Origin of the sequence: Pedobacter lusitanus, from assembly GCF_040026395.1 — a bacterium.
Lineage (GTDB): Bacteria > Bacteroidota > Bacteroidia > Sphingobacteriales > Sphingobacteriaceae > Pedobacter > Pedobacter lusitanus.
This window is the reverse complement of the sequence record NZ_CP157278.1, coordinates 2,018,499-2,076,169: the sequence shown is the minus strand read 5'-3', so window position 1 is coordinate 2,076,169 and position 57,671 is coordinate 2,018,499. Positions and strand designations below refer to the sequence as shown.

The window sequence follows — 57,671 nt, the reverse complement described above, 5'->3', positions numbered from 1 at the left end:
TGGAAGATCAGGAGTATTATGAATTATCACATGGACAAAAACGTTTATGGATATTGGACCAGTTAGGTGTGGAAAAATCTGCTTATCATGTACTGGGCAGTTATAAGCTGGAAGGCGAATTGAATGTAGCCGGTTTTGAATGGTCACTTTCTGCCATTGTAAACAGACATGAAATTTTACGGACAAGTTTTAAAGAAGTTGGTGGTGTACCTAAACAAAAAGTTCATGATATCACAGAAAAAAGTGAATTCAGAATTCTGTTTAAGGATCTGAGGGGAGCAGAAGAAGCAGAGGTTCTTGCTAAAGATCTTATTGACGAACACGTAAATAAAGGATTTGATTTAACTCAGGTTCCATTGTTAAGATGTTTATTGATTCAGACCGGGGATCAGGAGTATATCTTCATTCTTGTGATGCATCATATCATTTCAGATGGCTGGTCAATGGAAATTCTGGTAAAGGAATTTTTATGTTTATATGATGCTTATCTGAAAGATAAAATACACGAGTTGCCACCGCTAAAGATTCAATACCGGGATTATGCAGCCTGGCAGCAAAAACACCTGAGCGATGTTAAATCAGCTCCTGACCAGCAATATTGGAAAGAAGAGTTTAAGCATGGAATACCTTTACTAAACTTGCCTGGTGACCGTCCGCGTCCTGTTATAAAAACTTATAACGGAAGCAGAGAAACGGTACAGTTAAATAAAGAACTAAGTGACAGCTTAAAAAAATATAGTCAGAGCAGGGGTGTAAGTTTATTCATGAGCTTATTGGGATGTGTAAAAGCATTATTGCATAAATATAGCCATCAGGAGAATATTGTAATTGGAACTCCGATAGCCGGAAGGGGCCATTATGATCTGGAGGAACAACTGGGGTTATATATCAATATGATTCCTATCCGGACAGAAATTTCATCAGAAGATAGCTTAAGAACACTGATAGAAAAGATTAAAGCCAAAACAGTAATGGGTTATGATCATCAGGCCTATCCCTTTGATTATATCGTTGAAGACCTGGTAAAGGTGAGGGATACGAGCCGGAGCCCAATATTTGATGTTATGGTCGTTTTACAGAATATGGCATTGACCAGCGATACTGAAGTATTGGAAGGAATACAGGTTAAAGCCTATGATGCTGAACAGACCATAAGCAAGTTTGACCTTACCTTTAATTTTGTGGATACGGGGGAAGGGATAAAGGGAGTTATAGAGTTTAATACTGATTTATTTGACAGGGACCGGATTGAGCGGATGGTTAGTCACTATGAGCAAATGGTGAGCAGGCTTGTGGATAATGATGAAGTTTTGTTAAAAGACGTAGAGTATATTACAAAAACAGAACGAAACCAGTTATTGGAAGGTTTTAATGATGTAAATGCTGAATACCCAAGAGATAAAACGATTCAAAGCATATTTGAAGAACAGGTACTCCGCACACCAGAATCAATTGCGGTGGTATTTGAGGACGTAGCTTTGAGTTATAGTCAACTTAATGAAGCCTCTAATCAGTTAGCCCTTTATCTGAGAGATAAGTATAAAATTAAGGCAGGTGACCTGGTTGGATTAATGGTAGAGCGTACGGAGTTAATGATTATAGGGATATTGGGAATCCTGAAATCCGGCGCAGCTTATTTACCGATAGAACCAGCTTATCCTGAAGACAGAATAAGGTTTACTATAACAGATGCGTCTATAAAGACCCTGATAACTGATGGAAGCATAACGCATATAGAAAGTATCATCAGTGGTGTTAGTGTTGTGTCTTTAAAGGAGGATAAAAAACAGATAGAGAAATATCCGGTAGAGAATCTTCAGGAAATTAATACTGCTAAAGATCTTGCCTATGTAATTTATACCTCTGGTTCAACCGGTAATCCTAAAGGGGTAATGGTGGAACATAAAAATGTAATTCAGTTGTTATATAATGATCAGTTTCAGTTCTCCTTTGATGAAAAAGATATCTGGCCTGTTTTCCATTCTATTTGTTTTGATGTTTCTGTCTGGGAAATCTTTGGAGGTCTTTTATATGGAGGAAAACTGATTGTTGTATCCAAAAAAACAACCCTGGATCCACACGGTTATCTAAGGCTTCTGGAAAAGGAGAAGGTAACTGTTCTGAATAAAATCCCAAGTACATTTGAAGGAATAGTATTGCAGGCAACTGATACAGTTTCTTATGATTTAGCACTGAGATATGTGATTTTTGCCGGTGAGGCCTTAAATCCTACTATCTTAAAAAAGTGGCATATTATATATCCGCAGATAAAATTTGTCAACCTGTATGGAATCACAGAGATTACAGTACACGGAAACTATAAGGAAATTACAGCAGCTGAGATGGAGTCGGGTACCAATAATATTGGAAAACCATTGCCTGCCAATAATCTTTATATTTTTGATCAGTTCAATAAACTTGTACCTGTAGGAGTAATCGGCGAGATCGTAATCGGCGGAGAGGGAGTAACCAGGGGATACCTCAACAGAAAGGAATTAACTCAGGAGCGGTATATAAAAAACCCTTATAATTTAACGGAAACTGTTTATCGTTCAGGGGATTTAGGTATGCGTATGCCTAATGGAGAAGTACTGTACTGCGGACGAAATGACTTCCAGGTAAAAATAAGAGGTTTCAGAGTAGAACTTGGTGAAATAGAAAATCAGTTATCCAGATACCTGAAGATAGAGAACGCTGTAGTTTTATCCAGAGATGATGCTCAGGGGGATAAATACCTGGTTGCTTATATCTTATCTAAGGAAGAATATTCCGGAAAAGATTTAAGGACTTATCTTAAAGCCACGCTTCCTGATTACATGATACCTGCCTATTTTATATTTCTTGAAAATTTTCCGCTGACTTTTAACGGGAAGTTAGATCGGAATGCACTTCCGTCACCTGAAATATTTGAACTCAAATCTGAGGTAAAGTTTGAAGAGGCGCAGAATGAAGTGGAAAGCTTTATCAAGCTCATATGGGAAGATATACTGAGTGTAAAACCTATAGGAACGCGGGATAACTTTTTTGAGATTGGCGGAAACTCGCTGAAGATTATAAGAACTTTCAAAATGATTAATGAAAAGTATCCTGATCTGATTAAGATCGCTGATATGTTTGATTATCCAACAATTAAAGATCAGGCTTATCTGATCTTAAATCACTCTCAGTCTAAAAGTGAGGAAGAAACGGAGTTCAAAGTCTTTGAACTTTAATACACCTGTAAAGAATTGAAATAATCTTAATTACCTGTGCCTGTTCTGTATGCGGAATGGCCGGTTAACAGCTCCCTGATATTATAGAAATACAGGGAGCTATGATATTATAATTTAATAAAAAACTAAACTCAAATAAATGGCAATAGCAATAATTGGAATGGCTGGATACTTTCCGGAAGCCAATGATATTGAAGAGTTTTATCTCAACCTGAAAAATGGAAAGGATAGTGTGAGACCGTGGTCAAAAAATAGACTACTGAATACTTCTATTCCTGTGAATGAGGATTATGTAGTGACAGGTTTCCTGGAAGATATAGATAAGTTTGATCATAGTTTTTTCAATATCTCTTTAGGCGAAGCCCAGCATATGGATCCTCGTCAGAGACTTCTTTTAGAAGTGGTCTATAAGGCTTTTGAAAATTCCGGATATAATCCCGATTTTTTTGATGATTCTAATACATCTGTTTTTGTTGGTGATACTAAAATGGATTATTATCAGCATGCAGAAAATTTTGACCCCACATTGCTGACTGGTAATATTAATTCGGTTGCAGCTGGCAGGATAGCTCGTTTTTTTAATCTCAGAGGGGGAGCATCGATGATTGATACTGCCTGCTCTTCTTCGCTGGTTGCAGTTCATTTTGCCTTTAACGAATTAATGAGCGGATTAAGTGATTATGCATTGGTTTGCGGAGTAAACCTGAGTCTTTTTCCTCTGGTTGATGATCCTTCTTATCATATAGGAATCAGCTCTCCTGATGGAAAGGCAAAGGCATTTTCTGCTGAGGCTGAAGGAACTGGCAGAGGGGAGCTGGCGGGCTGTATATTGTTAAAACCTTATGATAAGGCAAAAGCTGATCAGGATAATATTTTAGCTGTCATTAAAGCGACGGCAGTAAATCAGGATGCTAATCATTCAGCCAGTTTTACTGCACCCAGCAGCAAAGCTCAGGCCGAGGTCATCTCGAAAGCCTGGAAAAGGGCTGGGATTGAACCTGAAACAGTCACTTTTATAGAGGCACATGGTACTGGTACAAAACTCGGTGACCCAATAGAGGTACAAGGAATTGACCTTGCTTTTAAAGATTATACAAACGAAAAAGGATTCTGTGCTATATCTTCACTGAAAACAAATATAGGGCATGCAGATAGTGCCGCTGGTTTGGGAGGGTTAATCAAAGCAGTACTTTCAATCCGGCATAAGGAATTATTTCCTTCTTTACATTTTCATAAACCAAATCCATTTATTGATTTTGAAAATTCTGCTGTCTATGTAAACAGTGCATTGAAACCATGGGATTGTGAGAATGCTGGTATAAGAAGGGCTGGTATAAGTTCTTTTAGTCTGATTGGTACGAATTGTCATGTAGTAATTGAGGAGGATAAAAATGAAAAACCTCAGGAATCTTCATTTGAGCAAAACAAAGCCGATTCTTATCTGATTACCGTTTCTGGTAAAACTCCTTATTCAATAGCCGGGAATTTAAAAAAACTAAACGCACGTTTGTTAGCAAATCCGGATCTTAAGCTGAAAGATATAAGTTATACACTTACAAATGGCCGTAAACATTTTAATCACAGATATGCTGTCGTTGCGGATACGATGGGGCAGCTTACTGCTTTGTTAACCGGAGCCCATGACAACTGGAAAATTGTTGATAATTCTGTTACCAAAATTGTCTTTATCTTTTCTGATACGGTTAATCATGCAAAAAATCTGATTGATACTTATTGCCTGCAATATCCACTCTTTAATACTTATTATAAGGAGTGTCTGGATTCTGCAGACGAGAAAACGGATGGATTTTATTCGATCGCTTTTCAATACAGCTTTTATAAACTCTTAGAGGCTGCGGGAGTTGAAAGTAAATATCTGGTTGGCGTTGGAAGAGGAAAGATAGTGACCTCAAAAATTACAGGGCAAATTTCTATCGGGAAAGGCTTGAGCGAGTTTTTACAGAACCCCATTACACTTTCTGCCTCTGAGATCTCAGAAAAGATCAGCTCGTTAATACAAAATTTCAAAGACGAAAAGGTCGCGTATGTTGAGATTGGTACGGAAACATTAGTCACTCAGGCTCTTTCTGCTCACCCGGTTCAAGGTGGTTTTGAAGTTGTTTACCTTAAAGATCAGCCAAATCAGCTGCTTGAATATGTAAAGGATCTTTATCTTTTGAATTGTAAAATTGACTGGAGTAAATTCAATAGTCTGATAGGGGGAACAAAAATTGAACTTCCCGGATACGAATTTGAAAAAAGGAGATGCTGGATCAGGGAAATTGACGATGTAATTAGCTATGAGACCGGTAAGAATAGCCTTGATTCAGATGCTTCCGGCAATTCAGCCAAAGACACAATTGAGCGTAATCAAATAATAAAATCTGATTTAAATAATAGCGAATGGAGCCTGATAGAGAATAAAATTTTCCAGATCTGGTTAGAAGTGCTTAAAAGCGAAAATATCGGACTGGATGATGACTTTTTTGAATTGGGTGGACATTCTCTGAACGGCATGCAGATTATCAACCGCATAGAAAAAGAATTGGAAGTAGAAATTGAGTTTGAAGAACTTTTTGATTTTTCTACCGTAAGAACGCTGTCAGCACATATAGAAGAAATACTGTCCAGAAATTTAAAGAAACAGATCCAGGAGATTTTCCCAGTCAGTGTACAGGATTATTATACTGTTTCTCATGCCCAGAAACGGCTTTGGATTTTAAGCCAGTATGAAAAAAATAGGTCTGCCTATAATATCTCTGCTGCTTATATTTTTGAAGGAACTTTAAACATTGATGCTTTTAGTAAAGCTTTTGATATTCTGATTGAGAGGCATGAAAGTTTAAGAACTGTTTTCCTTATGGTTGACGGAGAACTCAAGCAAAAAATATATAGCCTGGAGGATTCACGCTTCTATTTAGAGATAAATGATTTTAACGGACAGGAACTTTCTGAGGATGAGGTGAGTGAGTCGATTTACAAGGCTGCTGATAAAAGATTTGATTTGAGTACGGGCCCTTTAATCAGTGCGGCTTTGTCCATCTTCGCTCAAAATAAGTATGTTTTTTGTTTCTCACTTCATCACATTATTGCAGATGGCTGGTCTGTAGAAATCTTTATAAAAGAAATCCTGATCCTTTATAATAGCTGCTGTCTGGATCTTCCTCATCCTTTGCCTAAACTTAATATCCAGAATAAAGATTTTATTTCATGGCAGCTTGATAAACTGAAAGGTGATTCTTTATTGAAGCTGCGAACATTCTGGGCCGATAAATTAGCTGTAAAAACACCAGTACTATCTTTACCTACTGATTTTCCAAGACCTCAAACTAAATCGTTCAATGGGGGAAGAGTAGACTTTTTCATCAGTAAGGAAATGAGTGCTGCTCTGCGGAAATTAAGCTCAGACAATGACTGCACTCTTTTTGTTACTTTACTGGCAGTATATAAAGCGTGGCTATTTATTTATTCCGGACAAACAGACCTGATTGTAGGTGTCCCTGTTGCGGGAAGGAATCATCCTGACCTGGAAAATCAAATAGGTCTTTACCTGAATACGCTGGCACTGCGTACTGAATTTGAAGAATCTGATACTTTCCTGAGTCTTCTGGCAAAAGTTAAATTAAATGTGATTAAAGGTTTAGACCACCAGCATTATCCTTTTGATTATTTAATTGATGAGCTAAATATTCAATATGATAAGAGCCGAAATCCATTATTTGATGTGGGATTTACATTTAACACAGTCTCTGCCATTAAAACACTCGAATCGGATTTGGATCAGAACCAGTTTAATCAGATAACCGTAAGAAATCTTGATCATGGACACAGAACTGTAAAGGTCGATAAGTGGCTTCATATTAATGAGAGCCAGGAAGAAATTAAGATCTTCTTAGAGTATAGAACGGATTTATTTCTGCCTCAGACTATAGAGAACAGAATGGAGACATTTAAATACATCCTCATGAAAATTACAGAGAACCCGGCAATCCCTTTGAACATAATGGTTGAGCTGATTGCCGAAAATCAAAGAAACTCCAACAGAATCAAACAAAATAGTGCTAAGAAAAGTAACCTGGATCTGCTTAAAAATATCAGGTAAAGGGTCGTTTGGAATTTAACATTCATCCCCCCACTATCCCTTAGCAATTGCCTTTATTTAAAAATTTTAACCAAATACCTGATGAACCTAAATATTTCGGAAGACACCTCAGCTAATAAAATCAATCATAGAAATGTTGCCCTGTCTTCTCTTCAGGAACGTATCTGTTTACTGGATAAAAAGGGCTTCGAGTTTTACACGCAGATCGTCTTCAAAACAGAAGGAAGATTGGATCGGGAGGATTTACTTACCTCTTTGAAAGAGCTGGTTAAAAGCCATGATAGTTTACGCTCAACTTATGTGGAAAATGATCAGAACCATTTTCCGGTACAACTTATTCAGGAGGAAATTGTACCGGAATTTGAATTTATAAATCTGCCGGATAAAAATGATGAAGAGTGTATTCAGTTTGCCACAGATAAGATTAGTGCAAATAACCTGGATGCAGATGTATACTTAAACAGGAGTATTAAATTAATACTGATTAAACAGTCAGAGGATCATCATTTGGTCATGATCAGGTTACCGTCAATAATGGCAGATGGTTATTCTTTGCTGAAAATAACGGAGAACCTGTCTTTAGGCACAAATAAACTAAAGGTCAGTGATGAGCTGATTCAGTATGAACAGTATTCTTTATGGCAGAATAAATTATTAAATAGTCAGAATGAAGAGGCAGAATATTTTTGGAAAAATTATGATTTCTCCAGTTACAAGTCTCTGAAACTACCCTTCGAGAAAAATGTTGATTTACCAGCGTTCTACAGCCCGGAATGTGTTGATATTGCATTAAACAAAGAAAAAGCAAATGCAGTGGTGAGGCTGGCACTCCAGGCAGATGTAAGTCCTGCGGATATTTTACAGGGAGTTCTGACTTGTTTAATTTCTAAACATACGGCATCTAATCATATTACGGTAGGAAAGGTTTTAGTAGACAGAGAATATGAAGAGTTGCAGGAAACAATTGGCTTAATTTCTAAAACCATTCCGATACTTTCGGAAGTGAATGAAAATGATAGTTTTATAAAATATGTAAAAGAGCTGAAAAATGTTATTCAGGATGTTTCTGGCTGGGAACAATATTTCCTGTTAAACAATGAACGTGATCAGGAGAGAAATGAGCCGGTAATTTTGCCTCTTGGATTTGAATATTTTGATTCACCGCATTTATCTGATTTTAACCAGGCATTAAATGTCTCCTTAATTGATTTTAAGAGTTTTACTGATCAGTTTAAACTAAAACTTTCATGTTTAAGTGATAAAAACGGACTTCAACTGGAGTTTTGTTATGATGCCAATTACTTTGATAATAAGTCCGTTAAGGTCTTGTGTGATCAGTATAAACAAATGATTAATACTATAATAGCTGATCCGGGTATAGCTATTAAAGATATTTTATCTCATTCGGCGGATGAGGAACTTTCACTTTTGGAATCCTTTAATTCTCTGATTTCCGGTGATTCTCCAGCTCCTGGTATTGTAGAGCTGTTTGAATTACAAGCTGCTCTAACACCGGATCATGCTGCTATTACTGCGGAAAACGAAACTTATACTTACCGGGAACTGAATGAACTGTCTAACCAGTTAGCGCGGCATTTACAAATGCAGTATGAGGTGAAAACAGGGGATGTTATTGGTATAATGGTCGAAAGATCAAACAGGATGATAGTTGGTTTATTAGGTATACTTAAATCTGGGGCTTGTTTTTTACCTCTTGATCCGGGTACGCCTAAAGATCGCAAAAATTTTATTCTGTCAAATGCGAGAGCCAGACTTCTCCTTACGGATCTGGATTTTATGTTTGAACTGACTGAATACTATCAGGGAGGAGTATTTGCTCTGGATCTTCTACTTCCGGATTTAACAGAAAGCAAGGATAATTTATCTGTAAAGCCTGATTCTACAGATTCTGCTTATGTAATTTATACATCCGGTTCTACAGGCAGGCCAAAGGGAGTACTTGTAAATCATTCATCGCTTACGAATTATACAGCGTGGTTTAAGGATACTTTTAATATCAGCAATGCAGACCGTACCTTATTATTTTCATCTATTTCTTTTGATTTATGTTATACAAGTTTATGGTCATCTCTGGTATCTGGCAGTACATTGTTTCTGCTAAAAGAAACTAATCATATAGATCCGCAGGAATTAACAAAGAGTTTGGCTGAGCATAAAATCACCTATATTAAACTTACTCCCTCTCATTTTAATATCCTGATCAATACAGATTTTGAGGAGCTGGTGATGAAATATAGTTTAAGACTGGTTGTGATCGGTGGTGAGCAAATCAGGGTTTCAGATATTGAAAAGTTTCATCAGTACAGAAATGATGTAGAGTTCGTTAATCATTACGGGCCTACTGAGACAACCATTGGTTGTATTTATAAATCCTTAAAGAATTCAGATTTATCAGCTTATAAATCTAGAATAAGAATTGGCCGTCCTATAAATAATACCAGGGTATATATACTCAATGAAAGAAAAGAGAGGGTCGCCTTAGGTATAACAGGAGAAATTTGTGTTTCGGGAAGGGGACTGTCTGGTGGTTATATCAACAATGATGAATTGACCCAATCAAGATTTGTTGCGAATCCATATGAACCAGGACAGCTCCTTTACCATACGGGAGACCTGGGAAGATGGACAGCTGATGGTGAAATAGAATTTTTAGGTAGAAATGATGATCAGGTAAAGATCAGAGGATACCGGATTGAGTTGTCTGAGATTGAAAGTGTATTAAAGCAATTTGCAAAGGTATCAAAATCGGCAGTGATCATAAGGGAAGACAAATCAGGTGATAGTGAGCTGGTAGGTTATGTTGAGAGTAAAGAGGATATAAAAATAAATGAGCTTCAGGAATACCTGATGGAAAAGCTGCCTGGCTACATGGTTCCGGCTCACCTGATCGTATTAAATGAGTTTGCCTTGACTGCCAATGGAAAAATTGATAGAAAAGCACTTCCCGGAGTTGAAGAACTTCAGGCTGGGAACAATCAAAATTATGAGGCTCCGGGAAATAGCCTGGAAGAGAAACTGGTAGAAATCTGGCAGGAGGTATTATGCAGGGAACGAATAGGAATAAGGGATAACTTCTTTCAAATTGGTGGACATTCTTTAAAAGCTGTGCAGATTATTGCCAGAATTCATAAGGAGTTACAATCAAAAGTTGAGCTAAAGGATATTTTTGACACACCGACTATTGCTGAATTATCCAGAATCATTAAGGGAGGGGAAAAGAATGTATATGAAACAATTAAGCCATTAGAGAAACAGCCTTATTATGAACTCTCACATGCCCAGAAGCAGTTATGGTTTGTAGATAAGTTTCAGGATAAACAAGCCGCTTATAACCGGACACTAACTTATCTTTTTGATGATTTAAATATTATTGCTTTTGAAAAGGCATTTGAAACATTAATTATAAGACATGAGATATTAAGAACCAGCTTTTTAACTGTAGCCGGGGAACCAAAACAAAAGGTCCTGGAGTATGAGGATCTTAGATTTAATGTGGAGCAGGAGGATATTCGTGCTGCCGGAAATATAGAGGAAAATGCTAACAGAATCATTAACAGGCATGCGTCTCATATCTTCGATCTGACAAACGGACCTCTGCTAAAAGCAATACTCATTCAAAAAGATGAGCATACACATCTATTTTCTTTAGTACTGCATCATATATTGTGTGATGGCTGGTCTATTGAAGTATTGAAAAAAGAAATCATTGCACTTTATCATGCTTATGATCAAGGTCAGGCTAATCCCCTGGTTCCTTTAAAAGTTCAATATAAGGACTATGCTTTCTGGCATAATTCACTAAATCTTGAGAAAGAAGAAAATTATTGGTTGAATAAGCTGACAGGGAAACTGGAAATGGTAAATCTGCCCTATGATAAGACCAGAAGTGAGCATAAGCAATTTAAAGGAGAAGGTATAACTTTTGAATTGGAAAAGGGTATTGCTGATACTCTAAAAGAGTTATCGACAACGAATAATACCACATTGTCCAATACCGTATTAGCTGTCTTTTTACTTTTTCTGAATAAAATCACGGGACAAAAAGATATTCTGCTGGGAATTGGCCATGCAAACAGGAACGATGTGGATTTGGAGAGTCTGATTGGTCTTTTTGTAAATACTGTAGTCATAAGGACAAGATTTGATGATGATATGAGTTTCAGAGACCTGCTTCATCAGGTTGGACAGAATTGCCTGGAAGCTTATAAGCATAGAAATTATTCTTTTGACCTGCTTATAGAAAAACTAAAGATTACAAGAGATTCAAGCTATTTACCACTCATTAACGTGGTATATATTTATCGGAATTACGAAGACTTAACCAGTAATCTTGATTCGCATATAAATGATCAGGATGATGCGATTTCTTCCAGTTCAGCAAGCGAAATAATCAATCATGTATCCTCGAAAACTGATTTAATGCTTTATGTAAGTGAGCTGCCGGAATCATTGATTATAGGGATAGAATATGATAGTGATTTGTTTTTCCAGGGTACAGCGGAAAAAATGGTCAGTATATTAAAAAGCCTGTTTGCACTTTCTGATTCTTTTTAGGGAATTGCCAGAGGGCTTTGCCTCTTTGCTATATGCTTTTAATGATTTAGACAGACATCGTAAAAGCAGACAGGAGATATTTCTTTCTCCTGATTAAAATATAAAAAATTGAATTACCATTATTTCATGTAGACATTATGCTTAAAAAATTAGAAAAAATTAAAGGATTTATTGGCAATACGCCTTTAAAAAAACTGGAATATGGTCTTTTTAATCTCTTTGTAAAATTAGAGTATTGCAACTTCACTGGTAGCTCTAAAGACAGAGCTGCTTTTAGCATTTTAAAAACTGCAATCCAAAATGGATTAATAAATGAAGAGACATTGATTGTTGGATCAAGCTCAGGAAATTTTGCTATAGCTGTAGCTAGTATGTGTAAGTTTCTGGGGCTGAAATTTATACCGGTAATTGATCCTAATATTAATCCTTTATATGAAAAACAACTTGAATTATTAGCATATGATGTTGTAAAGGTTACCAAACTGGATATTACAGAGGGCTACCTTCTGACAAGAATCGAGACAGTTGAGCACATTTGTAAGAGTAATCAAAATTCTTTCTGTGCAGATCAGTATAATGATCCTAATAATTACAAAGGTTACTGGGATACGCTTGGAGTAGAAATAGCTGAAAATTTTGACTCGCTGGACTATATTTTTATAGGAGTGAGCTCGGGGGGAACTATTACGGGAGTTTCAAAAAAAATCAAGGAAAAGTTTCCAAATGTTGTGATTGTGGCTGTGGATGTGGAGGGCTCGGTAATATTTAGTCAGAAACCAATAAAAAGATATGTTTCAGGCATTGGGGCAAGTAAAGTTCCTTCTATTATACATGAGGCAATTATTGATGATGTTATCCATGTTTCTCAACCTCATATTGTGACTGGCTGCTATGAATTGCTTAATGAACAGGCACTTTTTGCAGGAGCATCCTCAGGTGCAGTTTATTATGGCATAAAAGAATATTTTCAGGAAAGAAATATCTCTAAAGATGCTAATGTTCTTTTTATATGTCCTGATCGGGGAAATGCTTACATGGATACTATATATAATGCAGAATGGGTAAAAATGATGACACATAATCTTCAGGAATTAGTAGAGAAATAACAAAATCCGTTAATAATTAGAACCACAACCAATGTTATACCTTAATAAAAAAGACCTCAAAGAAATCGGAATCGTTTGGCAGGAACTTGTCGGAGTTATCAAAAAAAGCGTGCAGATTTTGCAGGAACAGGATTTTGCACAACCTATAAAGCCATATTTAAGATATCATGATATCAAGAACCGGATCATTGCCATGCCGGCATTTATTGGAGGCGAAATTAATTTTGCCGGTATCAAATGGATTGCAAGTTTTCCGGGTAATTTTAAACTTGATATTCCCAGAGCTCACTCTATTACTATTTTGAATGAAGCAAATACCGGCAGACCTATATGTACTATTAACACAACTTTAATCAGTGGATTAAGAACGGCTGCGGTTTCTGGTTTGATATTAAATGAATTTTTAAGCATCAAACGTTCAAATCATTTACAGTTCACTTTAAGTATAGTCGGTTTGGGACCGATAGGAAAACTCCATCTGGAAATGGCCTCAACGTTATTAAGTGGCAAACTCAAAGCTATAAAGTTACATGATGTTGATTCCGAAGCTTTTAATGCTTTGTCGGATCTTGATTTTTACCATGATATTAAGGATAAGCTTATCTTTTGTAAGACCTGGGAAGAAGCATATGACGATGCCGATATTTTTATTACCTGTACGGTTTCTAATCAAACTTATATTAATAAAGAACCTAAAAAAGGCTCTCTGCATTTAAATGTCTCTTTGAGGGATTATATGCCGGAATTCATTCATTATGCAAACCACATCATTGTAGACAACTGGGAAGAAGTCTGCAGAGAAAATACTGATATAGAAAATATGCATAAAAAGTATGCACTTGCCAAAGAAGATACATCATCAATTATAGATGTGGTATGTAATCATGTATCTCATTCGTGGAAAGAATCAGATATAGTAATGTTTAATCCAATGGGGATGGCCGTTTTTGATATCGCTATTGGCGGATTATTTTATAATAAAGCTATCAAACAGGGTAAAGGACAAATGCTGGAAGCTTAACTGTAAATCCGGCTATCCCTGTATCGTGCACAAATCATCTTTTCTTATCAATCATTCTTTATTGATAAACAACCTTACCTGAGTGTTACAAATAATTAACCTTTAAAATGAAATTATCACAAATTAATATATCCGATTTTTCAAGTAATAATAAAGTTGAAGAATTGTACAAATCTTTGAATAACAATCGAACTGAATATCCTAAGGATAAAAGTATAATTGATTTATTTCATGAGGTTTGCAACAGTTATCCTGAGTATAAAGCAATCATAGAGGATGACAGGTCAATAACTTATGAGGAGCTGGACAAGAGATCAAATCAGGTTGCCAATTTCTTAATCGACCAGGGAATTCAAAAGGAAAATATTGTGATTGTGTATATGGAGAAATCCATTGCTATGATTGTTTCAATCCTGGGTATCTTAAAATCCGGAGGAGCTTATTGTCCTTTGAATACTGATTTTCCTATTGGCCGTATCAAATATATAGTAAATGAGACAAAGGCCATGCTGGTAATGTCTGAGTCAAAATTCCTTCAGCAAATCAATAATTTATTATGGGAATGTGAAACTTTAAAGTCCTATTTGTGTGTGGATGTTGAAGATATATCTGGGATTGTTGAAAGCCGCAATGAATTAATGGATCGGGAACTGTGGGAATATGTAGGGCAGACTGCAGTAGATGATATTGCAGGAGGAGGATGGAGCGATAGTTATACCGGTGAGCTGCTCAGCAGGGAAATACTTGATGAGTATGGTGATAATATTCTGAAAAAGATTACACCATTTCTGGATAAGAAAAAGAAAGTACTTGAAATTGGTTGTGCTTCTGGTATAAGTATGTTCAGAATAGCCCCTTTTGTAGATTCTTATTTTGGTACGGATATTTCTCAGGCGATACTTGATTATGACCAGAAAATATGTGATGAAAGAGGTATCACCAATGTGCAGTTAAAAAGGCTTGAAGCAGAAGAAATTGACCAGATTGAGGAAAAGAATTTTGATATAGTAATTATTAACAGTGTGGTGCAAGCATTCAGCGGGCATAATTATTTGAAAGACATTGTCAGAAAGATTATTGGCCTGTTGAGCTCTAATGGAATAATATTTATAGGTGATGTAATGGATCAGGACTTGAAAGATGAACTGATCAATTCTTTGATTTCTTTCAAAAAAGCCAATATTCATGCAAAAACCAAGCTTAGTTTTACTAATGAGCTGTTCGTTTCGAAAAGCTTTTTTGAACATCTTGTTTTTGATTTTCAAGAGATTGAGAAGGTAGAGCCTTCTGGTAAAATTCATACGGTTAAATGTGAGCTTACTGAATACAGATATGACATTATCTTAAGTGTCAATAAAAATAATATTCATCCTGAGACTTCTGTACGAAGACAAAAGGAATGGTTTGATAACAGTGTCTTAAAGAAGTTTAGTGATGATCCTTGTAACGTGATAACTTCACCGGAACAGCTGGCTTATGTAATCTTCACATCAGGTTCAACGGGTACACCAAAGGGGGTACTTATTGAGCAAAGAGGGGTAGTCCGTTTAGTCAGGAATACAAATTATATCAACTTTACACCAGAGGATGTAGTATCCCAGTGTATTCCTGTTTCTTTTGATCCATCAGTCTGGGAAATATTTGGAGCGTTGTTAAATGGATCGGCTCTGTGCTTAATACCACAGTCCATGCTGTTGAACTTTGATCTTTTTACAAGTTATATTAATAGAAACCGCCTTACAATTGTAGCAATCCCGGCAGCCCTTTTTGCTCAGATAGCTGATTTAAGACCGGCCATGTTTATCCATTTAAAGACAATTGTTGTTGGAGGAGAAACGTTATCTCCGAAAGCAGTCAGTAAGATTAGAGCAGCCTGTCCTGATTTACAGATAATAAATGCATATGGGCCAACTGAAAATACGGTTAAATCTACTACCTATGTTATAAGCTCTGAGTATAGTGATATTCCTATTGGTAAGCCTGTTGCAAATTCAGAAGCATATATTTTAGATGAAAACAACAATCTGCAATCTCCAGGAATAGCAGGAGAATTATGTGTTGCCGGGGACGGATTAGCCAGAGGTTACTTAAATGATGAAAAATTAACCCGGACTAAATTTGTAGAGCACCCTTTTGAACCAGGAAAAAGAATGTACAAAACGGGAGATCTGGCCCGTTTAAAATCGAATGGTAATATAGAGTTTCTTGGCAGATTAGATCATCAGGTTAAAATACGTGGTTTTAGAATAGAAATATCAGAGATTGAGAGTAAACTGAAAGATATACCTCAGATAGAAGAGGCTGTTGTTGCTGTAGTTGAGAAAAAAGAAAAATACTTATGTGCTTATTTGAAACTCGCTGATACGATAAGTATGGATGCGGTAAGGGCATTACTTTCGGTAAATTTACCGGCTTTTATGATCCCTTCATATTATGTGTTAATGGACAAATTTCCATTGACACTGCATGGAAAGATAGATACTAAGGCGCTACCTGAACCTGAAGAACTGAATTTAATTAATAGTGTTGCTTATATAGCTCCGGTTAATGATCTGGAAATAAGCCTTGTTAAGATATGGGAAGAGTTACTGGGTAAAAGTCGGGTTGGAACTCATGATAATTTCTTCGAGATTGGTGGACATTCTTTAAAAGCGGTACAGCTTACTTCAAGGATTTCTGAAGTTTTTGGCGTGAAACTGGAAATTAAAAATGTATTTGATTATCCAACGGTAGAGAAAATGGTTAAACTGATCGCCGTTTCGCAAAAGACCAGCTATGAAGAAATTCAGGTTGCCGCTTATCAGGACTATTATGATGTTTCTCATGCTCAGAAAAGGCTCTGGATATTAGATCAGATTGAAGAAAATCAAAATGCATATCATATTCTGAGTGCTAATGTTTTTAATGGAAATCTCAATCGTGAAGCATTTGTTCAGGCGTTTGAAGCATTAGTACAACGTCATGAAAGTCTGAGAACATCCTTTAGAGTTGTTAAGGGAGAGCCTAAACAAAAAATAAACGAATACGTTAATGGTAAATTCAATATGGATTACCTTGATATGCGGGATGAAGAGAATAAGGAGGAATTGGCGCAACAATCCATCAGACAACAGGGAGGTTTGCCATTTGATCTGCAATCCTATTCTTTGATGAGAGCGCACCTGATCCGTCTTGAAGATGAAAAATATGTATTCTTATTAGCAATTCATCATATTATCTCTGATGGCTGGTCTATGAATATTCTGGTTGATGAGTTCCTGTTTTTATATCATTCCTTTAATTCTGGTAATCAGAATGTTTTACCTCCATTAAGAATACAGTATAAGGATTATGCAGCATGGCAGAATAACCAGTTAAGTCATACTGAGTTCAATGCCGATAAGAATTTCTGGGTAAATTATCTGGATGGAGAACTTCCTGTTTTAGAACTTCCTACTGATTTTCCGAGGCCCGTTTTCAGAACCTACAATGGAGCCCGGACTAGAAATATACAATTTGACGCTCAGTTATGTGAAAACCTGGATAGATTAAGCAAAAGCAATGGAGCTAGTTTATTTATGTTGTTAATAGCTTCTGTCAATGTGCTTTTCTATAAATATACCAGTCAGAATGATATTATACTGGGCTCCCCTGTAGCCGGCCGGGAGCATAAGGATCTTGAGAATCAAATAGGTTTTTATGTGAATACTGTTGGTCTGAGAACACAGATAGATGCGGAAGAAAATTTTGAGATATTACTGCATAAAGTCAAAGAAAATATTCTCAATGTGTATGCGCATCAGGCTTATCCTTTTGACAGATTGATTGAAGATCTTGATGTAAGACCGGAAACCAGCCGGTCGCCCTTATTTGATGTAATGGTTGCTCTTCAGAATATTGAAGTTAAATCATTGGGTATTGATACCATTGAGGAAGTTAATATTCAGGGTTATGATGCTGAACTGGCTGTCAGTAAATTTGATCTAAGCTTTAATTTCACTCAGCAGGATGCAGCAATCGCTGTAAGTGTAGAATATAATACTGATTTGTTTACTCAGGCGACCATTTATAGGCTAATAGATCATTTTCAGGCTTTGATTAAGTCAATCTCAAATAATCCATTACTCCCTATAAAGACACTTGAATATTTATCTGAAGCAGAAGAAGCTCAGATTATGCATGAATTTAATCAGGTGAAAACAGATTTTAATCTTGATAAGACTATCTATCACTATTTAGAAGATTATGCATCTCAGACTCCGGATAAAACTGCAGTACAGTTTAATGATAAGCAGTTAAGTTACAGAGATGTGAATGGACATGTAAATCAGCTGGCTCATTTTCTGTCTAAAAAAGAGCTGGTTAATAAGGATGATTTAATCGTCATTTTAATGGACCGGTCAGAAAAGATGGTCATCAGCATTTTAGCTGGCTGGAAGATTGGCGGTGCTTATCTTCCACTTGATCCTGCTTATCCTGCAGAACATATAAAAAGTATCGTAGAAGATTCGGGAGCTAAACTTGTGATCACACTTTCTCAATTTCTTTCGGATGAACTGGAACAGGAACTCAGGTCAATGGTTGGAATCGTAAAATTAGATGAATCTGAACAAGCAATTAATCATGAAAGTAAACAGAACTTAAACCTGCTTACAGGTAAGGAAAATCTTGCTTATGTAATTTATACTTCAGGTTCAACTGGTAAGCCTAAGGGTGCTATGATTGAACATGGGGGAATGATGAGTCATATCTTTTGTAAGATAGAGGACTTACAGCTAAATGAGCAGAGTATAGTCATGCAAAATGCTTCGCAGTGTTTTGATATATCTGTATGGCAGTTCTTTGTTGCATTGGTTGTAGGTGGGAAGACTGTAATATATGACAATGACACAGTTATTAATCCTGTAAAACTTCTTGAAAAAATGAGAGAAGACAGTATTAATATTGCAGAAGTAGTTCCTTCTTATTTGTCTGTTATGCTGGACCTGATTGAAAACAGTCATGTTCATCAGATTCCAAACGATTTAAACTATCTTTTGGTTACCGGAGAGACACTTAAAAAGTCTTTGGTGAAAAGATGGTTCAAAGAATCAGCTATTAAATTAATTAATGCCTATGGACCTACGGAAGCATCTGATGATATAACTCATTTGATCATGACAGATGATATTCCTGAAATGGAAAGTATTCCTATTGGCAGGCCTTTACCAAACTCCCGGATATATATTGTTGATCAGCATATGAAACTTTGTCCGATTGGCATTAAAGGTGAAATTTGTGTTTCAGGTGTCGGGGTTGGAAGAGGGTATGTAAGGGATCCTGAAAGAACAAAGGCAGTATTTGTAGAAGATCCTTTTCAAAAAGGTACCAGATTATATAAAACAGGTGATGTAGGCAGGTATTTATCCAATGGACTGATAGAGTTTTTTGGGCGAAAAGACTATCAGGTAAAAATTAAGGGTTTTCGTATTGAACTCGAAGAAATTGAGAGGGCCTTAACAAATTATGAAACTGTAAAAGAAGCTGTTGTAGATATAAAAGAAGATTTGGCTGGCGAAAAAATATTGGTCGCATATTGTGTGGGAAATGGTATACTGGTTTCTGCTGATCTGAGGAAGTTTCTTGCAGAGCGGATTCCTGCTTATATGATTCCATCATTTTTTGTGCAGCTGGAGAAATTGCCATTAACTTCAAATGGAAAAGCTGACCGTAAATCTCTGCCGGATCCGGAAGATCTGATTTCAGCAATACCTGATGTCAATTATCAGGCTCCCAGAAATAAGGTGGAAAATCAACTGATACAAATTTGGAAAGAGGTATTAGGCAGAGATAAAATTGGCATAACGGATAACTTTTTTGAAATGGGTGGACATTCATTAAAGGCTATTCAAATCATTACAAGAATTTACAAAATACTAAATGTGAATGTTGAGGTACGAAGCATATATACGAATCCAACTATTGAGGGCCTTGCATTAGTTATCAGGCAATCTGCTCAGGTAACATTCCAGTCTATTAATCCGGTTGTAACGCAACCATATTATGATCTTTCCAGTTCACAGAGAAGGCTTTGGATTCTTGATCAGATTCAGGAAGGACAGATTGCTTACAATATCCCGGGAATATATGTTTTTAATGGTGAACTGAAAGTAAGTACACTTCAGACTGTTTTTGAAATTTTAGTTAAGAGACATGAAAGCCTGCGTACTACATTTGTTTCAGTAGCCGGAGAACCTAAACAGAAAATTACTGCAGCTGAAGATGTTTCTGTAGCTATTAATTTTACGGATTTAAGATCGGATACGGATAAGCAGAAAAAAGCAAAAGAGTTGGCAGGAGTGGAGATAGGTACTCCTTTTAATCTGGAATCAGGCCCCCTGATAAGGCTTACCCTTATTCAATTAGAAGACAATCAATTTATATTTCTGTTTGTAATTCATCATATCGTTTCAGATGGCTGGTCTATCGAAGTGTTTATTGATGAGGCTTTAGCATTGTATGGTAGCCTTATTGAAGGAAAAGAGGCAGATTTACCTCCTCTTGCCATTCAATATAAAGATTATGCAGCCTGGCAGAATGATCAGCTTAGTGGAGAGAATTCTATTTCCAGTCAAGAGTTCTGGACTGCACAGTTTTCTGGTGAAATACCTGTACTTGAACTTCCATATATTAATCAAAGACCGGCTTTTAAGACGTACAATGGCAAAACTGCTATGATAACGCTTAGTGAAGAGGTATCGCAGAAAATCAGAGAGGTATCGAATAAATTTGAAATGAGCAAATTTATGTTTTTGATAGCTTCTATAAATACACTGTTTTATAAATATACCGGACAGCAGGATATTATTCTTGGTTCGCCGGTTTCAGGAAGAAATCATGCTGATTTAGAGGGGCAGATCGGTTTTTATGTGAATACAATTCCTATAAGAACTGTTTTTAATGGTGAAGATAGCTTTGCAATATTGCTTTCTGCTGTGAAAGAGAACCTGTTAGACATTTATACTAATCAGAACTACCCTTTTGACAAGTTAGTAGATGAACTTTCCTTGAAGCGGGACACAAGTCGTTCTCCTCTTTTTGATGTTATGGTTGTATTGCAGAATATAGAGCTAGAGACATTAACTCAGCAGGAGATGAAAGACATTTCGATACAAAATTATGAGACAGATTTTTCTGTAAGTAAATTTGATCTGACATTTAATTTCTCTGAGTCTGCCAAAAATATTTATCTGTCACTTGAATATAATACCGATCTGTTTTCAACCGAGACTATAGACAGGATGCTGGCTAATTACGAAACACTTCTTGATTACGTCGTTCAGCATACAGATTCTTCTCTGAATGGAATAGGGTTTTTATCAGCTGATGAAAAGCAAACGCTGATAAAAAACTTCGATGCCAGTGAGATAGCTTACAAAACTGAAACTACTATCCAGGAAATGTTTCAGGAGCAGTCAGCAGAAAGCCCTGAAAATTATGCTGTTATTTTTGGTAATGATAAGTTGACTTATCAGGAACTGAATTGTACATCGAATCAGCTGGCTGATTATCTGAGAGTAATATGTGGTATTCAAAGTGAGGATTTGGTAGGGGTTATGGTCAATCGTTCTCAATGGATGATTACAGCAGTTATGTCAGTATTAAAAGCCGGAGCTGCTTATGTGCCTATAGATCCTGGTTATCCATCTGGAAGAATTGAATTTATAAGAAATGATGCCAATCTAAAGGTTTTAATAGTAGATACGGAAGAAATAAAAGAGAAGTATCAGTCAGATTCATGTAAGGTCATAAGTTTAGAGAAACTTAAAGAGTTGTTACCTGCATATTCTAATATTAACCCTTCCGTGATAAATATGCCGGAAAATCTGGCTTATGTTATTTATACTTCCGGAACTACAGGAGTACCAAAAGGGGTTCAGATTGAACATAAGAGCATCGCTAATACTCTGCTATGGCGTAAGGAATATTATGGATTAGATGAAAAAGTTATTAACCTTCAAATTCCTTCAATAGCCTTTGACAGCTCTGTTGAGGATGTGTTTTCAATATTGATAACCGGTGGGACATTAGTTATTCTTCAAGAAGAATTAAGATATGATCTGAATTATCTGTCTTCAATGATCCGGGAACATGCAGTTACTCACTTTTTATGTGTGCCTTCGCTGTATAAGGCATTACTGGAAGAAGTCAGTGAGGAATTATTGAATATGAAAACGGTAACTGTAGCTGGAGAGTCTATAGGAGAAGATTTAGTACAAAAGCATTTTAAACTATTGCCTGGAGTTGAATTAATAAATGAATATGGGCCTACTGAGAATTCTGTTTGTTCTACAGTATCGAAACTGGAACCTGGGAAATCAGTAACTATAGGTAAGCATATTTCTAATGTACTTACTTATATTTTGGATGACAGATTAGAACTGCTTCCTTTGGGTACTATTGGAGAGATTTGTGTTGCAGGGCCTGGTTTAGCGAGAGGTTATTTAAATCGTGAAGTACTGAATCTTGAAAAATTTGTTGATAATCCGTATCATACCAAGTATACAAAACTTTATAGAACTGGTGATTATGGAAAATTCCTGGCTGATGGTTCAATTAAGTTTTTAGGGCGAAAAGATGACCAGGTTAAAATAAGAGGGTACAGGGTAGAGCTAAATGAAATTGAAAATGCTTTGTCAAAACTTGAATACCTGGATGAGGTCATCGTTGTCGCAAAATCTGGCAGCAATGATTCTAAATATCTGGTGGCCTACCTGATGAGCAAGGAAACAGTAAAAAGCGATGATTTACAAAAATATCTTTCTGATTTGCTTCCTTCTTATATGATTCCATCTCACTACGTGAAACTGGATCAGCTCCCACTAAATTCCAATGGTAAATTAGACCGGAAAGTACTGGAGAATTTAGCGCTGGATGAGGTGAAAACAGAGACTGAGCTTCCGGATGGACCTGTAGAAGAGGAGTTGATAAGTATTTGGGAAAAGCTGCTGATTGGTCAGGAAATAGGTACAGATCAAAACTTCTTTGACCTGGGAGGAGATTCTATAAAAGCAACACAAATTGTTGCCAGAATGTACAAAGCCGGCTATAAAATAAGCGTAAGGGATATATTTAAGAATCCAACCATAAAATTACTGGGAAAAATAGCAGAGAAAGTCTCAAGACCTTCAGACCAGGGATTAGTGGAAGGAATTATTCCTCTGACTCCAATTCAAAAAGATTTCTTTTCTACTCAGAGATTAAAACCTCATCATTACAATCAGGCAGCTCTTCTTGTTTTTAATGAAGGCTTCAGTGAAGATAACATCAGGAACATTTTTAAAGAGATTATTCAACATCATGATGCATTAAGAATTAATTTTAAAAGGACACAAGATGGTTATATTCAGATGAATAATGTTGTAAATTCAAATGTTCCTCTACAGATTACTGATTTAAGAAATGAATTAAATCCAACTGCGTTACTGGAAGAAAAATGTAATGAAATTCAGTCTTCAATAAATATGGAAGATGGTTCTTTGATTAAATTATGCTTGTTTAAGCAGGCTGAAGGTGATTCCTTATTGATTGTTATCCATCATTTAATTATTGACGGAATTTCCTGGAGAATTTTATTGGAGGATTTTTCGACACTTTTTGAACAGATTCAAAAGAACGAAATTCTTTCTTTACCATTAAAAACTGATTCATTTAAACTCTGGTCAGAAAACTTACAGGAATATGCCAATGGTAAAGATTTTCTGAAGGAGATAAACTACTGGGAACAGTTACTGACATTTGAAGACGGGGGATTTACCAAAGATTTTGCCTATGAAAGTAATGTCCTTCAGGATGCTAAGAAATTAACAATCGCACTTGACAGGGAAGAAACCTCGCTCTTACTGACGAAAGTGAATTTTGCTTATAATACAGAAATTAATGACATTTTACTGGCTGGCCTTGGCATTAGTATTCAAACATATTTTAAACAGAACGAATTCATTCTTGCTCTGGAAAATCATGGAAGAGAAGAAATATTGAAAGATTTCAATGTAACCAGAACAATCGGGTGGTTTACTTCAATTTATCCATTAAAAATAACAGTCTCCGATAATGATATTTCCAGACAGATTAAAGAAGTCAAAGAAATATTGAGAAAAGTTCCTAATAAAGGTATAGGTTATGGAATTCTAAAACATCTTACAGCTGAAGAGTATAAAACAGGATTAGATTTTAAAGTTAAACCAAAGATGATATTCAATTATCTGGGACAATTTGATTCTGATCTGAGCGATTCAAAATTTGAGATTTCAAGTGAACATGTGGGACAGTTGCAGGATATAAATGAAGAGAGGGAGTATGATTTTGATATAAACGGGCTGATTGCGGATGGCCAGCTTATTATATCTATCACCTTTAATAAAAACCATTATAGAGATGAAACTATTCAGGGGTGGCTTAATCAATACAGGGAATCGTTAAATCAAATCATTTATCACTGCTCTGAAAGAGACCAGAAAGAATTAACACCCAGCGATATGGGGCATAACAAGCTATCAATCGATGATATTGAACTATTAGAATCTATTTTTAATAATAACGATAACTAACTTAAATAAGTTTATTATTTGATAATGTAATTAAAAGGTTTTACATTAGTAATATAATAATAAAGTTACTTATAGCTATTTATTCTTATCAAAATCCAAGAATTATCAGAGTAGGTCTTACGGGATTACAATTAGCGAAGCTATGCTTCTTTGTGAGACATTATTTAGTTATAAGTGCATTCACAGACTGATTTTATTAATCAGTATTGATTCTGATATTAGAATTTAGTGTTCGCAAAGTCATACTAAACCTTATTTAAATTTTTTCTCTTATTTCTTCAGTGATGATAATAATCCAGTATGGATTACAAAATGATCAGACCGGCGGGAGCTGGTTCTGATACATTGAAGAATGGGATGAGGCAACGTGTATTTATCATAAAAAATATAGCCTGAAGGATGTTTTTCTCAAATCAGTCTGGCATTACATTAACGAAATCTAATTAGTTTCCCATGCGTACAAATGGTAATATAGAGAACATCTTTTCATTGACTCCTATGCAGGAAGGTATGTTATTTCATGCTTTGCTGAATGATTCCTCTGCGGCGTATTTTAATCAGGTATCCTACCGCATCCATGGAGCTTTTGATCAACATGTAGTTCGGGCAAGTTTAGATGAATTGTTCAAAAGACATGACATTCTGAGAGTAGCTTTTGTTCATGAAGGCGTTTCTATACCTGTTCAGGTCGTGTTGAAAAATAGAAAATCCGAATTCTATTTTGAAGATATAAGATCTATTTCTGAAGAGGATAGTATGGCAGAATATATCAGCAACTTTAGAAAAAAGGATATCGAACGTTCCTTCAAGTTATCTTCAGACGTTTTAATGAGAGTATCTCTGCTGCAAACTGGTGATGAGGAATACGAATTAATCTGGAGTAATCATCATATTTTGATGGATGCATGGTGTGCCGGAATTTTAATTGAAGAATTTTATGTGATTTATAATGCTCTTTTTCAACATACAATACCAAAACTTAATCCGGCTCGTTCCTTTGGCGATTATCTGAAGTGGCTTGAAAGACAAGATAAAAATGATGCCAGACAGTTTTGGAGTAGCTATCTGGAGGGTTATGAGGGCGGATCTGTTATGCCGGGAACAAATGCAGTTTATTTAGAAAATAAATTCCTGAGGGAAACTGCAGATTTCTTTCTGACGAGTCATCAGACCAGTGCTGTAAATGAGCTGTCAAAAAAATATCAGGTTACAGTAAATTCTTTGATTCAGACCGTTTGGGGGATTCTATTATCTAAATATAATAATTCCAGAGATGTTGTATTCGGTTCTGTTATGGCCAACAGACCAAGCGAAATACCAGATGTTGAATCTATCATCGGGTTATTTATCAATACACTTCCTGTCAGGATTAATTATAATGAAGATATATCATTTATCGATCTTGTAATAGCAACTCAGGACAATGCCTTAAGCAGTGAAAAACATCAATATTATTCTTTAGCGGATATTCAATCAGAAAATAATCAAAATCAGCAATTGTTTGATCATATTTTTATTTTTCAGAATACTCCCTTACCAGTTAGTGATAATCCATCTGGCAGAACTGGTGATAATCTAAAAGTTTCCAGCATTGAAATGTTTGAGCAGACAAATTACGATTTACAGGTAACTGTTGCTACAAATCCCGAGCTTGTTCTCTTTCTGCAATACAATCGGAATGTGTTTGACGAAACATTAATTAATAACATCTTTTTACACTTTAATAAAATTATTGATCAGGTAATTGAAGATGAGAATCTTAAGGTGGAGAATTTAAGTATAATCTCGGAAGCGGAAACGAGATTTATTTTAGATGATTTAAATAATTCGGCATTTGCGTTTCCTGAAGATAAGACAGTCATAAATTATCTGGAAAAACATGCGGAAAAAAGACCAGATAATATAGCAGTTGAATGCAATGAGATAAGAATAACTTATAAAGAGCTGAATGCATACGTAAATAGAACAGCCAGATATATTCATAATCAGATTGCCATAGGCGAAGATGATCTGGTTATGTTAATTATGGATCGCTCTGAAATATTCTTAAGCACTATTTTGTCTATATGGAAATTAGGAGCTGCATATATCCCTGTTGATCCTGCATACCCTTTGGAGCATATCAGGAACCTGATTAAAGATTCTGGTGCTAAATTAATCGTAACAAATACCGCGTCCTTTCCAAAAGAACTGGAAGAGGAAGTGGCGGAAATCGTAAAAGTAATTTACACAGATAAAAGTGAAGTGTATTTTGAACTTGAAGATAGTTCTGATTTAAAAAATAGTATAGATGTAAGCAGTTTGGCTTATGTTATTTATACATCCGGTTCTACAGGAAAACCTAAAGGAGCTATGGTAGAACATAGAGGAATGATTAATCATATTTTTTGTAAAGTAAAAGATTTAAATCTTTCGGAAGATAGTATTGTCGTTCAAAGTGCTTCACAGTGTTTTGATATTTCTGTATGGCAGCTTTTTTCTGCCATTGTCGCTGGTGGAAAAACAATTATTTATGATAAGGATCTCATACTTGATCCTGAAAGATTTGTAGATAAGACAGAAAGGGATGCCGTAACAGTGATGCAGGTAGTTCCTTCTTATTTAGCTGTTCTGTTAGAGGTCCTGGAATCAAATCATTCTTATACCTATCCAAAATTCAAAACGATACTTGTAATTGGTGAGGTAATTCAGAAAAGTTTGGTTAAGCGGTGGTTTGAACGATTTTCACATATAAAATTTGTTAATTCCTATGGCCCGGCAGAGGCTTCCGATACGATTACACATTATACGATGAATAGTCTTCCTGATACAAAAACAATATTTGTTGGGAAGCCTCTGTATAATATAAATGTTTATATTATGGATAATGGCCAGAATCTTTGCCCTATTGGAGTAAAGGGGGAAATATGTGTTTCTGGTGTTGCTGTAGGCAGAGGTTATTTGAATGATAAAGAGAAAACAGATGCAGTTTTCATGAAAAACCCATTTATAAGCAAGAACAATTCAAGACTCTATAAAACCGGAGATATTGGAAGGTATCTTCCTGATGGAAATATTGAGTTCTTTGGTAGAAAAGATCATCTTGTGAAAATAAGAGGTTACCGTATTGAACTTGGAGAAATAGATCATAATTTAATTAGAATACCGGGAGTAAAGAATGGGGTAGTCATAGATAAACAAGATAGTAAAGGGAATAAATATCTTTGTGCCTTTGTAGTTATAAAAGAAGGATATAATTTAAAAACTGCTGATCTTATTCATAGTCTTAAGCAGGTTATTCCTTCCTATATGATTCCTTCCGAAGTCATATTTCTTCCTGCATTACCATTAAATTCAAATGGAAAGCTGGACCGGAAATCATTAGGCCGTATTCATTCGGATTCCATTGAACTTAAAGCAGAAGTAATACCAGCAAAAAATGATACCGAACGAAAGCTGGTAGCTATTTGGGAAGACATTCTGGAAAAATCACATCTGGGTGTTACTGACAATTTCTTTGAGTTAGGTGGTCATTCTCTGAAAGCAATCAGGGTAGTATCACGTATTCATCGGGAACTCAAATCAAAGATAAAATTAAAGCATATTTTCACCTATCCTACGATAAGGGAACTGGCAATTGCAATTGTTGGTTTTGAACAAAACAAGGCTGAAATAATTAAAAGTGCTGGTCAGGAAGAGTATTATGATTTATCCTGGGGACAAAAAGGACTTTGGTTAAAGAAAACATTTAGTAAAAATTTCCCGGTTTTCAACATGGGGCATTTTGCGGTGTTTGATTCATTAAATCTGGAGGTTCTAAAAAAAGCATTTTATAGTCTGGTTGAAAGACATGAAAGCTTAAGAACTACTTTTGTGCTGATTGATCATCAAATCAAACAGAAAATCCACAGCGCTGATTCTCTGGATTATACGATAAAGGTTTATGATTTAAGAGATGATGAAAACAAAAAACATACAATTAATACTTTAATAGAGAAAAGATTTAACAGCTATTTTGACTGGGAGAAAGGGCCGTTTTTTGATATTAAAGTATTTAGAATGGAAGACGAAACTTATAATTTTGTTTTTACCATAGATCATATTATCTCTGACGCAACCTCAATAGATGTTATTGAGAAAGAGTTACTCGAATTATATGATTGTTTCCTTAACGATAGTGCTGGCTCTTTGCCCGATCTGACTATTCAACACAAAGACTATGTTGCCTGGGAAAGAGAGATTGCCTACGGCGAAAGGGGTGAAATCCACAGACAGTTTTGGAGTAATAAACTATCTGGGGATATTAATCCTTTAAGATTGTTTAAACGTGATAACTATTATGCTGAAAAACAATATCTGGAACCTTCTCACAAAGCCTTGCTGACCAGGGAAGTAAAGGAATATTATCATGAAATGTCAGAGCCAGATCTGATTTCATTAAACGGACATATTTTTTCTGCAAGACCTTTAGAGGGGGCATCTTACAGAACGACATTAGACGCTGATTTCTATACTCATCTTGTTAAACTCTCCAAAAGTATCAACAGCAGTCTTTTTTCAATTCTTACCGCATCTTTAAATATTTTCCTGTATGAAATAACAGGACAGAAAGAGATATTTATTGGTACCCCTGTTACGACGAGAGATCATGAAGATTTTAGTGGTTTAATTGGCTGGTTTTTGAATACCTTAATTATCAAGAACAGAATTTCTCCGGATTATCTGATCGGGAATTATATCAGAGAAGTCGGTGAAGGTATATTGGAATCTTTAGAACACAGGGTGTATCCTTTTGAAAAGATACTCAAGGATTCTGATATTTCTATGGATTTAATCGGCACTGTTTTTATTCACTTATTAAATTTTGGCAGTTCAAATAAAAGGCAGATTACTGATTTTGAATCCAGACACAGAGCTACAGGAACCCCCACTTTTGATATTAATTTCACATTTCATGAATATAACAATGGTATGATCCTGATGTGTGATTACAAACCAGAATTCTTTGTCAAAGAAGAAGCTGAATTTCTAACTGAGAAATTCAAAAGTACACTAAGCCGGGTAGTAGGTGATCCCAATATCACTATAGGACATTTCTGTAAATCTGGTTTGGAAGACTCAATTTCAAATTAGCCTTATTCATCTGTTTACGCGGAGTTATTTCAAGGCCAATCCCATTAATTAATCAATTAAACCTATTAATAGTACATTTCTGATAAGATGAGCATATTAAATAAATTCACCAATGGATCTAAAAAATTCTATTTCTTTCTGATTCTTTTGAGTGCAGTAAATAGTATTGTATACAGTACGCTTCTTGTATTCATTAATAAGATTATAGTTGAAAAGCATCTTTTCTTTAAAGGCTATGACTGGATTTTATTTTTTGGTATACTAAGTTTTTCTTTTGTCATTAAGAGGCTGTTTCAAAATTATATTATTAACCTTACCCAAACCGTATTACTGGATATGGAGTTATCTATTTTAAATTCCATAGGACAGGCTAACTATACCTCTTTTGAAAAGCTCGGACAGCAAAAGATATATTCTGCAATTGGAGACACAAGAATTGTCGGGCAAATACCAGACATTATTGTGAATGTGATTAATTCTTGTGTCTTGATCATTTGTGCATTAGGCTATTTGTTTTGGGTTTCAATAATTGGCGGAGTCATCATTACAGGATTAATGGGACTTTTGCTTTGTCTGTATCTTTATAAGAATCGCGGTATTGAAAATGAATTAAATAAATTAAGAGACCTCCAAAATGACTATTATAAATATCTTATAGATTTATTGGATGGATTTAAAGAACTCAAAATGAGTTTGAAAAGAAATAGTACCATTTATAATAAATTCTTGAAAAACAATCGGATAGAAGGTAAACTACTGGGGGTAAGCAGTTCAGTGAAATATATGAATAATGAATTAATTGGTAATTACAGTTGGTTTATTATCCTTGGCATTACCCTGTTTGCATTACCTAATATTGATAAAGTCAGCTCTGAGCAGGTAACTTCTCTTGTCATTACAATATTATACCTGATGGCTCCTATAGCCACTTTGATTTCTATAGTCCCGCTTTATACCCGGGTTAAAGTAGCCTTTACCAGAATCCAGCAGTTAGAGGATATGCTGCTAACTCAAGTTAAATCGGAAGCCACTGATAAAGAAATCACGCTAAATGAAGCAGAATTCAAAACGCTTAAACTGGTAGATGTGATGTATGAGTATTATGATACGCATAAAGAAAAATTCTTTGTAGTTGGACCAATTAATTTAGAAATAGTAAAAGGAGAATTGATTTTTGTTACAGGAGGAAATGGGAGTGGTAAAAGCACATTTATCAATCTCTTAACCGGATTATATGAACCTAGTGAAGGACATATATATTTTAATGGAGAAAAGATTACAAAAGATTTATATCCTGGCTATCGTGATAAAATATCTGCAATATTTACCAGTAATTATCTTTTCAACGCTAACTATGATTCGTTCTCTTTAGATCAGAGCAACCAAAAGCTGAAAGAATTCATTGACAAATTAAAAATGAATAATGTGCTTCAATTTGTTGAGGGAGAGAATTTCATTAGTAATGACTTGTCAAAAGGACAACAGAAAAGATTAGCAATGATTTATGCTTTAATGGAGGAACGAGAGATATTGATCCTTGACGAATGGGCCGCAGAGCAGGATCCACAGTTCAGGGATTATTTTTATTCGGTTCTGTTACCACATTTTAAAGACCTGGGTAAAACGATGCTATTGGTTACTCATGATGACTATTATTTTTCTTTTTGCGATCGAACTATAAAGTTTGATTTTGGGAAAATTGTAGCTGATACTAATATTGTACGAGATCGTAGAGAAGGTGTGCAGCTTGAAAATGGTAAGTCTGTTTTTAACTCTTGATCTGCAACGGCAGGAAATCATTCCGAATGCCTCTAAACTTATTTTTTATTAATTACTCATCTCTTTATGAATGTCCTGGATAGTTTGTGTGTAATAACTAAAAGCTCCTTAGACAAAATTAAAATTATTAAACCTGTAATCCGGAAACAATGAAAAGCCTTTATTTAAAACCAAACGTTGTAATTGAACCTTTGTATGATCGCTGGTATGCGTGGTCTCATTTAATCTCACCAGCTACTGCCGCAATGAACATAGTGGGCAGACATTTAAAAATCATGAATTCTTATCTTCAGGCTCCACAGATCCACGCGGCAGCTGTTAAGAATCCTAAAATGCTTGGAGGCCCATTTATGGATCTTAAGGGTGGAAGAGTAAACGAGGTAAAGCAGCTTGTTAATGATACTGTTGAAAAGCAAAAGGAGCTTTTAAGCTTTTGTGAGTCAATAAAAGAATTAGATAGGATGCTTAAACATGAGGCAAAGGGATTTTCATTAGAATCTTTGTATGCCAGTATACCTGAAGAGTTAAAAGGATATGTAGAACTGGTATATGATTTAAATAATAATGCGTCTTTTAGATTTTTTGAAAGTTTGCTTTATAAAAGTAAGTTTTACAATGAATCATCTCAGAGTATAGCTTTATGGGTTACTCAAAATGATGAGCGCCCATTTGCATTAAGTACGCCAAAATTAGATGATGATAATGTTATACACTTGAATATTCCATTTAACAGCCCGGCGATTGATGCACTTGCAAAAATGAAACGGATTCCCGGAGAGATTAATGTGATCAAAGAAATGATTGATCTTAATCCGGAACAAGAGGAACTGTTTGATTCAATGTTTACAGAAACGCCTCCAACAGCTTACGAAAAATATGAAGGTGATAAAATCAGGATGAGATATTTCGGGCATGCCTGTATTTTAGTGGAGACAAAGGATGTAAGTATTCTGGTAGATCCTCTGATTAGCTATTATGGTTATCAATCTGATGTAGCCCGTTTTTCTGATATGGATCTTCCGGAGGTAATCGATTATGTATTGATTACGCACAATCATCAGGACCATATTTTATTTGAAACGTTACTTCCGCTCAGACATAAAATAAGAAATTTAGTTGTACCAAGAACTTCTGGCGGGGCTTTACAAGACCCAAATCTGAAGCTGATGTTTAATAAAATTGGATTTGAAAATGTCATTGAGATTGGTGAGATGGAAACAATTAATTTTAAGGATTGTCAAATTACCGGGATCCCTTTTATTGGTGAGCATTGTGATTTAAACATTCAGGCAAAAATTTGTCATCATGTGAATGTCGGTGATTTTTCTATTCTTTTTGCTGCTGATTCCTGTAATGTAGCGCCAGAATTGTATCAGCATATTCAGAAAGAGATTGGAGATCTGGACGTTGTTTTTCTTGGAATGGAATGTGATGGGGCACCACTTACCTGGTTATACGGTCCTCTTTTGACAGAAGAGTTATCAAGGGATAAAGATAGCTCCAGAAGACTTGCAGGGTCCAACTTTGAAAGAGGAATGGATCTGGTCAATATTTTCAATCCAAAAGAAGTATATGTGTATGCTATGGGGATGGAGCCGTGGCTTGAGTTTATCAGCAGTATAAAGTACACAGATGCTTCTCACCCAATAGTTGCCTCTAATAAGCTGATTGAGCAATGGAGAATGAAAGGTGGGATAGCTGAAAGATTGTACGGTGAAAAAGAACTACTATATAATAAATCAATAGCTTTTGTAGAATCTGCTATTTAACTCCATAAAAGTTGCTGGACTTTTTGCAATATGGGAGCTCATACCGAAGAGCTCCCATAACTGAAATCTATCCCTTCCAGGGATTTCATATTCAAATCAAATCCAGCCCTCCCCATCCAGATAGACTATTTGTTCCGAAGAATGTCCAAAGATATTCGGCCGATTAAGTGCGCCAGTATTTTGCCAGATCGATAAGATTAACAGAAGTGAACACGGTGTCCATAAATGGACATTTTTATTGAAGTTGAAATGAGTTAATTGGCTGTTTATTAGTATTTTATGATTGGCATGTGAATTGCAAAATGGATTATATAAATTAAAAAAATGGACATAGAAATTCCCGTTTCAGTAAAGCAGGTTAAGAAGAGAAAACTATATTTTAAAATATTTTTGATTGGCATTGCTCTGGTATTATTTTTCTTAGGTTTCAGGTTTCTGATAAAGAGCTCAATCAGCAAAAATGAAATTAAGACAGGTATTGTAGAGGTAGGATCAATGGAAGCCACTATTACTGCAGCAGGGTTAGTCGTTCCTGAGTACGAACAAATCATAACAAGCCCAATAGAAGCAAAATTGGAACAGATTTTACATAATGCAGGGGATAAAGTGAAAAAGGGAGAACCCATTTTAAAGTTGGACAAGGAGTTTATCCAGATACAGTTGGATAAATTATATGATGCACAAAAGCTAAATAGAAATAAAATTGTGCAATTAAGACTGAGCCTGAATAAGACCCTCACTGATATGAAAACTCAGTATGCTGTTAAGAAAGTAAATATTGAGAATCTGGAGTCTAAACTCAAAGGAGAAAAATATCTTATAGAAATTGGCGGTGGAACAAAAGAAAATCTTCAGCAAGCCAAATTGAATCTGGAAATAGCAAAACTCGAGTTAAAGCAAATTGAGGATCAGGTTAAGAACCAGCAAAAATCAATGGCTGCTGATTTAAACGGTTTGGGATTCGAGATCAATATACAGGAAAAAAGTATTCAGGAATTAGAAAAAAGATTAGAACAGGCCGAGGTAAGAGCCAGCAGGGATGGTGTAATTACCTGGGTAGCTGATCAGATCGGGTCAAAAATAGACGCAGGTTCAGAATTAGTTAGAATAGCAGACTTAAATACATTTAAAGTAGAAGGAAGTATTTCTGATCATTTTGCAGATCAATTAAAAGTTGGCGGAGAAGTAATTGTAAGAATAAATAATACAGATTTAAGAGGTGAGATAGGGAATGTGAAACCCGCTGTAGAAAATGGCATTATTAAGTTTATGGTTAACCTGAAAGCTAAGAGTAATAATAAATTAAGATCAAATTTGAAAACTGATCTCTTTGTTGTAACCTCTTTTAAGGATAAAATACTCCGTGTAAAGAACGGCCCATTTTATAGCGGGGCTTCTAATATGAAAGTCTTTGTCATTGATAATAATAAGGCTGTTGCCAAAGCTGTGACAATTGGAGAGAGCAATCAGGATTATGTAGAAATTAAAAGCGGTTTAAAAGAAGGAGATAAAATAATAATTTCTGACACAAAGGAATACAGTAAGTTAAACGAGGCTATTATAAAATAATATGATGTATCTAAGACTTGTTCACTTCATTTTAATACTATTATTGCTTTCCATTTCTATAGATGGTTTTTCTCAGAATAATGATAACAATCATGCATATACTCTGGAGGAAATCATAAAGCTATCTAAAGATAAATCGTTGGCGTCACTTCAGGCCAATACGATTAAAGAAAACAAATACTGGCAGTGGAAGACTTTTAATTCTACCTACAAGCCTCAGTTATCAATGTCTGGGAGTTTACCAGGTTTTAACAGAACATTTCAAAATGTTCAGCAAAATGATGGTAGTATAGCATTTGTTCCAGTTTCATATAATTATTCTACAGTAGATCTTTCACTTAGCCAGTCTATTGGTTTAACGGGAGGAGAGGTATTCATCAGTTCAAAAATTGAACAGTTTAAAAATTTCTATATTGATCAGACTCAATATAGTAGTAAACCCACATTCATTGGAATTAAACAACCATTATTTTCTTATAATGCATTACGTTGGGATCGTAAAATACAACCATTACGATATGCAGAGTCTCAGAAAAAATTTAGCGAGGATATAGAAAATGTCGGATTGCAGGTTTCGGCGCTTTTCTTTGAACTATTGATATCCCAAAAAATATACGATATCTCAAAAAATAACCTGGCGAATAATGATGCGATTTACAACATTGGTAAAGTGAGATATAGCCTTGGTAAAATTTCTGAAAATGAATTATTGCAGCTTAAACTAGCTCTTATTAATACCAACAAGGCAGTAGCACAGGCAGCACTCGGAGCAGAAGTTGCAACATTAAATCTCAAGTCCTTTACCGGTTTTTTAGGAGAAGGTGATGTTAAACTTATACTACCTGATAGTATCCCGGCCTTTAATATTAATGTTGATTCTGTCCTCTCAGAAGGAACGAGGAAAAGGTCGGATATTGTTTCCTACAAAAGGAGAACTCTTGAGGCTGAAAGGGATGTAGCAGAGGCCAGGGGAACCAGCGGTTTCAGGGCAAACTTAGTCGCTACTATTGGTCTTTCCGGGCGAGGTTCTGCAGTCTCTGAGGTTTATCGTAATCCGGCTAATGAACAATCTTTTAACATTGGATTTAATTTTCCAATACTGGATTGGGGGCTGAGAACATCTAAAATAAAAACGGCTCAGGCTAATAAAAAACTGGTCGAATATACTATAGCCCAGGAACAGATAAATTTTGGAAATCAGATCAGAACCCAGGTCAAACAGTTTACTATGAACAGGGAGCTGGTTAAAATCAATAAAGAAGCTAATGAAATTGCACAAAAAAGATATTCAATTTCGATGAAAAGATATGTCGTAGGTGATTTGGGAATAACAGATTTAAACATCGCTTTACAAGAAAAGGATAGTGCACAGAGCGAGTATTTATTTTCTTTGAAAAATTTCTGGCTTTCTTATCAATACCTAAAAGTTCTGACACTTTATGATTTTAAGAATAGTAAAAGGAATTAGTATAGAATAGAAAAATATAGTTGTACCTAAATTAATAAAGATGAAACAGGATTATACACAAAATGATGAATCACCAATTTCAGCATATACAAAGTCTGAAAGCAAATCGAATATGATTTATCTTAAAGATATTGAGAAAATTTACCAGACAGATACTATACAGACTGTAGCACTGAATAAGGTAAATCTACAAATTAAAAAAGGTGAATTTGTTTCTATAATGGGGCCATCGGGTTGTGGTAAAAGTACGCTATTGAATATTATGGGACTTTTAGATAATCCGTCCAAGGGGATTGTCGAAATAGATGGTGGAGTAGTGGATAATTATGGAGATAAGAATTTATCCCGGTTGAGGAATGAAAAAATAGGGTTCATCTTTCAAAGTTTTCATCTTATTAATGATCTTACTGTATTGGATAATGTAGAATTGCCTTTGCTTTATAGAAAAATGTCTGGTGCTGAAAGAAGAGACAGGGCTCTGGAAGCTTTAAATAAAGTTGGTTTAAGTGCCAGAACAAAACATTATCCTAACCAGCTCTCAGGAGGACAAAGACAAAGGGTCGCTATCTCCAGAGCAATTGTAGGTAACCCGGATTTGATTCTTGCCGATGAACCTACAGGAAATCTGGATAGTGTAATGAGTGAAGAAGTGATGAATATACTATTGAATCTTAACAAAGAAGGTACAACCATTGTAATGGTTACGCACGATGAGAATGTAACTCAGAAAACCTCTCGTTTGATTCGTTTTTTTGATGGTAGTCAGGTAGATTAAGAAAATTAAAATTCAAATTAACGGGTTAATAATATGCTGAAAAATTATATAAAAATTGCGATAAAAGTGCTTTTAAGGAGGAAGTTTTTCACTTTCGTCAGTTTGTTTGGTATAAGCATAACGCTTTTGTTCGTGACTATACTGGTTGCCAGACTTGATCTGACAATTAGTCCCAAAGCTCCTGAAAATAATCTCGATAAAGTATTGATTGTTGATCGGTTATTTGTTTTCAAGAATGATAAAAGAGAAATTGTAAAACCGAGCTATTACTTTCTCAAAACTTACGTGAAAAAGTTGGAATCACCACAAAAAGTATCATTTTATTCCAATAATACTATTAAGTCGTTTAGTAAAAACAAGAAGATATTTCATGAAGTGAAATTTACGGATGGTGAGTATTGGAAAATTCTTGATTTTAAGTTTCTGGAAGGTAAAGCTTTCAATGAAAAAGATATTGATGAAGAAAATAAGGTAGTAGTTATTAATCAAACTACTAAAAAACACTTTTTTGGAAATGAAAATGCCGTAGGTAAAGAAATTGAAGTAAAAGGTGTTTTGTATAAAGTATCAGGAGTTGTAGAGGATGTGTCTATGGATAGTGAAAGAGCTTTTGCTGATATTTGGGTACCCCTGACATCAGATAAGAATAATATTTCTAAAACCAGTTTGGATGGCAATTATAATGCAATCCTGTTAGCTTCCTCGAGTGATGATTTTGGTAAAATAAAGGATGAATTTCAAAAAAGTATTTCTCATGTTCAGTTTCCTGAGCCTGATAGATATGACAGGCTCTCATCCAGCCCTGAAAGCGTAATTGAGATTTTTGGAAGGATCTGGAATAAGTATGAACCAAGTACTATAAAGACAGTCTTCTTTATATTGATCCTTATGTTTTTATTTATGCTGCTGCCAACCTTTAATCTGGTTAATATCAATATCAGCCGTATTAAAGAACGTGCATCAGAAATTGGTGTAAGAAGAGCTTTCGGAGCTTCATCTTATACACTCGTGATACAATTTCTTGTAGAAAATATGCTCGTAACTTTTGTTGGAGGAATTATAGGTTTTATTCTTTCCATTATTGTTTTACCAATGATTTCAGGCTATCTGATCAATTCTTATCCTGGGCATGAAACCATTGGAGCGGTTACGATAAATTTAAGGATATTCTTTTATAGTATAGGATTATGCATATTTTTTGCGCTTATCTCTGGGGTATATCCCGCTTATAAAATGTCCAGAATAAATATTATTCAAGCTCTAAAAGGAAACAAATTATGATAAGTCATCTGTTTAAATTAATGTGGAAGCGTAAAAAAAGTAATTTTCTTATTATTCTGGAGATCTTTCTTTCATGTTTTATACTGTTTTTACTGATAGCATTTATAGGGTATCGCTATAATAATTATTCAGAACCATTAGGGTTTTCTTATGATAATATCATTTCACTTGAAATATCGCCTGAAGAGTCATCTGCAGATTCTTTAAAAGGAGTGGTGAATAAAGTTGTAGCAAGGCTAAAATCAATGCCTGAGATTCAGGATGTAACACTTTCTAAAAATGCAATTCCTTTTAAATACGGATCTACGCATGAGGTAGAACTAACGGTAGGGCCAGTTTCAGAAAAAGTGTTCCAGTGGGATGCCGATGATAAATTTAAGGATGTAATGGGCTTAAATATACTGGAAGGAAGATGGTTTAAAACCCAGGATAATGGATTAAGAGCTAAGTCAATAGTAGTTAATAAAGCGTTTCAGGAAAAGTTCTTTGCAAATGGGAGTGCTATTGATCAGAAAATTGAGATAAATAAAGAGCCATATGTAGTTGTTGGGCTGGTAGATTTCTATAGGAAAAATCTGAATGATGAAATTAAGCCAGGCTTCTTTTTAAGATATAATGCTGAAGATACGACATCAACGACCGGTGATATTTTGATTCGAAGTAAGAGCGGAGATGTTTTTGCCCTTGAAGAAAAATTATCCAGAGAGCTGAATTCTGTCATAAACCCCAATGAATGGAAAGTGAATATTTCAAGTTTAAGCGCTTACAAAGAAGCCGATTTAAATGAGAATTTTTCTACGGTTGCTTTAAACTTTATTGTCTATGGTTTTTTGATTATTAATATTGCCATGGGGCTATTCGGCGTACTTTGGAACAATATTAATCTTAGGAAATCGGAATTGGGATTAAGAAGAGCGATAGGTGCCACATCAATGCAAATTTATAAACAAATCTTAGGAGAAGTTTTTGTATTGACAACATTTGGTGTTATACCTGCCTTTGTTCTGATGATTCAATTTCCTTTACTGAATTTTTTGGGATTCACTCCAAACGTATATATAACAGCGATAGCGGTAGCCATTCCAATCATATATGTCTTTACCACATTTTGTGCTTTATACCCCAGCAGTCAGGCAGCTAAGATACAGCCTGCGAATGCATTGCATGAAGAATAGGTCAGGGATCTTTATTAACCATAATTAAATCAAAGTGGATTCAATTCTTAAAATAGAAAACCTTCAAAAGAAGTATAAACATATACAAGCAGTAGCTGATGTATCATTTGAGGTTAAAAAGGGCAGTATATTTGGATTGCTGGGCCCAAATGGAAGTGGAAAGACTACGATTTTAGGTATTGTTCTCAATGTTTTGAACAGAGACCATGGAAATTATTACTGGTTTGGTGAAGCTCCACTAAAAGGAAACAGAGGAAGGATAGGGGCCATTCTTGAGCATCCTAACTTCTATCCATACTTATCTGCAGAGAAGAATCTTGAAGTGGTCGTCGGAATTAAGCAGGTTTCTAAAGACAATATAGAGCGGGTACTCAGGATTGTAGAATTATTCGATAGAAGGAAAGATAAATTCAGTACTTTTTCTTTAGGAATGAAACAAAGGCTGGCGATAGCGGCTGCGCTGATCAGTAAACCCGAAGTCCTGGTCCTTGATGAGCCCACTAATGGTCTTGATCCGCAGGGAATTGTAGAGATCAGGGAGTTGATATTGAAAATTGCTTCAATGGGAACTACCATTATAATTTCAAGTCATTTGCTAGATGAAATAGAAAAGATTTGCACTGATGTGGTCATATTAAAGAACGGACGCTTGTTGCTTGCAGGCAAAGTAGGGGAGATTAATAAAAAATCTTCTGTTATTGAAGTCGCAGCAGATGATATGGGGAAACTTTATGATGTTCTTGAGAATTATCAATATACCAGGTTAATTGAGGCTGATAATGATAAATTTCTTGTTTCTTTTACCCATCCTATCAGTTGTGGAGTGCTAAATAATTTTCTGCTAACAGAAAGAAAAATATCCCTGACACATCTTGTTCAGAAAAGGGAAACTCTAGAAAATCGTTTCATGGAATTAATATCGGAATCAAAATGATACAATTATTGAAAGTAGAGTTGAAAAAGATTACTAATTACAGGACTTTTTGGGTGTTTATAACCCTATATGCTGTAACATTAGGCATATTGGCCTTAAACCTCCGAAATGTTTTTGTGAAAGATGGAGTTAACCTTGATAACATGCCAATTCTCAAATTTCCTGATGTCTGGCATACGGCAACTTATATTGCAGGTTTCTTCAATATCATATTAGCCATATTTGTAATTATTTCTATAACAAACGAGTATGAATTCCGAACAATTCGTCAGAATATAATTGATGGATGGAGCAGACGTGATTTTTTGATAGCCAAACTCTGGCCAATATTCCTTTTAAGCATCGGTGCAGCTATGTATGTTTTCCTGATAACCTACGGTATAGGTCTTTCAAATTCTGAAGATACCTCTTTCGCTGTTTCAATGCATAACAGCGAATTTATCTTTGCATTTATGTTTCAATCCTTTATATATCTTTGTTTTGCTTTTTTGCTGGGTTTGCTTTTTAAAAAGCCAGGTATAGCAATCGGGGTTCTTTTATTATATTCTGCTGTGATCGAACCTTTGCTGGGCTTTAATTTACCTGGTTACATTGGTAACTATTTGCCTGTTTCTTCTATTCGTAATATCATAGAACTTCCTTTTTTAAAGTATGGAGTTTCGAATGCTCAGAAATTTATTTCAGCTCAAAGTCTTATTGTACCTGGTTGTTATGGAATAATCTTTATCTTAATAGCTTCTTTAGTATTAAAAAAGAAAGATCTGTAGACGAATTGGTTAATTTCAATCAGGAAAATATATATATGATTAGAGAAATATCAGTGGCTACGGGTTATAATTTAGTAAATCAATAAAACATGATTCTCGTAATTGACGATGATATAGCGGTTAGGACCTCATTAAAATTCTTATTAAAAAAAGAAGGGCATCAGGTTAATACAGCTGATTCACAGGAAACAGCGCTATTGGTAATCCATGAAGAAATTCCGGAATTGATATTGATGGATATGAATTTTTCTTTGGAAACATCCGGCAAAGAAGGAATTGAGTTATTAAAGAAGATAAAAAAAATCAGCGTTGATATCCCGGTCATTCTCATTACAGGTTGGAGTACTATTGCTTTGGCGGTAGAAGGAATGAAATTAGGGGCTTCAGATTTTATCAGTAAGCCCTGGGATAATAGCCATATGCTGAGTTCAGTAAGAATGCTTCTAAGTCTTTTTCATCCCACTAAGGCTAAGGAAACATCTATCAGTAGAAAGCGTTTAGACGAGTTATATGATTTCCGGAAAATAATCGGAGAAGATCCTGCACTGTTATCAATCCTTGAAATAATAGGAAGAGCAAGTTCAACGGAAGCCCCAATACTTATACAAGGGGAAAGTGGTACAGGAAAAGAACTGATAGCAGAGGCTATTCATATGAATAGCTCCCGGCATAACCATGCTTTTGTAAAGGTCAATCTTGGAGGGATTTCGTCCTCACTTTTCGAAAGTGAAATGTTTGGGCATAAAAGAGGTGCTTTTACAGATGCGAAAGAAGAAAGAGTAGGCAGATTTACTTTGGCTAATAAAGGATCTATCTTTCTTGATGAAGTTGGGGACCTGGAGTTAAGTAGCCAGGTTAAATTACTTAGAATATTACAGGACAGGACTTACGAAGTACTTGGAGATAGCAAGGCCAGGACAGCTGATATTAGAGTTATTTGTGCTACTAACCGAAATCTCGAAGAGATGGTGGAACAGAACAAATTCAGGGAAGACCTTTTTTATAGGATTAATCTGATTACCATAAAACTTCCGTCACTTAGAGAAAGACCCAGAGATATACCTTTACTGGTAAAATATTTCATCCAGAACCTGAAGGAAATTTACCAGAAAGACAAGCTTGAAGTAAGTAATAAAGCATTAAAATGGTTAATGGAGCTGCCTTTACCAGGGAATATTCGTGAACTAAAGAATCTGGTAGAAAGAACGGTTCTGATTTCCGGGAAAGATTTGCTGGAAATTGAAGATTTTTTAAACCAGATTCAATCTCATCCCAAGAAATCTAAAGGGAGCTTTCCTTTAGGGGATATGACTATAGATCAAATGGAATTAGAATTGATTAAAAGGACAATGGCACACTTTAATCATAATATAAGTAAGGTGGCAAAGTCATTGGGCTTAAGCAGGGGGGCATTGTACAGAAGATTGGATAAATATGGAATTCAGTATGAGAATAAGGAGTAAGTTTATATTATTTGTCACAGTTATTCATTGTATACTTATTTTTCTGGTTATCAAACTTCTTTCGCATGACCTTTATTTTTTCATGATTTCTGAAGTTTTTATAGTAATATCGATCATACTTTCTTTTCAGATTTATAAGGGACTGGTGAGTCCGTTAAATCTCATTGCTTCAGGAATTGAATCAATAAAAGAAGAAGAATTCACGTCAAAGTTTATAAAAGTAGGACAGCCTGAATTCGATCAGCTCATTGATGTATACAATAAGATGATTGATAAATTGAAAGAGGAGCGGATTGCACAGCAGGAGCAGCATTACGTTTTGCATAAATTAATTCAGGCTTCACCTTCAGGAATAATTGTAGTTAACTTTGATGACAAAGTAGAATCCCTTAATTTATCTGCCGAAAAGATCCTGGGTTTTAATAGTGAAGTACTCCTGGGGAAAACCTTCTCAGAGATACCTGGCAAGCTTGCCACAGAAATATTTGAACTGAATGAAGATGAATCCAGAATTGTTCATGTTGGAGGACTCAAAATATATAAACTTACCCTATCATACTTTATAGACAGAGGATTTCATCGGAAATTCATATTAATTGATGAACTGACAGATGAAATTATTAAGGCAGAAAAGAAAGCCTATGAAAAAGTAATACGGATGATGGCTCACGAGATTAATAACTCAGTGGGAGCGGTAAATTCAATACTTAATTCATTTATAAGCTATAAGGAACAACTGGATAAGGATGATCAGAAAGATTACGAAGAAGCCCTCCAGGTCTCAATAGACAGAAATAAGCTTTTGAGCAATTTTATGTCCAACTTTGCCAGTGTAGCGAGTTTACCCGGGCCGGTTAAAGTAATTGAAGATTTAAATGAGTTAGTTCGTTCAATTGGAATCCTTTTAAGCTTTGAATGTAAAAACAGGGGTATTGAATTAGAATTAAGGTTAACAAAAGATCCTCTTTATATACAATTTGACGTGCAGCAAATAGAACTTGTTCTCATAAATGTAATTAAGAATTCTATTGAAGCAATTGAAGACAAAGGAACTATAATAATTACTACTCAGAATTCTCCTCTTCAGCTGTCCGTCCAGGACAGTGGAAAAGGAATCTCGGAGGAGAATAAATTTAACCTGTTTACTCCCTTTTTCAGTACAAAGAAAGATGGACAGGGAATCGGTCTCATGCTGATCAGAGATATTTTAATAAACCACGGATTTGTATTTTCTCTGAAAAAAAACTCTGACAACTATACTGAATTTTTAATAGAGTTTACAAAGAACAAAGAGATGTTAGCTCATACTCATAACTAATACCTAATCAATTCTTTTTATTATTAGTGCCTTTCAAAATCGAATTATGCAATCATAATTCGCGAAGTTTTTCGGGTATAATTCTCCATTATTTTATAACAATAAATCTCAACCATTTAATTAATTTTTTATTAAACTAAAATCTTATGTTAGCTAAAATTGCCATCCCAATTTCTTTAATTCTGCATTCAGTATTTTTTAATGCCTCCGCACAAAATCAGGTTCCTGTGATTAGTAATGTGAGTTTTACTAATAATGCTCAAAATCATAGTCTGACTATAAACTACGATGTTGATGATGCTGAAAATGACAAGCTGAAAATTGCATTAGAAGTTACTAATCACGCTGGTCATCATGTATCTTCCATACTTCGTGACCTCAAGGGGGATGTAGGATTCCCTGTTATGAAAGGAACCAAAAAGAGTATTTCTTTTATCTATCCGGATTCAATAAAAAATATAGAAACTTTTACAGTTAGTCTTATTGCTGATGATCTTTATAAAGTGAAAATTGAAGATCTGGTTGCCCAGGTTGATACCATGAGATTAAAATCGTATATGAATACTATTTATGGAAACCGTTATTACAAAGATAAAGCCGGGGCCAGGCATAAAGAAGAAGTAAAAGATTTGCTGCATAATAATTTTAGTTCATACAATTTAAAAGCAAACAGACATGATTTTACCTATAATGATGATAAGGGCCAGAATATTATAGGAGAAAGAACGGGAAGCCAGCTGCAGCCGAAAGTCTATATTTTATGCGGACATTTTGATACAACTAAGAAAAGTCCCGGAGCAGATGATAATGGATCCGGAGTAGCAGGGATTCTGGAAGCTGCTAGGATTTTATCGCAATACAATTATAAAAACACCATTCGTTTTATTGGCTTTGATCTTGAAGAAATGGGGCTTATAGGAAGTAAAAATTACGTTTTTAACGGAGGTTTGGGAGCTGATGAAAAGGTAGACGGGGTAATTAATTATGATATGATTGGCTTCTATTCAACCAAGCCTAAATCTCAACTTATTCCAAAAGGATATGATATAATTTTTCCAGCCGAAGTTGCTGCAATAGCGAAAAATGATTACAAAGGTGATTTTGTCGTAAATACAGGTAATAAAAATTCAAAGTTATTACAGGATGCTTTTACTTCAAGTGCATCTAAATATGTCACAGATTTAAAAGTAGTTCCATTAGTTACTGCTTATAATGGAGAAATGACTCCGGATTTGATGGCCAGTGATCATTTTGTGTTTTGGAGAAAAGATATTAAGGCTTTACATATTGGAGATGGAGGGGAAACAAGAAACGTGTTTCTTGATACACCTAAGGATACTATAGAAAAACTTAATTTTACTTTCATAAGCAATATTGTTAAAACTACGATTGCTACTTTGGCAGAGCTTGCCGAGATAAATCATTCTTCTACCAGTACAACACACATCAAACTATAGTGTTGTACGGCCTCCATTTAATCTTTTTCAGAAACCCATTTAATTAATGGGTTTCTGATATTATTTAATAGATCAAAATATAGTTTAATCAAAATTTAGTATGGAAATAGATTATACCAATGACCCAAAGGTATTTAACATCATCAAAAAGCTTCATCACAAGTTTGAAAATGCCGGCCAGGATCTTCCTTCGCAATTAGAAGGTTTTTTATATTCTGATTATTTAAAGTATTGGGATTATATTCATCTTGATACATTACTGAGTATTCAAAATCCTAAGACAGATATTCCGGATGAACAGATTTTTATTGTTTATCATCAGGTTACTGAGCTTTATTTTAAGTTGATAATTCTGGAATTGGAGCAGTTAACTGAGAACGGGTTATCAAAAGAAGATTTTGTTTTAAGTAAGGTCCAGCGAATTAATGGCTACTACGAACAATTGGTCAGTTCTTTTGAAATTATCCTGAAGGGAATGGAACAGAGTCAGTTCCTGAAATTCCGGTTAGCGCTGTCTCCGGCAAGTGGATTTCAATCTGTTCAATTCAGGCTAATAGAAATCATTGCTACAGAATTCAGTAATCTGGTGGATGAAGATAGTCGAAGTGCAGCCGATAAGATAGAGGACAGCTACGAAAAGCTTTATTGGAAAAAAGGAGCAATAGATACACTCACTCAGAAAAAGACATTAACGCTGATCCATTTTGAAAAGAAATATGATGGCCTCATCTTGAGGAAAGCTGCCGAATACGAAAACAAAAATCTGGCTTATTTATATAAAACTACTTTAGCAGATATTTGCAATGAAGAGATAATAGCAGAATTAAAAAAATTCGATTCTTTAGCTAATATAATGTGGCCACTTGTTCACTATAAGACAGCGGTTAAACATCTTTTACAAAACTCGGAAGATATCCCATCTACAGGTGGCACTAATTGGAGAAAATATTTGCCGCCTAAATTTAGGAAAGTGATTTTTTTTCCGGAATTATGGAGTGAAGAAGAGAAAGAGAATTGGGGGAAAAGTTGGTTTTTAAAAGAGGTTCTCAATTTTGAAGCAGCCTCTCTCTAAACGTTAATGTGAAATATTGGTTTCTTTCTTATTCCAGGATGATTAGAAATTGGGACATATCCGATCAAAGAGCGCATTAATTTTTAAATTTTGTAGAAAAAATGGAAATAAATTTATTCTGTTTCCCCTTTGCAGGGGGAAGTAAATATTCCTATCAGGAATATTTAAAGTACACTAATAATTGTGTTAAGATTATATCCGTTGAATACCCAGGCCGGGGTACAAGAATTAGGGAAAGTCTTTTAAAAGATATTGAAGATATTGTAGAGGATGTATACAGTAAAATAAAAGATGAATTAAGTCAACCTTATGCCTTTTATGGGCATAGTATGGGGAGTATAATAGCATATCTGTTAACCAAAAAAATAATCGAAAATGGTGATTCTTTACCTGTTCATCTTTTTTTAACAGGTCGGGGTGGGCCATCTGCTATTTTTTCAGACTCCCCAAAATATCTGCTTCCTGAAAATGAGTTCATTACAGAGCTGAATAAAATGGGAGGAAGTTCTGATGAGGTATTGAACAATAAAGAGCTGATGAGTTTTTTTGAACCCATTATAAGAGCTGATTTTCAGGCCCTGGAGACTTACAGGTATAAAGAAACTTTGCCTTTTGATATACCTGTTTCAGTAATGATAGGGCAGGAAGAGAATATTGTTTTTGGCGATGCACAAACCTGGCAAAAGGAAACTACAAAAGAAATTGATATAAAAGTATTCCCGGGTAATCATTTTTTTATCAATGATTATCCCGCTGAAATTATGCAGATAATTCTGGAAAAATTATCTGCATAATTAAATCAGTATCTGTTTGACTGAATCGTGCTTCATTGACAAGAGAAGCCCGGAATTAAGAATACCACTTGACTAGCAGATGACAGGTGTTGTAGTGCAAAAGAACTGGACTCAAATACTCTGGTCAATCTGAAATTTTATTTTAAAGCAGCTTTTATTTTATCAGGATAAATCCCAGGCTGCAAAATCAAGAACATTTATGAGCTTAATAATTGTATCAAATAGACTTCCAATTACTTGTACTGAAGAAAATGGACATTTAAACTTTAAAAAAAGTATGGGTGGACTGGCTGTGGGATTAAAAGCCTGGATGACCAGTTCAAATAATGAAAATGAAGATTGTTTATGGGTAGGGTGGCCTGGTTCATCATTTAAAGAAGAACAGCAAGCAGCTGTTAAGAATACTTTGCTACAAGAGCACAATTGTTATCCTGTTTTTCTGGAGAAAACTGAAATCGATGAATTTTACCTGGGATTTTGTAACAAAATTCTTTGGCCTTTATTTCACTATTTTACTGCTAAAGCAGAAATCAAGTATAGTTATTGGGAACGATACAAAAGAGTTAATGAATTATTTGCGAAAGAACTTGCCCAAATAGTAAAAGAAGGTGATACTATCTGGATACATGATTATCATCTTTTATTGCTTCCACAATTGTTAAGAAATCTGGTCCCAAATATTTTAATTGGCTTTTTCCTGCATATACCTTTCCCATCTTATGAAATATTCAGGGTATTACCCACGCATTGGAGAAGAGATATTCTGAATGGTATGCTTGGGGCAGATGTAATAGGATTTCATACAAACGATTACACAAACCATTTTAAGCAATGTATTTTGAAAACATTAGGGCATGAGATACCTAAAAGCGAAATATTGCTTAATCAGCGTCTGATTAAAATGGATTGTTTCCCTATGAATATTGATTTTGCAACATTTCATCAGGCTGCAAAAACCAGTGAAAATAAAAAAGGTACCAGTAAACTTAAAAAGGTCTTCCATAATAATAAAATAGTATTATCAATTGACAGACTCGATTATACAAAAGGTATTAAAAATCGGCTTTTGGCTTTTCAGCACTTTCTCAGTAAATATCCGGAATGGATTGGAAAAGTTAATTTACTTCTCATTGTAGTTCCGTCCCGGACGGAGATTTCCAGCTATAAAAGGATGAAGGAAGAGATTGATGAGTTGGTAGGGAAAATAAATGGAAATTTTAGCGTTACAAACTGGGCTCCTATTTCTTATCAATATAAGGAGATGTCATTTAAAGAGCTGGTTATGCTGTACAGCGCTTCGGACATTGCTTTAATAACCCCATTGAGAGATGGAATGAATTTAATTGCCAAAGAGTATATCGCGTCAAAAATTGATAATTCTGGAGTGTTGATATTAAGTGAAATGGCAGGTGCCAGTCATGAGTTGCTGGAAGCGGAGATTATAAATCCGTATGATATAGAAGAGATATCCCATACTTTATATAAATCATTAAATTATGATTTAGAAGAACTAACCAAACGGAGTCAGATTATGCAATCGCGTTTGAAGAATTATGATGTCTGTATGTGGGCCAAAGACTTCCTGAATGAAGTTTTTGAGATGGAAGAAAAGAATAAAAGGTTAAAACAAAAGGTACTGAATGCTAAAATAAAACTTCAGTACTTTGCTGATTTTTTTAGCTCTAAAAAACGGTTGCTACTCTTTGATTATGATGGGACACTGGTTCCTTTCAGTAAATATCCTGAGTTGGCTAAGCCCAAAACAGATCTTATTCATACACTTAATATTTTAGACTCTTTTCCAGAAACCACCGTGGTAATATTAAGCGGAAGAGACAAAAAAACTCTTGAAACATGGTTCAGGAAATCAAATTTTGATTTTGTAGCGGAACACGGGTCTTCGATAAAAAAGAATAATAAATGGATCTCGAAAACAGCAGATGCTTCCTGGAAGGAAATAGTATTGGGAATTTTAAACAATTATACTTCGAAATTACCCGGAGCTATGATTGAAGAGAAAGAATACTCGATTGTCTGGCACTATAGAAATACTGATACAGAGCTAAGCAAAATAAGAAAAGATGCCTTGTTTGATGAGTTGAGTAAGACAGCTGATGAACTAAGTATAAGTGTTTCTGATGAGGTTAAGTCTTTAGAAATAAGAAATTTAAGTGTTAGTAAGAAAAGTGCTCTGCCTGAATGGTTGAAAAGTAATTATGATTTTATTTCTTATGTAGGAGATGATTTGAGCGATGAGGAAGTATTCGGGATTTTGCCTGAAACTGCTTATACTATTAAAGTAGGACTTCAGGATACGAAGGCGCACTTTAAAGTCGATAATAATGAAGAAATCCTGGCATTAATTCGGGAATTAAGCCTGGAAATTAAGGATGCTCTGCCAGTCAGCATAGAACATTAAGATGTTATTATTTCAATATCAATGATGGCTTGTCCTTTATTCTTTAAATAAGCTTTTATTAAATCAGTATATAACTTTGGACCATTATCTGAATTGGTGAAAATAATGGTACCCTCTCCTGATTTTGTTAACAACCGCTTCCAAAAATCTTCCGTAATCTGCAATAGTAGTTTTAAGTTGGTCCGAACTACTGGTAACTTTGTTTTTTTCAATTGGCAATGCATTCCCTCCTTATCGTAAAGAACAGCAAATCTTGATTCACCTAAACAATTATCCTAGGTATAGTGACTGTCGTTCAAACCTAGAGGAAGAAGTTTATCTCGTTGGCTAGGTTGATCCAGCGGTTTATGAAATTTGCTCTCGAGCGTATGGCGTAGGTATTCAAAGCCTTCACCAGAATATTGATATTTTGTTCCCGGATCAAATTGAAAAGTCAGTCTGTTTCCAGGAAGTTCAATCCTCCAATTTGGGAACCACAATTCTGAGTTAGGATATCCCGTGTAGAGATTTTTCTGCTTCGGGGGGGCAGCATTTACGTTAAAAGGCTGCTCAATACTTATAAAGTGATTCATCCAGGTTCCACTTCCCCCACTAATAAGCTTTAAGACTAACATGAAAGTTACTGTCTTATTGGATAAAGCTACATTAATAGTTGAATGTAGCAGATCCGTCTTTAGCTTGCTCCCCTAAACTTTTATATCCTGTAATTTACCCTTTCTGATCAATCCAATTGCTACAGCGGGTACAGAATTTTCTTTTAACCAGGTTTCTATTTTTCTTTGATCCTCAAAAATGGGAGTTGAAGAATCAGTTTACTGATGATCATAACTTAAACCTCTTAAAATTGAAACAGCACTTTATACTGTACCAGGGGAAATTATTCATCTGTTGTTTTTGAATACATACTTCATTGAAAAAAAGTATTTAATTAAGTATGTGATTGAAAAATATTGTTAATTATTTTGTTATTATAGTTTATACTAAATATCTTGTCTATAGAATTATGTATTAATTATTGTAAACCGGGGCCGATGTGTATTAGAAATTATGTAAACTTAAAGAAATGGCATTTATTATTGGTAATACAAATTCTGATAGTTTCGATCGTTAAAGGGCAGTCTCAGCCGGCAATCAGCGGAAGTGTGGTTAGTGAGGGAAAACCTGTTGAATTGGCTACTATTAAATATCGAAAGATTGGTGTGGATAGTTTAAGTACGGCCTTCACAACTCAGCGTGGTTTGTTTTCTCTTCCTTGTGAAATCAATCAAAAATATAAAATTGAAATTCTATACATCGGACTCCAGAAGTATACTTCTGATACCATTTTGGTGCGTGATGGGGCAGGCGTTAATCTTGGTGTAATTAATCTGATTGGGGGGGCGACATCACTGAAACAAGTGAGTATAGTTTCTAAGAAGCCATTAGTCGTTAAAAAGATTGACAGATTAGTTATTGATGTCGAAAATAATCCTTTTTCTCCAGGAACTAACTTTATCGATCTATTGTCTATGAGTCCTGGAGTCAGAGTCGATGCTAAGGAAAACATCCGGGTGCAAGGCAAAAAAGGTGTGGTGATCTATATTAATAATCGTCCGTCAAATCTTAGTGGAGACCAGCTGACACAATTCTTAAGTACTCTGCCTTCAGATAATATTAAAAATTTTGAAATAATAACTACACCTCCATCAAGCTATAATGCGGCAGGAACCTCAGCCATCTTAAATATTAATCTAAGACGTCCGTTATCTGATGGAATAGCGCATAGATTTAGTGGGAGTATGACCAAGGGGGATAATTTTGAGAATAACTTAGGTTATAATATCGATGTCAAAAAAAACAAGCTTTCATTTTACTTGAATACAAATTTTTCAAATCCTAAGAGGAGTGATGTAGGGACGGCATACAGGAGGTTTATTACGCAGGATGGAACAACCTATTTTGATGAAAATAGCAACTCGTTTTCAAGAAAGAAAAATTACAGTTTTTTAGGGGGCGCTGAATATTTAATCGACAAAAAGAATATTATTCAGTTGACCGTTAATGGATATCTGGGGCGTAATAAGTCATTATTTAGTTCTGAGACAGTTGTGTCAGATGAGCAATATAAGCGTGACTCTCTTTTTAAAACCTTTAATACTACCAGTGTCAATACACAAAGATTAGGAGGTAATGTTAATTATATCTCAAAAAAACTATTGATGAATGGAGATGTGGTTTTTAATTATGATTACCTGAGATTCTCTTCAAAGAGAGAGCTGACTAACATTTCACAATTTTATACAAATGATCTCATTAACACCAGAAATGAGCAAAATTTAACCATTAATCCGTTAGATATCGATATTAATATCCTGAGTCTTGACTATACGAAAGAGATTGATAGTACACAGTCTGTTGAAGCAGGATTCAGAAGTAGCTTTGTTGAAAATAAAAACAGATCTGAATTTAACGATTTTCTAAATGGAGGATATGTCTTCAATCAAACCAAAAGTGATCACTTTATTTATAATGAAAATATTAATTCAGTTTATGGGTCATGGTCTAAAAAATGGAATACATGGAGTATAAAAGCGGGATTAAGATTTGAGAATACACATGTGAAAGGCAATTCACTGGCATCAAATTTAGTTAACAACAGAACGTTGTCTCAGTTTTTTCCTTCATTCTTTGCTCAGAAGAAGGTCGGGGAAAATGAGTACTATTTTTCCTATGGAAAAAGGATTCAAAGGCCGAATTATCAATCTTTAAACCCTTTTAGATTTTATTATGGACCGTATAATTATACTGTTGGAAACCCATATCTGAATCCGGAAATAACAAATCAATTTGAAATTGGTGCAGTTCTACCACGAATAATCAGTCTTTCTGCAGGCTTTAGCCGAACCCGTGATGTGATCCAGAGTGAATATACAACCCAGGATGATATTACTAAAATCACAACTTCCAGTACAATTAACCTGAGTCGTTACGACCGCTATTTTTTAAGTGCAAATGCAGAGCAATCAGTCAATTCCTGGTATAAAGTGTCTGAGTCTCTTGATTCTTATATTGATATTTATCATCCTGATATAGAGAATATCAAGATAACCAGGAGCCAGCCTGCATTTGATTTCAACTTGACGAATGCTTTTACTTTTGATAAGTATCTCGTTCAGCTTCAGGGTAGTTTTAGTTCGGTCTTCATTGATGCTCAAACTACTTATAAGCCTTCTGGTTATGTTAATCTCGCTATAAAAAGAAGTTTATTTGGTAAAAAGGCATTTTTATTTCTACGAATGACCGACTTATTTAAGACCCAGTACTCAAGAGGTGCAGTTGATTTTCAAAATCAATTTTTTAACACGACCAGCAGACAGGATTCACGTCGTATTGCATTATCGTTTCAGTATAATATTAGTAACGGAAAGGTTAAGTCCAGGAAAACTTTAGAATTGAATGAAGATGTGAAAAAAAGGACTAATTAGCACATTAAGCGGTATAAATATCAGAAAATAGGTATTGTTGTGACAGATTGTTTTCTTTATATTAGTAATAGGCAATAAAATATATCTATGAAGATAAAGACTTTTATAATAGAGGAACATAATGAAGCGTATTTTATATGGAATTATGCTATACGTAATAGTGTTATACCTGGAAAAAACAATTTGTTACTGCATGTTGATGAACATTCAGATATGGTAGCTCCAAGATTTAATGTTTCGATAGATACTCTGCCAGACAATCTTGATGAGATACGGAAATTTACCTATACCGAATTGGGAATTGCATCCTTCATAGTTCCGGCATTTTATAAGAATATATTCTCCGATATTTTCTGGGTAAAGCAGAATCATGCCAAAAACAGAGTCACTCCTCTACGCATGTATGTGAGATCTTACAATGATGATGGCAAAATGCTTATCATGGGTAAATTGGCCGATCTTGATAATTATGATACTATTAAACATAAAGACATCCAACAATCACATGTAGAGTTTAATTATCATTTTAATAATGAGTCTGAAATTCCCCAGGATCAGAACTTTGTTCTGGATATTGATCTGGATTATTTTTCTTGTGCAGGAAACCCTAATGAAAATAAGGAAATATATATTGAAATCACCAGGGATGAGTTTGAAGAATTTAATGAAAATCCGTATCACCGGTTAAAATTCCTGATACCCAGGGTTTCTACTCTTTTTAATGATGGCCAATATTATTATGTATTCAATCAATACGACGAATTATATCCCAGTCAGCTCCTTAAGGATGAAGACGTTATCAGAGATCGAATTAATTCTTTTTGTGAGTCCTTAAAGGTGAAAAATGTTCGGCCATTAATGATCGATATCTGTCGCTCAAAACATAGTGGTTATACTCACGCTGATCAATGCCAGTTAATCGAAGATCTACTGCTGGAGGGCTTGCATAAATTATTTGAAATGGAAATAATTCATATTAATGAACTTGAATTAACAAAAGTCGATTATATATAAACCCAAATCAAAAATTATGAACAAGAAAAATTTAATTGAAGAGAGCCTTGTTAAAGAGCTTGTTAAGCCAAGACTGGTAGAGGAAATTTATGCTAATTCAAAAGTAGTTGAATCACTGTGTCGCAGTAGAAACGGTGCATGCAGAAATAACAATACAATTGAAGAGCCTATAGATGAAGAACTAATTTTCTAAATCAACCATTTATTTAAAAACAAAACCGATTAACCATGGACAAAAAAATATCATTAGCTAATCTTAATATCAAAGAATTAGTAAAGCCACGTACTGTTGAAGAAATCTATTCAAATTCAAAAATTGTTGAATCACTTTGCCGTACCAGAGATGGTGCCTGTCGTTCAAATAGAGATAGCGCTTTAGAGCCTATAGATGAAGAACTGATCTTCTAAGAAGAATAAGCATCGCTTTCTGAACAGGAAGGCGGTGTTTATTTAGCTTTCAGATTAACGCATAATTTAGACACTTAATTTTCGCGATCAAAAAAATTAATTTCATTAACCAAATGAATAGTTTAAAGAATGTACCAAACAGCAAATTTTGATACCACTGAACCAACAATATTAGTTTATAATCATTTACCATATCAAAGTGAATACGATATACCTGGTTTTAAAGTTATTGTGAAAAAAAATCAGTATGAACTAAACAGTATATTAAATAGTGTATTAGTATCATGCGTTATTATCCATTTTAATGATATCATTAGAAAAGATTTGTTATTGATTAAGCAGAAGTTTGCTGATATCCCTTTTCTGGCCCTGATCGATTCTGAAATAATGGAAGCTGCCTGGTTTTGTGGAAGTATAGGAATAAATAAAGTTTTGAATTCGCAGGAGGTCTCTGGAATTGACCTCTCCATAGAGGTTGAAAAATTGATAAAATGTAACAACGTTAGTATTTCTATCAAGGATCTGGATATGAACTTATCAGGTTTGCATTCCAGTGTTAGGGAAGCGCTGGCTTTTATTGAGAAGAACTACGTAAATCTGAAGACAGTGAGTGAGATTTCTTCTTATCTCGGTATTACAGACTCAACGTTGATCAGGGAATTTCAAAAGAGCGAAATCTCTTCCCCAAAACAGATACTCATATTTTTCAAAATCCTGCATTCAATTAAGCTTATGAAATTAACAAGACTAAAGATTAAAGAAATTGCACATTTATCGGGATTTACCTGTGTTAAACGGTTTAACGAATCATTTCAGCGAATTTATTCTTGTTCTCCAACACAGTATGACTCTAATTAACCTAACCAAAACAGTATGAAATATTTTAAAATGAGCTTTTATAATGTACTTACTCCGGTGGAGGAATACAAAGAATATCTTCTTTATAATACCCTATCTGGTGGTATTGTTCTATTAAATGAATTACAAGGCAAGCTCATTGACAGCTTACAGTATAAAGAAAAGTTTGATTTGGAAGAAACGGGGAATAAAAAGCTGTTGAAATATCTTTTAGATCAGGGTTTTGTCGTTGATTTTAATTTCAATGAGATTCAAAAACTATATACAAGTTATAAAAAGGGTAGAGATGAAGATGTAGAGGAGGCAAATATATATTTAACTATTGCTACTACAATCACCTGCAATATGGGATGCCCATACTGTTATGAAGTAGTTAAGCCAAATATCTCTTTAAATAAGGATGAAACTGTAAGAGGTGTAATTAGCTATCTGGAGGATATGATTGTTAAGAATTCAACTAAAACATGGAAGAAAATTCTTGTAACCTGGTATGGTGGTGAACCTCTCCTTAATCAGGGAGCGATTGAAAAACTTACTCCTCCACTCCTTGAACTGGCCCAGAAATATAGTATGGATTATGATGCAAATATTATAACTAATGGAATCCTTCTTAATCAGGCTAAATGGGACTTCTTAAAGCTTTATAAGGTGTCAAATGCACAAATTACTATAGATGGTTCAAAAGAAACCCACGAAAAGCATAGACCACTGAAAGGCAAATCGGGTAAGAAGAATTATTTTCAGATTCTCGAAAACCTTGCTTTGATGCCAGATGGAATTACAACCAATATAAGAATGAATGTAGATAGGGCAGTTTCTGATAGCTACGAAGAATTTCTAACTGATTTATCAGTTTTCGGTATATGGCCACAGCGAAGCAATAGCTTTTCGATTGATCCCGCCTGGTTAAGAACTTATGAAGAAGCTGAAGAAAACGATCTTTCTGATAGGTTTAATGCAGAAGAATATTTTGAATCTATGCAGACCTTTAGAAGATTAAAGTTATCCATATATAATAATTACGCTGCCGAAAATGGCTTGAAAAAAGCAAAATTAGCATGGATACTGCCTGAATTACAGGAGGAATGTGCTACTTGGGTTTCTCCATATGGTATAGTAATCGACCCTGAAGGTTTTATTCATAAATGCTGGGAAACTGTCCATGAAGACCATAGAAGAATTAATCATGTAAAAGATGGTTACAGAGTAGAAGATTTTAAAGAATATATGGCCTTTGATCGGTATAAAGTTAACGATGAGTGCTATAGCTGTAAGTATCTTCCTGTATGTGATCAGCTGACTTGCGCATTTCAGGCGCTGAAACATGCCGATAATCCTCCATGTACTTTTTGGAAAACAAAAACAGAATCAAGTCTAAAAGAACAGTATTTATATATGAAGGAAAACCCTGATTTAATAAGTTTTCCCAAGAATGATATTACGAATAATACAGGTCACTCTAATAAGTAATATGATAAATACTTTATTTCATCCTTCATATCTGAATAATTTTCACGAGGTTTTTGTGAATAAAAATCTTTGTCTTGAAGATGTAATAGAGAAAAATAAAAAAGACCTGAACTGCTTAAATGAGATTATCCATAACAGCTTTATATACGCAACTGAACAACTGGTTTATATTAAAGCTGCAGTATCAAAAGCAGAATTTGAAGAAGCCCTGAAAGTAATAGAAATCTGGGCGAACCACATTAAAGCAAAAAATTATTTTTTAACAGTAGAATGCTTTGATTACTTCGTAAGAATGTTTTTTCTACTGGACCTATGCCATAAGAATTTTGATCAGATTTTGTTGCCTCTAATCAATATTCCTATGGCTCTGAAGGGGTTCATACGGGTTAATTATCTAAAACCAGATCTTATGAATTCATTTTTAACGATACAAACCAATATCGATATTATTGAGTCAGTAGAAATTCTGAGAGATGATATATTTATTCCAAACAGAGAGAAAATGCCGGGATCCAGAATTAATTTTGCGCATAATAAGGTATCGGTTATAGATGAGAAATTTATTGCTCTTTTTAAAATCAGAGAAGACAAAAATCATATTCATAATGGAGAATCTTGTCATAAAGCACATAAATACAGCATGAAAATTGGAGAACACTGTGTAATCTCTCAGGGATTTTCTAAATACAAACAAATGTTGGAATCTGTTAATTTATTGGAT

The 57,671-nt window shown here is 34.9% G+C and carries 29 protein-coding genes (2 of these 29 cut by a window edge); all 29 read left to right on the top strand.

The features are described 5' to 3' along the window. Positions 1-3,212, top strand: partial view of an amino acid adenylation domain-containing protein gene (locus tag PL_RS08690; RefSeq protein ID WP_348621461.1) — the end only. It extends 6,316 nt beyond the left edge of the window; 3,212 of the gene's 9,528 nt are visible here — the last part of the coding sequence; the start codon falls outside the window, past its left edge; it ends in the stop codon at positions 3,210-3,212. 139 nt (positions 3,213-3,351) lie between these two features. Further along, the gene (locus tag PL_RS08685) at positions 3,352-7,314 is read left to right on the top strand and encodes a condensation domain-containing protein (protein ID WP_052496593.1); all 3,963 of its coding nucleotides are present in this window, start codon (positions 3,352-3,354) and stop codon (positions 7,312-7,314) included. A gap of 81 nt (positions 7,315-7,395) precedes the next feature. Continuing rightward, complete coding sequence (locus PL_RS08680; RefSeq protein WP_041886440.1) at positions 7,396-11,889, top strand: non-ribosomal peptide synthetase; 4,494 nt, start codon at positions 7,396-7,398, stop codon at positions 11,887-11,889. A gap of 137 nt (positions 11,890-12,026) precedes the next feature. Beyond that, on the top strand, positions 12,027-12,995 hold the full coding sequence (gene sbnA / locus PL_RS08675; RefSeq protein WP_041886437.1) for a 2,3-diaminopropionate biosynthesis protein SbnA: 969 nt from the start codon (positions 12,027-12,029) through the stop codon (positions 12,993-12,995). Between the two features lie 31 nt (positions 12,996-13,026). Further along, positions 13,027-14,016 carry an ornithine cyclodeaminase gene (locus PL_RS08670; protein WP_041886436.1) on the top strand — a complete coding sequence of 330 codons (990 nt, stop codon included), beginning with the start codon at positions 13,027-13,029 and terminating at the stop codon, positions 14,014-14,016. A gap of 107 nt (positions 14,017-14,123) precedes the next feature. Then, the gene (locus tag PL_RS08665; protein ID WP_041886432.1) at positions 14,124-24,584 is read left to right on the top strand and encodes a non-ribosomal peptide synthetase; all 10,461 of its coding nucleotides are present in this window, start codon (positions 14,124-14,126) and stop codon (positions 24,582-24,584) included. 453 nt (positions 24,585-25,037) lie between these two features. Beyond that, complete coding sequence (locus PL_RS08660) at positions 25,038-29,696, top strand: non-ribosomal peptide synthetase (RefSeq protein WP_082036044.1); 4,659 nt, start codon at positions 25,038-25,040, stop codon at positions 29,694-29,696. A gap of 87 nt (positions 29,697-29,783) precedes the next feature. Beyond that, entirely contained in the window at positions 29,784-31,475 is a 1,692-nt protein-coding gene (locus PL_RS08655) for a cyclic peptide export ABC transporter (protein ID WP_041886428.1), read from the top strand. Positions 31,476-31,624: 149 nt separating this feature from the next. Beyond that, on the top strand, positions 31,625-33,244 hold the full coding sequence (locus tag PL_RS08650; protein ID WP_041886424.1) for an MBL fold metallo-hydrolase: 1,620 nt from the start codon (positions 31,625-31,627) through the stop codon (positions 33,242-33,244). A 324-nt stretch (positions 33,245-33,568) separates the two neighbouring features. Further along, entirely contained in the window at positions 33,569-34,813 is a 1,245-nt protein-coding gene (locus tag PL_RS08645; RefSeq protein ID WP_041886422.1) for an efflux RND transporter periplasmic adaptor subunit, read from the top strand. Position 34,814: 1 nt separating this feature from the next. Next, positions 34,815-36,281 carry a TolC family protein gene (locus tag PL_RS08640; RefSeq protein ID WP_082036043.1) on the top strand — a complete coding sequence of 489 codons (1,467 nt, stop codon included), beginning with the start codon at positions 34,815-34,817 and terminating at the stop codon, positions 36,279-36,281. Between the two features lie 40 nt (positions 36,282-36,321). Then, the gene (locus PL_RS08635; protein WP_316933294.1) at positions 36,322-37,056 is read left to right on the top strand and encodes an ABC transporter ATP-binding protein; all 735 of its coding nucleotides are present in this window, start codon (positions 36,322-36,324) and stop codon (positions 37,054-37,056) included. A gap of 33 nt (positions 37,057-37,089) precedes the next feature. Further along, positions 37,090-38,337, top strand: coding sequence for an ABC transporter permease (locus PL_RS08630; RefSeq protein ID WP_041886420.1), 1,248 nt, complete (start codon positions 37,090-37,092; stop codon positions 38,335-38,337). Positions 38,338-38,357: 20 nt separating this feature from the next. After that, a complete protein-coding gene (locus PL_RS08625; protein ID WP_160292163.1) occupies positions 38,358-39,512 on the top strand; it encodes an ABC transporter permease in 1,155 nt (384 codons plus the stop codon). Positions 39,513-39,546: 34 nt separating this feature from the next. After that, complete coding sequence (locus PL_RS08620; RefSeq protein WP_041886416.1) at positions 39,547-40,446, top strand: ABC transporter ATP-binding protein; 900 nt, start codon at positions 39,547-39,549, stop codon at positions 40,444-40,446. Continuing rightward, entirely contained in the window at positions 40,443-41,213 is a 771-nt protein-coding gene (locus PL_RS08615; protein WP_041886414.1) for an ABC transporter permease, read from the top strand. Before PL_RS08620 ends, PL_RS08615 begins: the two co-directional genes overlap by 4 nt. Before the next feature lie 89 nt (positions 41,214-41,302). Next, positions 41,303-42,676 carry a sigma-54-dependent transcriptional regulator gene (locus PL_RS08610; protein WP_348621455.1) on the top strand — a complete coding sequence of 458 codons (1,374 nt, stop codon included), beginning with the start codon at positions 41,303-41,305 and terminating at the stop codon, positions 42,674-42,676. An 82-nt stretch (positions 42,677-42,758) separates the two neighbouring features. Then, positions 42,759-43,994, top strand: a complete 1,236-nt coding sequence (locus PL_RS08605) for a sensor histidine kinase (protein WP_160292162.1) — start codon at positions 42,759-42,761, stop codon at positions 43,992-43,994. Between the two features lie 146 nt (positions 43,995-44,140). Beyond that, positions 44,141-45,451 (top strand): M28 family peptidase, encoded by a 1,311-nt coding sequence (locus PL_RS08600; protein WP_041886411.1) that lies wholly within the window; start codon positions 44,141-44,143, stop codon positions 45,449-45,451. A 100-nt stretch (positions 45,452-45,551) separates the two neighbouring features. Next, the gene (locus PL_RS08595; protein WP_041886409.1) at positions 45,552-46,523 is read left to right on the top strand and encodes a tryptophan 2,3-dioxygenase family protein; all 972 of its coding nucleotides are present in this window, start codon (positions 45,552-45,554) and stop codon (positions 46,521-46,523) included. Positions 46,524-46,624: 101 nt separating this feature from the next. Then, entirely contained in the window at positions 46,625-47,317 is a 693-nt protein-coding gene (locus PL_RS08590) for a thioesterase II family protein (protein ID WP_041886408.1), read from the top strand. A 199-nt stretch (positions 47,318-47,516) separates the two neighbouring features. Then, complete coding sequence (locus tag PL_RS08585; RefSeq protein ID WP_052496589.1) at positions 47,517-49,736, top strand: bifunctional alpha,alpha-trehalose-phosphate synthase (UDP-forming)/trehalose-phosphatase; 2,220 nt, start codon at positions 47,517-47,519, stop codon at positions 49,734-49,736. Between the two features lie 1,031 nt (positions 49,737-50,767). Next, entirely contained in the window at positions 50,768-53,200 is a 2,433-nt protein-coding gene (locus tag PL_RS08580) for a TonB-dependent receptor (RefSeq protein ID WP_348621451.1), read from the top strand. Positions 53,201-53,287: 87 nt separating this feature from the next. Further along, entirely contained in the window at positions 53,288-54,214 is a 927-nt protein-coding gene (locus tag PL_RS08575; protein WP_041886397.1) for a UPF0489 family protein, read from the top strand. A gap of 16 nt (positions 54,215-54,230) precedes the next feature. After that, positions 54,231-54,407, top strand: coding sequence for a hypothetical protein (locus tag PL_RS08570; RefSeq protein ID WP_160292160.1), 177 nt, complete (start codon positions 54,231-54,233; stop codon positions 54,405-54,407). A gap of 35 nt (positions 54,408-54,442) precedes the next feature. Further along, positions 54,443-54,622 carry a hypothetical protein gene (locus tag PL_RS08565; RefSeq protein WP_041886396.1) on the top strand — a complete coding sequence of 60 codons (180 nt, stop codon included), beginning with the start codon at positions 54,443-54,445 and terminating at the stop codon, positions 54,620-54,622. 129 nt (positions 54,623-54,751) lie between these two features. Then, complete coding sequence (locus tag PL_RS08560) at positions 54,752-55,480, top strand: helix-turn-helix transcriptional regulator (protein ID WP_041886394.1); 729 nt, start codon at positions 54,752-54,754, stop codon at positions 55,478-55,480. Positions 55,481-55,495: 15 nt separating this feature from the next. After that, on the top strand, positions 55,496-56,950 hold the full coding sequence (locus PL_RS08555) for a radical SAM/SPASM domain-containing protein (RefSeq protein WP_041886392.1): 1,455 nt from the start codon (positions 55,496-55,498) through the stop codon (positions 56,948-56,950). 1 nt (position 56,951) lies between these two features. Continuing rightward, a protein-coding gene (locus PL_RS08550; protein WP_348621448.1) for a hypothetical protein crosses the window boundary here: on the top strand, positions 56,952-57,671 show its 5' portion. The gene runs 48 nt beyond the window's last position; only the first 720 of its 768 coding nucleotides appear in the window; its start codon is at positions 56,952-56,954; its stop codon lies beyond the right edge, outside the window.

Excerpts from the sequence above, each read along its gene's own strand:
- PL_RS08685 (WP_052496593.1), top strand. The coding sequence starts at position 3,352 with ATGGCAATAGCAATAATTGGAATGGCTGGATACTTTCCGGAAGCCAAT.
- PL_RS08680 (WP_041886440.1), top strand. The coding sequence starts at position 7,396 with ATGAACCTAAATATTTCGGAAGACACCTCAGCTAATAAAATCAATCAT.
- sbnA (WP_041886437.1), top strand. The coding sequence starts at position 12,027 with ATGCTTAAAAAATTAGAAAAAATTAAAGGATTTATTGGCAATACGCCT.
- PL_RS08670 (WP_041886436.1), top strand. The coding sequence starts at position 13,027 with ATGTTATACCTTAATAAAAAAGACCTCAAAGAAATCGGAATCGTTTGG.
- PL_RS08665 (WP_041886432.1), top strand. The coding sequence starts at position 14,124 with ATGAAATTATCACAAATTAATATATCCGATTTTTCAAGTAATAATAAA.
- PL_RS08660 (WP_082036044.1), top strand. The coding sequence starts at position 25,038 with ATGCGTACAAATGGTAATATAGAGAACATCTTTTCATTGACTCCTATG.
- PL_RS08655 (WP_041886428.1), top strand. The coding sequence starts at position 29,784 with ATGAGCATATTAAATAAATTCACCAATGGATCTAAAAAATTCTATTTC.
- PL_RS08650 (WP_041886424.1), top strand. The coding sequence starts at position 31,625 with ATGAAAAGCCTTTATTTAAAACCAAACGTTGTAATTGAACCTTTGTAT.
- PL_RS08645 (WP_041886422.1), top strand. The coding sequence starts at position 33,569 with ATGGACATAGAAATTCCCGTTTCAGTAAAGCAGGTTAAGAAGAGAAAA.
- PL_RS08640 (WP_082036043.1), top strand. The coding sequence starts at position 34,815 with ATGATGTATCTAAGACTTGTTCACTTCATTTTAATACTATTATTGCTT.
- PL_RS08635 (WP_316933294.1), top strand. The coding sequence starts at position 36,322 with ATGAAACAGGATTATACACAAAATGATGAATCACCAATTTCAGCATAT.
- PL_RS08630 (WP_041886420.1), top strand. The coding sequence starts at position 37,090 with ATGCTGAAAAATTATATAAAAATTGCGATAAAAGTGCTTTTAAGGAGG.
- PL_RS08625 (WP_160292163.1), top strand. The coding sequence starts at position 38,358 with ATGTGGAAGCGTAAAAAAAGTAATTTTCTTATTATTCTGGAGATCTTT.
- PL_RS08615 (WP_041886414.1), top strand. The coding sequence starts at position 40,443 with ATGATACAATTATTGAAAGTAGAGTTGAAAAAGATTACTAATTACAGG.
- PL_RS08610 (WP_348621455.1), top strand. The coding sequence starts at position 41,303 with ATGATTCTCGTAATTGACGATGATATAGCGGTTAGGACCTCATTAAAA.
- PL_RS08605 (WP_160292162.1), top strand. The coding sequence starts at position 42,759 with ATGATTTCTGAAGTTTTTATAGTAATATCGATCATACTTTCTTTTCAG.
- PL_RS08600 (WP_041886411.1), top strand. The coding sequence starts at position 44,141 with ATGTTAGCTAAAATTGCCATCCCAATTTCTTTAATTCTGCATTCAGTA.
- PL_RS08595 (WP_041886409.1), top strand. The coding sequence starts at position 45,552 with ATGGAAATAGATTATACCAATGACCCAAAGGTATTTAACATCATCAAA.
- PL_RS08590 (WP_041886408.1), top strand. The coding sequence starts at position 46,625 with ATGGAAATAAATTTATTCTGTTTCCCCTTTGCAGGGGGAAGTAAATAT.
- PL_RS08585 (WP_052496589.1), top strand. The coding sequence starts at position 47,517 with ATGAGCTTAATAATTGTATCAAATAGACTTCCAATTACTTGTACTGAA.
- PL_RS08580 (WP_348621451.1), top strand. The coding sequence starts at position 50,768 with ATGTGTATTAGAAATTATGTAAACTTAAAGAAATGGCATTTATTATTG.
- PL_RS08575 (WP_041886397.1), top strand. The coding sequence starts at position 53,288 with ATGAAGATAAAGACTTTTATAATAGAGGAACATAATGAAGCGTATTTT.
- PL_RS08570 (WP_160292160.1), top strand. The coding sequence starts at position 54,231 with ATGAACAAGAAAAATTTAATTGAAGAGAGCCTTGTTAAAGAGCTTGTT.
- PL_RS08565 (WP_041886396.1), top strand. The coding sequence starts at position 54,443 with ATGGACAAAAAAATATCATTAGCTAATCTTAATATCAAAGAATTAGTA.
- PL_RS08560 (WP_041886394.1), top strand. The coding sequence starts at position 54,752 with ATGTACCAAACAGCAAATTTTGATACCACTGAACCAACAATATTAGTT.
- PL_RS08555 (WP_041886392.1), top strand. The coding sequence starts at position 55,496 with ATGAAATATTTTAAAATGAGCTTTTATAATGTACTTACTCCGGTGGAG.